47 protein-coding genes and 2 tRNA genes (1 of these 49 only partly in view) are annotated in these 57671 nt (G+C 70.0%); 29 read left to right on the top strand and 20 right to left on the bottom strand.

The window, feature by feature from the left end; genetic code table 11:
* Nucleotides 1–136 precede the first annotated feature (136 nt).
* The 7 genes from GF068_RS21400 to GF068_RS21370 all read left to right on the top strand — a co-directional run bounded on the left by GF068_RS21400 (nt 137) and on the right by GF068_RS21370 (nt 7458).
* The gene (locus GF068_RS21400; protein WP_153821307.1) at nt 137–907 is read left to right on the top strand and encodes a cupredoxin domain-containing protein; all 771 of its coding nucleotides are present in this window, start codon (nt 137–139) and stop codon (nt 905–907) included.
* A gap of 16 nt (nt 908–923) precedes the next feature.
* Nucleotides 924–2591, top strand: a complete 1668-nt coding sequence (locus tag GF068_RS21395; protein ID WP_153821306.1) for an MXAN_5187 family protein — start codon at nt 924–926, stop codon at nt 2589–2591.
* Between the two features lie 33 nt (nt 2592–2624).
* A complete protein-coding gene (locus tag GF068_RS21390; RefSeq protein WP_153821305.1) occupies nt 2625–4172 on the top strand; it encodes an OmpP1/FadL family transporter in 1548 nt (515 codons plus the stop codon).
* A 97-nt stretch (nt 4173–4269) separates the two neighbouring features.
* On the top strand, nt 4270–5067 hold the full coding sequence (locus GF068_RS21385) for a hypothetical protein (protein ID WP_153821304.1): 798 nt from the start codon (nt 4270–4272) through the stop codon (nt 5065–5067).
* Nucleotides 5068–5151: 84 nt separating this feature from the next.
* Complete coding sequence (gene trxB, locus GF068_RS21380; protein WP_153821303.1) at nt 5152–6114, top strand: thioredoxin-disulfide reductase; 963 nt, start codon at nt 5152–5154, stop codon at nt 6112–6114.
* A gap of 16 nt (nt 6115–6130) precedes the next feature.
* Nucleotides 6131–7009: a uracil-DNA glycosylase gene (locus tag GF068_RS45265; protein ID WP_240807181.1), complete on the top strand. Its 879-nt coding sequence runs from the start codon at nt 6131–6133 to the stop codon at nt 7007–7009.
* A 14-nt stretch (nt 7010–7023) separates the two neighbouring features.
* Nucleotides 7024–7458: a DUF2085 domain-containing protein gene (locus tag GF068_RS21370; RefSeq protein ID WP_170319602.1), complete on the top strand. Its 435-nt coding sequence runs from the start codon at nt 7024–7026 to the stop codon at nt 7456–7458.
* Here GF068_RS21370 and GF068_RS21365 read toward each other — a convergent pair.
* The gene (locus GF068_RS21365) at nt 7442–8218 is read right to left on the bottom strand and encodes a biopolymer transporter ExbD (RefSeq protein WP_153821301.1); all 777 of its coding nucleotides are present in this window, start codon (nt 8216–8218) and stop codon (nt 7442–7444) included. The genes GF068_RS21370 and GF068_RS21365 overlap by 17 nt on opposite strands.
* Nucleotides 8219–8306: 88 nt before the next feature.
* On the opposite strand from GF068_RS21365, the gene GF068_RS21360 reads away from it, so the two are divergent.
* On the top strand, nt 8307–9848 hold the full coding sequence (locus GF068_RS21360) for an AMP-binding protein (RefSeq protein WP_153821300.1): 1542 nt from the start codon (nt 8307–8309) through the stop codon (nt 9846–9848).
* 126 nt (nt 9849–9974) lie between these two features.
* Nucleotides 9975–10583, top strand: coding sequence for a hypothetical protein (locus tag GF068_RS21355; RefSeq protein ID WP_153821299.1), 609 nt, complete (start codon nt 9975–9977; stop codon nt 10581–10583).
* A gap of 28 nt (nt 10584–10611) precedes the next feature.
* On the opposite strand, the gene GF068_RS21350 is transcribed toward GF068_RS21355, so the two are convergent.
* Nucleotides 10612–11691, bottom strand: coding sequence for an alpha/beta fold hydrolase (locus GF068_RS21350; RefSeq protein ID WP_153821298.1), 1080 nt, complete (start codon nt 11689–11691; stop codon nt 10612–10614).
* A 25-nt stretch (nt 11692–11716) separates the two neighbouring features.
* Entirely contained in the window at nt 11717–14581 is a 2865-nt protein-coding gene (locus tag GF068_RS21345) for a penicillin acylase family protein (RefSeq protein WP_153821297.1), read from the bottom strand.
* A gap of 134 nt (nt 14582–14715) precedes the next feature.
* Here GF068_RS21345 and GF068_RS21340 point away from each other — a divergent pair, with 134 nt between their 5' ends.
* The 3 genes from GF068_RS21340 to GF068_RS21330 all read left to right on the top strand — a co-directional run bounded on the left by GF068_RS21340 (nt 14716) and on the right by GF068_RS21330 (nt 17576).
* Entirely contained in the window at nt 14716–16506 is a 1791-nt protein-coding gene (locus GF068_RS21340) for a hypothetical protein (RefSeq protein ID WP_153821296.1), read from the top strand.
* A 170-nt stretch (nt 16507–16676) separates the two neighbouring features.
* Complete coding sequence (locus tag GF068_RS21335) at nt 16677–17351, top strand: NYN domain-containing protein (RefSeq protein WP_153821295.1); 675 nt, start codon at nt 16677–16679, stop codon at nt 17349–17351.
* 48 nt (nt 17352–17399) lie between these two features.
* Nucleotides 17400–17576, top strand: a complete 177-nt coding sequence (locus GF068_RS21330; RefSeq protein WP_153821294.1) for a hypothetical protein — start codon at nt 17400–17402, stop codon at nt 17574–17576.
* A 295-nt stretch (nt 17577–17871) separates the two neighbouring features.
* Here the strand turns inward: GF068_RS21330 and GF068_RS21325 are convergent, their stop codons facing one another.
* Both GF068_RS21325 and GF068_RS21320 read right to left on the bottom strand, forming a co-directional pair.
* Nucleotides 17872–19311, bottom strand: a complete 1440-nt coding sequence (locus tag GF068_RS21325) for a serine/threonine-protein kinase (protein ID WP_153821293.1) — start codon at nt 19309–19311, stop codon at nt 17872–17874.
* A 59-nt stretch (nt 19312–19370) separates the two neighbouring features.
* Nucleotides 19371–20516, bottom strand: a complete 1146-nt coding sequence (locus GF068_RS21320) for a pyridoxal phosphate-dependent aminotransferase (RefSeq protein WP_153821292.1) — start codon at nt 20514–20516, stop codon at nt 19371–19373.
* 115 nt (nt 20517–20631) lie between these two features.
* Between GF068_RS21320 and GF068_RS21315 the strand changes: the two genes are divergently transcribed.
* Nucleotides 20632–22005 carry an MATE family efflux transporter gene (locus tag GF068_RS21315; RefSeq protein ID WP_170319601.1) on the top strand — a complete coding sequence of 458 codons (1374 nt, stop codon included), beginning with the start codon at nt 20632–20634 and terminating at the stop codon, nt 22003–22005.
* Between the two features lie 5 nt (nt 22006–22010).
* On the opposite strand, the gene GF068_RS21310 is transcribed toward GF068_RS21315, so the two are convergent.
* Nucleotides 22011–22553, bottom strand: coding sequence for a hypothetical protein (locus tag GF068_RS21310; RefSeq protein WP_153821290.1), 543 nt, complete (start codon nt 22551–22553; stop codon nt 22011–22013).
* Between the two features lie 222 nt (nt 22554–22775).
* On the opposite strand from GF068_RS21310, the gene GF068_RS21305 reads away from it, so the two are divergent.
* Together GF068_RS21305 and GF068_RS21300 are read left to right on the top strand one after the other, a co-directional pair.
* Nucleotides 22776–24401 carry a thiamine pyrophosphate-binding protein gene (locus GF068_RS21305; RefSeq protein WP_153821289.1) on the top strand — a complete coding sequence of 542 codons (1626 nt, stop codon included), beginning with the start codon at nt 22776–22778 and terminating at the stop codon, nt 24399–24401.
* 11 nt (nt 24402–24412) lie between these two features.
* A complete protein-coding gene (locus tag GF068_RS21300; RefSeq protein ID WP_338046492.1) occupies nt 24413–24934 on the top strand; it encodes a M17 family peptidase N-terminal domain-containing protein in 522 nt (173 codons plus the stop codon).
* 4 nt (nt 24935–24938) lie between these two features.
* Here the strand turns inward: GF068_RS21300 and GF068_RS21295 are convergent, their stop codons facing one another.
* Nucleotides 24939–26594: a bifunctional metallophosphatase/5'-nucleotidase gene (locus GF068_RS21295; protein WP_170319600.1), complete on the bottom strand. Its 1656-nt coding sequence runs from the start codon at nt 26592–26594 to the stop codon at nt 24939–24941.
* Nucleotides 26595–26701: 107 nt separating this feature from the next.
* On the opposite strand from GF068_RS21295, the gene GF068_RS21290 reads away from it, so the two are divergent.
* Entirely contained in the window at nt 26702–28903 is a 2202-nt protein-coding gene (locus tag GF068_RS21290; RefSeq protein WP_153821287.1) for a TonB-dependent receptor family protein, read from the top strand.
* 1 nt (nt 28904) lies between these two features.
* Here GF068_RS21290 and GF068_RS46335 read toward each other — a convergent pair whose 3' ends face one another.
* From GF068_RS46335 to GF068_RS21265, 5 genes are all read right to left on the bottom strand, one after another.
* Nucleotides 28905–30218 (bottom strand): hypothetical protein, encoded by a 1314-nt coding sequence (locus GF068_RS46335; RefSeq protein WP_153821286.1) that lies wholly within the window; start codon nt 30216–30218, stop codon nt 28905–28907.
* Nucleotides 30219–30419: 201 nt separating this feature from the next.
* Nucleotides 30420–32732, bottom strand: a complete 2313-nt coding sequence (locus GF068_RS21280; protein ID WP_153821285.1) for an ATP-binding protein — start codon at nt 32730–32732, stop codon at nt 30420–30422.
* A gap of 99 nt (nt 32733–32831) precedes the next feature.
* Nucleotides 32832–33737: a universal stress protein gene (locus GF068_RS21275; protein WP_153821284.1), complete on the bottom strand. Its 906-nt coding sequence runs from the start codon at nt 33735–33737 to the stop codon at nt 32832–32834.
* Nucleotides 33734–36583: a glycoside hydrolase family 65 protein gene (locus GF068_RS21270; protein ID WP_153821283.1), complete on the bottom strand. Its 2850-nt coding sequence runs from the start codon at nt 36581–36583 to the stop codon at nt 33734–33736. The genes GF068_RS21275 and GF068_RS21270 overlap by 4 nt, the downstream gene beginning before the upstream one ends.
* Before the next feature lie 90 nt (nt 36584–36673).
* The gene (locus GF068_RS21265) at nt 36674–37087 is read right to left on the bottom strand and encodes a response regulator (RefSeq protein WP_153821282.1); all 414 of its coding nucleotides are present in this window, start codon (nt 37085–37087) and stop codon (nt 36674–36676) included.
* A gap of 236 nt (nt 37088–37323) precedes the next feature.
* Here GF068_RS21265 and GF068_RS21260 point away from each other — a divergent pair, with 236 nt between their 5' ends.
* Entirely contained in the window at nt 37324–37983 is a 660-nt protein-coding gene (locus GF068_RS21260) for a response regulator (protein ID WP_153821281.1), read from the top strand.
* A gap of 69 nt (nt 37984–38052) precedes the next feature.
* Here the strand turns inward: GF068_RS21260 and GF068_RS21255 are convergent, their stop codons facing one another.
* Complete coding sequence (locus GF068_RS21255) at nt 38053–38538, bottom strand: pentapeptide repeat-containing protein (protein WP_153821280.1); 486 nt, start codon at nt 38536–38538, stop codon at nt 38053–38055.
* A gap of 62 nt (nt 38539–38600) precedes the next feature.
* On the opposite strand from GF068_RS21255, the gene GF068_RS21250 reads away from it, so the two are divergent.
* The 3 genes from GF068_RS21250 to GF068_RS21240 all read left to right on the top strand — a co-directional run bounded on the left by GF068_RS21250 (nt 38601) and on the right by GF068_RS21240 (nt 40828).
* Complete coding sequence (locus GF068_RS21250) at nt 38601–39437, top strand: alpha/beta fold hydrolase (RefSeq protein ID WP_153821279.1); 837 nt, start codon at nt 38601–38603, stop codon at nt 39435–39437.
* Nucleotides 39438–39479: 42 nt separating this feature from the next.
* Nucleotides 39480–40265 (top strand): exodeoxyribonuclease III, encoded by a 786-nt coding sequence (gene xth / locus GF068_RS21245; RefSeq protein ID WP_153821278.1) that lies wholly within the window; start codon nt 39480–39482, stop codon nt 40263–40265.
* A gap of 119 nt (nt 40266–40384) precedes the next feature.
* Entirely contained in the window at nt 40385–40828 is a 444-nt protein-coding gene (locus GF068_RS21240) for a hypothetical protein (RefSeq protein ID WP_153821277.1), read from the top strand.
* A 4-nt stretch (nt 40829–40832) separates the two neighbouring features.
* Here the strand turns inward: GF068_RS21240 and GF068_RS21235 are convergent, their stop codons facing one another.
* Nucleotides 40833–41768, bottom strand: coding sequence for a penicillin-insensitive murein endopeptidase (locus tag GF068_RS21235; RefSeq protein WP_170319599.1), 936 nt, complete (start codon nt 41766–41768; stop codon nt 40833–40835).
* Nucleotides 41769–41953: 185 nt separating this feature from the next.
* Here GF068_RS21235 and GF068_RS21230 point away from each other — a divergent pair.
* The 3 genes from GF068_RS21230 to GF068_RS21220 all read left to right on the top strand — a co-directional run bounded on the left by GF068_RS21230 (nt 41954) and on the right by GF068_RS21220 (nt 42882).
* Nucleotides 41954–42027 (top strand) — tRNA-Arg (locus tag GF068_RS21230).
* Nucleotides 42028–42091: 64 nt separating this feature from the next.
* A tRNA-Lys gene (locus GF068_RS21225) sits at nt 42092–42164 on the top strand.
* 139 nt (nt 42165–42303) lie between these two features.
* On the top strand, nt 42304–42882 hold the full coding sequence (locus GF068_RS21220) for a hypothetical protein (RefSeq protein ID WP_153821275.1): 579 nt from the start codon (nt 42304–42306) through the stop codon (nt 42880–42882).
* A gap of 19 nt (nt 42883–42901) precedes the next feature.
* Here the strand turns inward: GF068_RS21220 and GF068_RS21215 are convergent, their stop codons facing one another.
* From GF068_RS21215 to abc-f, 3 genes are all read right to left on the bottom strand, one after another.
* Complete coding sequence (locus tag GF068_RS21215) at nt 42902–44332, bottom strand: hypothetical protein (protein WP_153821274.1); 1431 nt, start codon at nt 44330–44332, stop codon at nt 42902–42904.
* 128 nt (nt 44333–44460) lie between these two features.
* Entirely contained in the window at nt 44461–45900 is a 1440-nt protein-coding gene (locus GF068_RS21210) for a hypothetical protein (RefSeq protein WP_153821273.1), read from the bottom strand.
* A gap of 49 nt (nt 45901–45949) precedes the next feature.
* Entirely contained in the window at nt 45950–47881 is a 1932-nt protein-coding gene (gene abc-f / locus GF068_RS21205) for a ribosomal protection-like ABC-F family protein (RefSeq protein WP_153821272.1), read from the bottom strand.
* Between the two features lie 42 nt (nt 47882–47923).
* On the opposite strand from abc-f, the gene GF068_RS21200 reads away from it, so the two are divergent.
* Nucleotides 47924–48532, top strand: a complete 609-nt coding sequence (locus GF068_RS21200; RefSeq protein ID WP_206079511.1) for a hypothetical protein — start codon at nt 47924–47926, stop codon at nt 48530–48532.
* Here the strand turns inward: GF068_RS21200 and GF068_RS21195 are convergent.
* Together GF068_RS21195 and GF068_RS21190 are read right to left on the bottom strand one after the other, a co-directional pair.
* On the bottom strand, nt 48529–49092 hold the full coding sequence (locus tag GF068_RS21195) for a hypothetical protein (protein WP_153821271.1): 564 nt from the start codon (nt 49090–49092) through the stop codon (nt 48529–48531). The genes GF068_RS21200 and GF068_RS21195 overlap by 4 nt on opposite strands.
* Nucleotides 49089–49736, bottom strand: coding sequence for a hypothetical protein (locus GF068_RS21190; protein ID WP_153821270.1), 648 nt, complete (start codon nt 49734–49736; stop codon nt 49089–49091). Before GF068_RS21190 ends, GF068_RS21195 begins: the two co-directional genes overlap by 4 nt.
* A 193-nt stretch (nt 49737–49929) precedes the next feature.
* Here GF068_RS21190 and GF068_RS21185 point away from each other — a divergent pair, with 193 nt between their 5' ends.
* Both GF068_RS21185 and GF068_RS21180 read left to right on the top strand, forming a co-directional pair.
* Nucleotides 49930–50502, top strand: a complete 573-nt coding sequence (locus GF068_RS21185; RefSeq protein WP_153821269.1) for a Uma2 family endonuclease — start codon at nt 49930–49932, stop codon at nt 50500–50502.
* Nucleotides 50503–50526: 24 nt separating this feature from the next.
* Nucleotides 50527–51138, top strand: coding sequence for a Uma2 family endonuclease (locus GF068_RS21180; RefSeq protein ID WP_240807179.1), 612 nt, complete (start codon nt 50527–50529; stop codon nt 51136–51138).
* Between the two features lie 6 nt (nt 51139–51144).
* Here GF068_RS21180 and GF068_RS21175 read toward each other — a convergent pair whose 3' ends face one another.
* Nucleotides 51145–51924, bottom strand: a complete 780-nt coding sequence (locus GF068_RS21175; RefSeq protein WP_153821268.1) for a hypothetical protein — start codon at nt 51922–51924, stop codon at nt 51145–51147.
* 112 nt (nt 51925–52036) lie between these two features.
* Between GF068_RS21175 and GF068_RS21170 the strand changes: the two genes are divergently transcribed.
* The 3 genes from GF068_RS21170 to GF068_RS21160 all read left to right on the top strand — a co-directional run.
* The gene (locus GF068_RS21170) at nt 52037–54943 is read left to right on the top strand and encodes an aldo/keto reductase (RefSeq protein ID WP_170319598.1); all 2907 of its coding nucleotides are present in this window, start codon (nt 52037–52039) and stop codon (nt 54941–54943) included.
* A 497-nt stretch (nt 54944–55440) separates the two neighbouring features.
* On the top strand, nt 55441–56541 hold the full coding sequence (locus GF068_RS21165; RefSeq protein ID WP_153821266.1) for an Rpn family recombination-promoting nuclease/putative transposase: 1101 nt from the start codon (nt 55441–55443) through the stop codon (nt 56539–56541).
* A gap of 76 nt (nt 56542–56617) precedes the next feature.
* Nucleotides 56618–57671, top strand: the 5' portion of a protein-coding gene (locus GF068_RS21160; RefSeq protein ID WP_153821265.1) for a reverse transcriptase family protein. The gene runs 389 nt beyond the window's last position; only the first 1054 of its 1443 coding nucleotides appear in the window; it begins with the start codon at nt 56618–56620; the stop codon falls past the right edge of the window.

Here is a 57671-nt window from a genome sequence, read left to right as displayed (position 1 = left end):
AACCCGACACCCTCCCGCCTGCGCTCCTCCCTCGCGCCGTTCCGCCGGTCACGCTCCGCCCGCGTCGTCCGCGCGCTGTCCTTCCTGGCGGCTTTTCTTTTCCGTTTGCCTTGCCATTCCGGTAGCTTCCGGTGCGATGGACACGTTCGACACGCTCGTTTCCAAGCCCAAGGCGGGCCGAGCCGGCCGCCTGCGCGCCGTGTTGCGACGCGGAGCCGTCGCGCTCGTGCTCTTGACCGTCCCTGGTGTCGCGTTCGCGGCCGTCACGGCCAAGGGCAAGCTGAGCGGGGCCGACAAGCTCCTCAACCCCGTGTGGAACGAGGCGAAGGACCCGAACGCGCGCCGTTACACCTTCCGCGAGCCCTCCCCCACGGTGCGGCCCGACGTGCGTACCCTCACGGGTCACCTGCCGAAAGAGGTCGCGATCGTCGCGCTCGGCGAGAAGGGCACCGCGCAGAAGGTCCCCGTCGTCGTCACCGTCGGCGGCGGCCGCACGAGCCCCGTCACGATCGTCGTGCCCGAAGGACAGCAGATCAACTTCGACAACAAAGACCCCTTCCCGCACAAGCTCTACGAGGTCGGCGGAAAGGGCGCGTTCACCGCCGTCGAGACCGGCGCGCAGAAGAGCCGCTCCTGGACCCCGCCCGCCCCCGGCAAGTACGAGATCCGCGACGTGCTCGCGCCGAGCGTGCGGTCCTGGGTCGTCGTCGAGCCGCGCGCGATCGCCTCGGCCTACCCCGATCGCAAGGGCGACTTCGCCATCGACCTCGAGCCCGGCTCGTACAAGCTCCGCGCGTTCTTCAACGGCGAGCCCGTGGGCAAGGAGCTCGACGTCGTGATCACGCAATTCCCGGCCGAGCAGCTCCTCCGGGCGCCCCTCGTCGTCGCCGAGACCCCGAGCAAGTGAACGCGGAGACCAGCCGATGATCCTGTCCCGTTTCTGGTACGTCGCGCTCGCCATCCTGCTCGGCGTGGCGGCGTTCACCCTGATGCTCGCCGCGCAGATGTACAACCGCGCCGGCCTCCGCGCGATGAGCGACTCGCTCGCCGCCGACTCGAGCGCCGTCGGTTGGTACCTCAAAGACGACGCGCGCAACCGCTCGAGCGCCCTCATCCCGATGGCGCTCTCGCCCGAGCTGCGCACCCAGCTCGGCAAGGCCACGGGCGAGGGGAAGATCCCGCGCGAGGTCATCAGCGAGGCGCAGAAGGCCCTGAAGAAGCTCGCCAGCGAGGTGCCGCCCGACCTCGCCTTCGACGCGCTGCGCGCCGTCGACGCGAACGGCCGCGTCATCGCCGCGGTCGGCGTCGTCAACGACCTGCCCATCGAGGAGGGCGACCTCGGCGGTTACCCCGTCGTCGCCGACGCGCTGCACGGCTGGATCCGTGACGACGCGTGGGTCTCGAAGGGCCGCATCTATCGCGTGGTCACCCGCCCCGTCGAGGCCGAGGTGAACGGCGAGCCCGTCGGCGCGGTCGTCGGCATCAAGATCGTCGACGACCGCTTCGCGCAGGGCGTCTCGAAGCGCACGGGCGCCGCGGTCGGCTTCTACGCCGACGGCGCGCGTGTCGCGTCGTGGGCCCCCGAGGGCTTCGACAAGGCGAACCTCGACCAGATCACGCAGGACCTGAAGCAGCTCGACACGAACGAGGACTACAAGGAGAAGGGCCGCAGCGAGCCTCGTGTCATCGGCGAGCACCTCGGCGTCGTCTACGCGCGTATGCCCGGCGAGGCCTGGGATCTCGGCGCGGGATACGCGGTCGGCCGCCTCGCCGTCAGCGTCTCGACCCCGCTCGACTTCCTCAACAAGGCCGACGACACGGACAAGAAAAACGTCTCGTTGATCTTCGTCATCGCGGCGATCGTCCTGCTCGCCGCGGCCGGCATGGTGTTCTCGTACCTCGAGCACACGCAGCCGATGGCGACCTTCGGCAAGGAGGCGATCCGGATGGCGAAGGGCGAGGTCGACGTGCTCGCCCCGAGCAAGTTCCGCGGCGCGTACAAGAAGATCGCCTCCGACATCAACGACGGCATCGACAAGATCGCCGCGAAGGGCGGAGCGCCACGTCGCGCCGCCGATCTCGAGCAGGTCCTCGGCCCGATCCCGGCCGCGCCGACGATGAGCGCGTTCGCCGTGCCCGGCCCCGGCGAGACCTCGTCCCAGGCGATCACCGTCCCCGGCGCCGCGGCGGCGCCCGCGCCGAAGCCGCTGCCGAAGGCCCTGCCGAAGCCGAAGCCGCGCCCCGGCTCGACGACGGCCGACCCGGTCGAGTCCGTGCCCGAGCCCGAGTCCGCGGCCGCGCCTCCGCCTCCGCCGCTGCCCAAGGCCGCGGCGGCCGACGCGGCGCCCGCGGCGGCCGACGAGGGCGAGGTCGACGAGCTGACCGAGTGGCAGAAGGTCTACGAGGAGTTCGTCGCGATGAAGCAGCAGTGCGGCGAGCAGACGGCGGGCATGACGTTCGAGAAGTTCAAGTCGACGCTTCAGCGCAACAAGGACGCGCTCGTGCAGCGGCACGGCGTCACGCGCGTGAAGTTCACGGTGTACGCGAAGGAAGGCAAGGCCGCGCTGAAGGCCTCGCCGGTCACCAAGTAAACCCAGCATCCAATTCGGCAGGAGCAGCGAGCGATGGGCGCGAGGAATCTCGTCGTGGGGGCGTTCGTGGGGTCGGTGTTGCTCGGAGGCGCGAGCGTCGCGGACGCCTCCTCCGGGCTCGATTCCCCCGACAATGGCGTCGTTCAGGTCGGTCGCGGCGGCACGTACGTCGCGCGCGCCGACGACCCGCTCGCCGCGTACTACAACCCCGCGGGCCTCGCCTTCCAGAAGTCGGGCGTGCACGTGGGCGCGCACCTCATGTTCATGGATCGCTGCTTCTCGCGCCGCGACGTGAACAACCAGCCCGTCTCGCCGGGCGCCGGCATCCCCGGCCCCGGCGCGCCCGGCGGCCCGGTCGATCCCGTCTGCGCCGAGACCACGCCCTTCCCGAACCCGCAGATCGCGGCGACCTTCCGCATCACGAGCAAGCTCGCGATCGGCCTGTCCGTGATGGGCCCGCACGGCATCGGCAAGATGGTGTGGCCCGAGTCGGTCCCGTACACGAACCAGGTCGGCATCGCGACCACGCAGCCCGCGCCGCAGCGCTTCCTGATGACCGAGATCGACTCGCTGATCGTCAACCCGACCTTGAGCGTGAGCTACGCGATCAAGGACTGGCTGAGCGTCGGCGCGGGCTTCACCTGGGGCATCGCCTCGATCAACTTCGTCAACTTCTCCGAGGGCACCTCGCAGATCCCGAACGACGACTTCGCCGGCAACCAGGAGGTCAAGGCGACGCTGTCCGCCTTCGACGGCTTCGTGCCGGGGCTCGTCGTGGGTGTGCTCGCCTCGCCGCACAAGCGCCTCGATCTCGGCGCGTCGTTCAAGTGGCAAGACGCGATCTCCACGCGCACGGGCTTGCAGCTCGAGTCGCTCTACTGGCGCGCGGGTGGCCAGAAAAACGAGACGCCGTGCCCGATGGGCCCGGCCGACTGCAACATCACGAACGACGAGGACGCGGGCACGCTCAAGCTGCGTATCCCGCTCGAGGCGCGCCTCGGCCTCCGGTATCACCACCCGCTGCGCGCGGGCTCGCTCGTGCCGAAGACCGGGCGCAAGGTGCGCGACCCGATCGCCGAGGACCTCTTCGACCTCGAGGTCGACTTCACCTACGCGCACAACAGCGTCGTCGACAACATGGAGGTGCGCTTCGATCCGGGCATCCGGGTGAACGGCACCCCTGGCAACATCCCGCAGAACGCCGATATCCCGCACAACTGGAAGAACGTCTTCGGCGTGCGGTTCGGCGGCGACTTCACGGTCATCCCGGGCTTCCTGGCGGTGCGGGCGGGCGGGTTCTTCGAAACGAACGGGCAGGACGCGGCGTATTTGAACCCCGACTTCCACCTCGGGCATCGCGTGGGCGTGGGCGGCGGCGGCAGCGTGCGGCTCGGGCCGGTCGACGTCTCGCTCGCCTACCAGCACACGTTCTTCGAGCCGCTCGACAATGGCGGCCGGGGCGAGGTGCTCGCGCTCTCGGGCGACTCGACCACGAATTACAGGAGCCGGCACAACGTCAATGGCGGCCGGCTCGAGTCGAGCCTGAACGAGGTCGCGCTCGGGGCGACGTACAGGTTCTGAACGTTCCGCGCACGGAGAACGTTGACATCCGGCGGTCGGGCGCGCTCCGATGACGCGGTTATCGTCGTGTCGAGACGAACGTGTCCGGGAGGAATGGATGAACGCGCGTGCTTCGATGATGGTGGTTGTGCTGGGTTTCGCGGCTTTTGGCTGCGCCATTCCCAAGCCCCCGCCGACGGCCCCGGACGAATACGAGTATACGTTTGAGCACAAACGGACCGGCGAGCCCCTGAAGGTCCAGGGCGAGAGCTTCACGTACACGACGACGCAACGCGTGGAGCTCGGCGAGCAGCAGTACCGCGACTCGCAGGGCCGCCTCGTCGGTTCGAGCCGCATCTACGGCAACCAGCAGGTCGCGCGGCGCGGCTACGCCTGGGACGTCTACCAGGGCACGCAGCGGATCGACGCGCTCAGCGCGCTGCACATCGCGCGCGACCAGGCCTTCGAGGAGGCGTTCGACGAGCGGATCATGGAGGTCCGCGAGAACCACGCGGGCTCGATGGAGGTCTACGAGAAGGGCATCAAGGACCACTCGGGCAAGCGCTCGACCGGCATCATCGTGATGGGGGTCGGCTACGGCGTGATGGGCGGCTGGCTCATCGCCGCGGCCGCCACGCGGGAAGATCCGATCCTCCCGACGGCCGGCTCGACGGCCATCATCATCGGCGGGGTCGTCGTCGGCGCGATCGGCACCTGGCTCTACCAGAGCGCGCTCGGCGGCATGCGCCGCGAGGCGAACAAGGCCACGCAGATGGCCAACGACAAGATCACGGCCTCGGACTTCGGAAAGCTGACGAGCGAGAAGTACCTGCGCGACGTCGCCCGCGCGTACAACGCGGGCCTCGGCGGCGCGGCGCCGCCGGCCAAGGCCACGAAGAAGAAAAAGAAGAAGTAGATCCGCCGCGATTTCCAGGTCCGTTCGTCTCGGTGTCGCGCTCGTGTCGACGCGGCCGCGCGCCTTCGCTATGACCGGGCCAGCATGACCGACACACCCGTCCGCAACGTCATCATCATCGGCTCGGGCCCCGCGGGCCTGACAGCGTCCATCTACGCCGCGCGCGCGAACCTGAAGCCGCTCTGCATCGAGGGCTTCAACGCGGGCGGGCTCATCCCCGGCGGGCAGCTCATGTTCACGACCGACGTCGAGAACTACCCGGGCTTTCCGCAGAAGGTCACGGGCCAGGAGCTCATGCAGCGCTTCCGCGATCAGGCGGAGCACCAGGGCACCGAGATCGTGACGGCGGACGTGACGAAGGTCGACCTCTCCGCGCGGCCGTTCAAGGTCTGGGTCGAGGACCAGCTCTACCTCGCGAAGACCGTGATCGTCGCGACGGGCGCGCGCGCGAACTACCTCGGCCTGCCGACCGAGGAGGCCCTCAAGAACAAGGGCGTGAGCGCCTGCGCCGTCTGCGACGGCGCGCTCTACCGCGGCCGCGACGTCGCCGTCGTCGGCGGCGGCGACACCGCGATGGAGGAGGCGAGTTACCTCGCGGGCCTCTGCTCCTCGGTCACGCTCGTGCATCGCCGCGACGAGTTCCGCGCGAGCAAGGCCATGGTCGAGCGCGTCGTGACGAACCCGAAGATCAAGATCCTCTACAGCCACGTCGTCGACGAGGTGCTCGACGTCGCGAAGGACGAGGTCACGGGCATCGTCGTGCGCGACCTCAAGACGGGCGAGAAAAAGAGCATCCCCGTCGCCGCATTTTTCGTGGCGATCGGGCACACGCCCATGACGGAGCTCTTCACGGGCCAGCTCGAGACGCACCCGAACGGTTACCTGAAGACGGTGCCCGGCTCGACGCGCACGAGCGTGCCCGGCGTGTTCGCCGCGGGTGACGTGCAGGACTGGACGTACAGGCAGGCGGTCACGGCGGCAGGCACGGGCTGCATGGCCGCGCTCGACGCCGAGCGGTTCTTGCAGCAAGAAGGCGGGAGCCACTGACGACGCAGGTCTATTGATGGACGAGCCCCACGCCGATCCGCGCGACGAGCTCTTCGAGATCGCGACCTCGGTGCGCGCGCTCGTCGAGTGGTACGAGGGCACGGGCGCGTGGGGCTTGCCGCTCGCGCCGCCGCGTGAGGCCGAGCCGGCGTTTCACGCGCAAGAGCCCCACGCCGATCCGCAGCCGCAACGCGCGCAGCCCGCGTCGTTCACGGCGCCGCCCGAGCGCCCGCAGGCCCACGCCGCGCCGCAGTGGACGCCGCAAGCGCCGCCTGCGCCGCAGCGCCCCGCAGCGGCGCGCCCCGAGGCCCTCACGCCGGAGGCGCGCGCCGTGCGGCTGCAGATGCTCGCCTCGGAGGTCGCGGGTTGCACGCGCTGCCGGCTCTGCGAGACGCGCACGCAGACCGTGTTTTCCCGCGGCAACCCGCTGTCCGAGCTCCTCTTCGTGGGTGAAGGTCCGGGCTCCGAGGAGGACCTCCAGGGCGAGCCGTTCGTCGGCCCTGCGGGCCAGCTCCTCGACCGGATGATCGCCGCGATGGGGTATCGCCGGGACGAAGTGTACATCTGCAACATCGTCAAATGCCGGCCCCCGGAGAACCGCAAGCCGCAGCCAGAGGAGATGGAGGCGTGCAAGGGTTGGCTCGCCGCGCAGCTCGAGCTCCTGCGGCCGAAGTACATCGTCGCCCTCGGCGCGACCGCGATCCAGGGCTTGATCGGCACGAGCGAGGGCATCACCAGGCTACGCGGCAAGTGGAAGATGTACCGCGGCATTCCCGTCATGCCGACGTTCCATCCGGCCTACCTGCTCCGGCAACCATCGGCGAAACGCGAGGTATGGAGCGACCTGCAGGAAGTGATGGCGCGCCTCGGCAAGAAGCCGCCGGCGCGAAGCTAGAGCGCGTCCTGCGCGTGTTGCTCCTCGTCGTCGGCCTCGCGCCGTTCGTCGCGCCCTTCGCGCGCCGCGTGACGAGCCCCGCGACAGGCGAGCTCGTCTACGCGCTCTTCGCGCCGGTCTGTCACACGAGACCCGAGCGCACGCTGCTCGTCGCCTCCGTGCTCATGCCGCTCTGCAGCCGTTGCGCCGGCATCTTCGCGGGGTTCGTCACGGCCTCCGTGCTTCCCGCGCCGCGCTTGCGCGTGCGCGCGTGCCTCGGGTACGGGTTTCTCGCGAGCGTGATCATGCTGATCGACGTGATCACGCAGGACCTCGGCCTGCGGCCGTTGTGGCACCCGGCGCGGCTCGCGACGGGCGTCGTCTGGGGCCACGTGTTCGCCCTGGGGATCCTGGCGATCGGGCGCGAGCACCTCGGCAAGCCGAGGCGGCGGGTCACTTCTTCAGCGTGACGGGCCTGCCGGCGACGGGCGACTCGGCGAGCAGGACGAGCGTCTCGATCTTCTTGCCCTTGTCGCTCTTCTCGTCGACGACCTTCAGCGTGCCGGCGAGGTTATAGGCCATCTCCCACGAGATCGTGTCGTCGGCCGAGAAGAAGGCGAACGACGAGTCGCAGATCGCGAGGTCCTTCTTGATCGCGTCGCCCGTGTTCGACAGGTCGGGCCCGGCGAACCCCTTGCGTTGCTTCTTGCCGAGCCCGCCCTTGAACGGCCACACCGCCGTCGAGAGGTCCTTCAGCACCATCACGCTCACCGAGCAGCCGGGCGGGTTCGAGACCTTGTCGGGCGGCGTGACCACGAGCTCCTTCGGCACGTCGTCGCGGCCGTCGGTCTTGAGCAGGATCGTCGGCGCGCCCGCGCGGCCGAGCTCGGCCACGACCGCGGCGACGTGGGGCGTGCGCGCCTTCTTCTCGGCGATGAGCGTGACCTGCTTGCCCTCGATCGGCAGATCCTTCACCGCGGCGGTGAGCTTCTCGGGCCAGTTCTCCTGCTTCATGTCGACGCGGATCTGCCCGATGTAGGGGCCGAGCGAGTCGACGATGAGCGCGGGCATCGTCTTCGGCTTGGGCGGAGCGACCGTCGTGGGCAGAGCGGCGGCGGACGCGCTCGCGGTCGGCGCGGCGCCCGTCGTTGCCTTGTCGCCGTCGCATGCAGGGAGGGTCGTCGCGACGAGCAACACGAAGGGGGCGAGGACAGAGGCGCGGGGATGCATGGCGCGGAGTGTAGCGAAGCCGGAGGCCCGGGAGAAAGGAAGCGGCGTCGCCCGCGCCTTTCGGCGTGGTAGTTTCGCGGAAATCCCGATGCCTTCCCCCTTCGTCACGCGCCTCGCCACCTTCCAGCAGCAAGAGCGGCTCGCCGTGGAGGACGACGCCGAGCGCCGCACCTTCGCCGAGCTCTGGGATCGCGCCCAGCGGGCTCGCCTCGCGCTCACCGGGGGCGCGCCTTCGCTCGAGGGGCGGGCCGTGGCGATCCTGGTCTCGCCCGGCGCGCTCTGGCTCGAGGCCTTCCTCGGCACGATCCTCGCGGGCGGCGTGGCCCTGCCGCTCTCGCCGCTGTATCCGCCCGCCGAGCTCGCGTGGTTCGGCGAGGACGCGCGCGCCGCGGCGGTGATCGTCTCCGAGGACCAGCGCGAGCGCGGCGCGTTGCTCTGCGAAGGCCGCCGCGTCCTCTCCGCCGAGGCGCTCGCCAGAGGCCCAAGGCCCGAGGGCGACGCGGCCTCGATCGATCCCGACGACGTCGCGCTCCTGCTCTACACGAGCGGCACCACGGGCAAACCCAAGGGCGCGATGATCACGCACGCGAACATCGAGGTGCAGGCCGCGATCCTGCGCGAGGCGTGGGGCTTCGGCGAGGAGGATCGGCTGCTCCACGCGCTGCCGCTCCATCACCTCCACGGCCTCGGCATCTCGTTGCTCACCACGCTGCTCGCGGGCGCCGCGGCGCGGATGTTGCCGCGTTTCGACGCGCGGCGCGTGTGGGAGGCGTTTTGCGCGCCGGACGGGCCGACGGTCTGGATGGCCGTGCCGACGATGTACCAGAAGCTCTTCGAGGCCCTCGACGCGGCCGACGCGGAGACACGCGCGCGCTGGGCCGAGGGCGCGCGGGCCTTGCGCCTCGCGACGAGCGGCTCGGCCGCGTTGCCCGTCACGCTCGCCGAGCGCTGGCGGTCCCTCACGGGCGCGATCCCCCTCGAGCGCTTCGGCATGACCGAGATCGGCGTCGGCGCGACGAACCCGCTCGACCCCGCCTCGCGCCGCCCCGGCTCGGTGGGTTCGCCTCCGCGCTCGGTCGAGGCGCGGATCGTCGACGAGGCGGGTCGTGATCTCGAGCGTGGCCCCGGCGAGCTCTGGATCCGCGGGCCCAGCGTGTTCAAGGGCTACCTCGGGCGCGAGGAGGCCACGCGTGGCGCCTTCGCCGAGGGCCAGTGGTTCCGCACCGGCGACGTCGCCGAGCGCGCGGACGATGGTTCCCTGCGTCTGCTCGGACGAACCAGCGTCGACATCCTGAAGAGCGGCGGCTACAAGCTCTCGGCGCTGGAGATCGAGGAGGCGCTGCGGGAGAACGTGGCCGTCGCCGAGGTCGCGGTCGTGGGCTTGCCCGACGAGGCGTGGGGCGAGCGTGTCGTCGCCGTCGTCGTCCCCGCGCCGGGTCGCGACGCGGCGTGCGCGCCGGACGTGCTGCGTGGCTGGGCGAAGGAGCGGATGGCGCCGTACAAGGTCCCGCGCGAGGTCATCGTCGCCTCGGCGTTGCCGCGCAACGCGCTCGGCAAGGTCGTGAAGCCCGAGCTGGTGAAGGCGATTCTAGAGGGGACGGTCGCGCGTTCGACGCGCACGGAAGTTTGATCTGCGGTCGAAACCGGGAGAACAAGTAACGCAGGGGAATTTTGACCGAGCCGATACCTTGTGTCACGCACGGGCGTCATCAACGACATCCGTGCGTGCGCACGGATCCAAGGGAGAGAACTTCACATGCGACTTCTTTCGATTCTGCTCATCGCCGGCGCTGGTTTCCTCGGTCTCGCTGGGTGTAGCGACGACCCGCAGAACGGCACGGGCGGGAGCGGCGGCTCCGGCGCGGCCGGCGGCATGGGCGGCGCGGGCGGCGGCATGGGCGGCGCGGGCGGCGGCATGGGCGGCGCGGGCGGCGGCGGGCCTTCGGCCGGCTACTGCGGCAAGTCGTGCGCGATGCCGGCGGACTGCTGCCCCGCGGGCGCGATGAACTGCCCCGGCGAGTACCCGCAGAACTACACGTGTGACAACGGCGTCTGCGGCCTCGGCGGGTGTACGGACGACGCGCAGTGCACGTTCGGCGGCGTGCTGCCGAACAACAAGTGCCTCACCGAGGGCGGCGCCAAGATCTGCGCCACGCCCTGCATGGCGGACGGGGACTGCGCGGCGCCGTTGACCTGCATCGGCGAGGACGACGCGGGCGGGAAGTATTGCTCCATCGCGGCGCCCGTCTGCATGACGGACATGGACTGCGGCGGCGCCGGCAAGTGCAACACGGCGAGCGGCGCCTGCGAGTGCTCGGCCGACGCCGATTGCACGGCCCCTGGCGTCGACAAGTGCGTGCAGTGATCGTCGGCTGACGGAGGATCGAGGCGCGTCACGCCGCGGCGTGGCGCGTCTCGATGATCCCGATCCGCGCGAGCATCCGCCGCACGGCGCGGAACGCGTCGGCGCGGCCGAACTGCAGCAGATGCCCGCCGTGGAACGTCGAGAGCGGCGCGCGGAAATGCTCGGCCATGCGCCGCGCGTGGTCGAGCGGCGTGATCTGATCCCCCGCAGCACCCACCACGAGCATCTGCTCCGGCGAGATCACCGGATCTCGCGCGAGTGGACTCACGACGCGTAACGTCGACTCGATCGCCAGGTGCTGCGCGGCTTGCTCTTCGGGCGCGCCGACGAGCAGGCCCACCGCGCGCGCCACGTCGGCGATCGACGCACAAGGCACGATCGGAACGGCGAACGCGAGGCTCGGATCGATCGTGGCCCAGAGCCCGGACGTGTAGCCGCCGAGGCTCATGCCCATCACGCCCACGGCGGGCGCGCCTCGATCCCGCAGGAGCGCCGCGAGCGCGCGCAGATCCATGATCGACTGCCGGAAGCCCTCGATCGTGAAGCGCATGTCCGGCGAGGGGAAGAGCGCCGTCCCTTTTGGCGCCCTGCACGCGTGGAAGGGCAAGACGGCCAGGGCCACGTCGAGCCCGAGCTCGAAGATCCACGGCACGGGCCAGAGCCGCTCCTCGAGCGCGAACACGCCGCACCGGTAGCCGTGCACCAAGATCGCGACCGGGCGAGGCGTACCGTGCAGAAAGAGCCGCGCCGTCGCCTTGCGGTTGAGCTCGTGGCCGAGGTAGTCCGCGCGCACGGTCTCCTCGAACGGCTCGAACTCGCTCGGCCAGGTCGCGTCGAGCACCATGCCCGGGTCCGGGCCGCCGAGGAGGCGCACCCGGGAGAGCTCGACGTTGGGGATCGTTGGTTCTCCAAAGAACGAGCTCGGCGCCGTGAAGTGCTCGCTTTTGTCGTAGAAGCCGCGGATGGCCTCGAGGAGCTCGAGCCGCGCCTCCGGGCCGAGGCTCGACGGATCTGCGGACCGGATCCTCTCGCCGCGCACGAGCATCGCCGTGCCGACGGTCTTGTCGAACCCGGAAGCAGCGGTCGTGAGGATGCGGCGCAGGACCACCCCGGCCTCCTTTGGATGGTTGAGGCTACTTCCGCGTCACGACGATCCGTGACTCGGCCGCAGCCACCACGTCGGGAAGCAAGAAGGGGACCTGCCGGGTCTGGTTCCGCCGCCAGAGCTCGGCTTGATCGCGGAAATGCGGGCTCTGCGAGTCCCAGACCGCGCCGCCCGGGAGCGCGTTCCATGCCCGCGGCCCCGCCGGATCCAGGTCCACGACGAGCCGCTGCGTCGGACCGAAATTGTAGTCGTAGCGCGGGGTCACGTCGAGCCTCGCCGTGAGCGTGAAGTCGGACGAGTCGACCGAAAAATTGTCCCCGTGCCGCGGGAAGCCGTTCGGAAAGACCGGATCGCCGAGCGGCGGGATCGAGAGCTGCCCGAGGACCGGGAGGATCGCCTCGAAGCGAACCCGGTGCCGTGCGCCCCAGCGGTAGGCGCTCACGTCCGGGCCGACGTCTTGCGCGAGTGTCCCGAGCGCGTCCACGAGCGCCCGCACGATCCGCTCGTGCTTCGTCTCGATCTCCGCCGTCGCCATGTCGTCCCAGAGCGCGCTCTCCTTCGTGACCGGGTCGTACGTCGGGAGCGTCTCGGGCGTCTGCAGCGTGATCGCGAGGATCGTCTTCGCCTTCTGATCCCGCGGCACGAAGGGCCTGCCCGCGTGCTCGAGCTCGTCGCCGATCACGCGCTCGACGAGCCGGAGCATCCACGCGTTGAACACGAGCGTCGCCTGCGCCGCGCGCGCCTCGACCGCCGTCTCGCCGCTCTCGGGCAGGGGCTCGTTCGTGTCTGGATCGATCCCGCTCGCCGCCTCGTAACCCGCCTCGGCGCCCCACGCTGTGAGCAACGCGCGCACCTTCTGGATCGTGGCCCCGTCGTAACCGGGATCGGCGACCAGCGTGGAGAGATCGGGGTGCGTCCCGGGCGTCGCGCGTTCTGCCTCGGCTCGATCGATGGCCTCGATCAGCGCGGGCGTGAGGCGCGAGCCGAGCGCCGAGCGCGCGTCGCCCTGGATCTTCGCGAGGTCCTCGGGCGTCGCCTTGTCGAGCCCCGCGAGCCGCTCCTGGATACGACCCTCGCGAAAGCCGATGTCCCACGAGCACGCGAGGTACATCGGCGTGCCGTCGGGCAGCTTGCCGTTCGAGGGATCGCCGTCGAGCGAGTCGCCGATCGGATCGTTGTTCGCCGTGGCGAGGAAACCCGCGGCGGGGTTCTTCTCCCAGGGCACGAGCCCGCTCGCGAGCGACCCGTTCCACTCGGCCGAGCCATCGCCGGGCAGGACGAGGCACGGAAGCGTGCCCGCGAACGCCGCGGGGTCCCAGGCCAGCGCCGCGGGCTCCCGGGTCGGCAACTTCGCGTGCGAGGTCCAGAGCACGTCGCCCTGGGTATCCGCGATCATCCAGTTCTGCGCGCCGACCTGGAAGCCCTCGAGCGCGGCCTTCGCCTCGTCGACATTCTTGGACCTCAAAAGGCCGAGGACCGCCTTCAGGTCGTTCGTCGGCTCGTCGCCGGTCCAGCGCACGCTGATCGCGGGTTTCGCCGGGTCGAGCGGGGCCACGGTGTGATCGGGCAGGATCTCGGGCAGGATCGCGCCGTGGTGGGGCACGACGGGCACCTTGTACGTGTACGGCGCGCCGGCCTGGATCTCGATCACCTCGTCGATCGTCTCTACGGGCACGTTTTTCCCTTCGAACACCACGGCCTTTGCGTCGGGCGTGAGGGTCTCGGCGTAGAGATCGGTCACGTCGTAGCCGGCCACCGTCGCGCCCCAGGCGATGTGCTCGTTGTGCCCGAGGATGATCCCCGGGATGCCGGGGAACGCGAGCCCCGAGATCTTGATCCGTTCCGCGGGGTCCTCGGACGCGACCTCCATGGCCACGGGCCAGAAGATCGCGGGCGCGGCGAGCGTCAGGTGCGGATCACTCGCGAGCAGCGCGTGCCCGCTCGCGCTCCTGCCCGCCCCGACGGCCCAGTTGTTCGAGCCGAACCCCTCGGGCGCGAACAGATCCTTCACCTTGCGCACGGCCTCCTGGTACCGCGCCGTCCGCGCGCCGAGGTCGGGCAGGACAGGCGAGGGCGCGGGGTCCTTCTTGCCGGACTGCCCCATCGGATACCCCGTCGTCGTCGTCGCCGGCTCGTGGGGCGCGAAGCGGTAGAGCTCGCGCAGGATCCCGCTGCGCGCCGCCACCTTCGGGTCGGCCGCGTCCTTGGGGAACGCCGCCCCGAGCGTCTGGATCGAGACCGTGTCGGCGAGCTCGCCGTCGGCCGAGTGCGAGAGCAGGTACGACTGCAGCCGGGCGATCGCGAGCGCGTCCACGCCCGTGAAGTCGGTGAACGCCGAGGGCGGGACGAGGAACGCCGCCGGGGGCAGCGCGGCCTCGCCCTCGCGGAGCGCGCGAAAATGCTGGGTCACGCCGTCCGCGAACGCGTCGACGAGGGCCTTCTCCTCGGCCCCGAGCGCCTCGTATTGTTTCTTCGCCACGCGGTGCAGGCCGAGGTGGCGGAAGACGATGTCGTTGTTGATCACGCTCGCGTCCGCGTCCGCGAGGATCTCGGCGAGCCGGCCCTCGGCGACGCGCCGGTAGAACTCGATCTGCAGGTGCCGATCCTGCGCCACGACGTACCCCTCGACCCGCACCGCGTCCTCGAAGCTCGACGCGTAGATGTGCGGCCGGCCGTCCTTGTCCCGCACGACGTCGACCGGCGCCGCGAGGTTCTCGATCTGCACGCGCTCGTCCACCGGCAGATCGGCGCGCGCGCCGATCGGGCCGAAGGGATCCCCCGGCGGCGGGGGCGGAGGGGTCGTCGCCGGGTCCGAGCAGCCGGCGAGGGGCGCGAGGGTCAAGGCGAGAAGGCTGGTGAAGCGAGCGATCGAGGGGCGTCGGGGCTCTTGCATGGGAAAAAGTCTCCTTTCCCGAAGTAACCTGCCGGGCCTCGGCGTCGCCGAAAATTCGTCCCTTTGTCGCGCTCTCTGGCATGGGACCTCCCATGCGCTTGGTGCAGGCCCCCGCGCCTCAAGGCTCTCCGCCCGTGAGACCGTCGTTTGGCGCGTTTTTCGTCGCCGCTTCCCGCAAGACCGAGCTCCTCTCGGAGCTGCGCAGCCGCGGCTACGTGGTGGCGAGCATCCACCGCCCCCCGGCCCCGGGGCGGCTGCGCCAGGCGGTCGAGGAGGCCGTCGAGAGCGCCCTCGCCATGCGCGGCGCCCCCCCGCCGTCCGTGAGCGTCGACGCCGACGGCGCCGCCTCCTTGCGCGACCAGGTCGTCCGCGCCCGCGGCCTCGGCTCCTTCGGCCTCGCCCTCGCCTTGCCGCCGCTCGCCTCGCTCGCCGACACCTCGGGCGACGCCCCCGCGCTCGGGCCCTCCGACAGCGCCGTCCTCTCCATCTTCAACGACGCGGCCCAGGCCGGCCCCGTGGCGCTCGTCCTCGACGAGGGGGACCGCGGCTTGCGGATCCTCGCGCCCGTCCGCCTCGACGAGCTCGTCGCCGACGCTGCCCCCACGCGCCGCGCCCCTCCCGAGCACTCCCGCGTCGTCGCGCGTCCCCCGCTCACCCCGCCGGCCCCCCCGCCCGAGGCCGAGCCGAGTGACGTGCGTCCCATCGCGGCCACGAGCGACTCCGCCGCGCCCGAGGCCGACGCGTCCGCCGAGCGATCGGCGCCGATCGGCCGGCTGCGGGGCCTGCGGGCGGGTCCGCGGCCGACGCCGATGGGCACGCCCGCGGTCGACCCCCCGCCTCGCGCCTTCAAGTCGACCCCGCCGCCGCCCGTGGACGCGGCGCCGCCCGTGGAGATCCCTCCGCCGCCGCGCCCGCCTCGTACGCCCTCCTCGCCCTCGCTCGAAGCGCACCGCGACCGCGACCGTGAGCCCGAGGCTGCTGCCGCGCCGGCCCCGAAGGCGGCCGACACGCTCCCTCCGCCGCCGCCCTTGCCCTCGGACCTCGCGCCGCCTTCACCTCCGGCCCAGCCCTCGCCGGTCGAGCGGATCCTCTCGGCTGCCGAGTGGCGCGCCTTCGCCATGGACCTCGACAACGCCCGGGGGCCCAAGCCGGCCGGCGTCATCGATCGGCTCTTTGCGACCCGCTACATGCCCCTCGTCGGCGCCCTCTCGCGTGGCCATGCCGACGGCTCGGTCCAGCGTGTCGTCGACGGCTTCCGCACGGCCTTCGAGCACAGCTACACCGAGGGCTTCGCGGCCATCCGCGCGACGGGCAAGCGCCCGCTCATGGTCCTCGACGCGCCCGACGTGGCGGCGCGGATCGCGCGCCTCAACAACGCCCGCGCCGTGCGCCTCCTGCTCGTCGACGCCCTGCGCTTCGACCTCGGCGAGCGCGTGATGGCGCGCCTCAAGCCCACCTTGCAGGGCCGCGCCGTCTGCGTCGACCGCACCTTGCTCTGGAGCGCGCTCCCCACGACCACCCCGGCGCAGGTCGCCTTGCTCGGCCGCGGCGCCGAGGGCCTGCGCGACCCCTTGCCCGAGCCTGGCCCCGAGCCGGACATCGTCCGTGGCCGCGCCCTCTCCACGATCCGGCGCGAGCGGTACGGCACGAAGGAGGTCTTCAAGCTCGACCTCGTCGAGGCGCGCCTTCGCGGCGTGGGCCCTGGCTTCGACGAGCGGCTCGGCGGCATCGCGGACGAGGCGGCGCAGGTGATCTCGCGATTCATCGAGAGCTCGCCGCCGCGCACCTTGCTCTTCGTCTTCGGCGACCACGGCTTCCGCCTCTCGTGTGACGCCCGCGGCACGGCGCCCGCGACCCAGGGCGGCGCGAGCCCGGAGGAGGTGCTCGTGCCGGGGTATGCGTGGCTCGTGGGCGGGGTGCATTGAGGGGAGGCGCGATCTGCCGGTCTTTCCGGTTGCCTCAGCCTGTCGCAGCCTGTTGACAGGTGTGTCAGCCCGAGTTAAGCTGAAAACATTCCGCCCCCGGTAGTACGCATTCCCTACTCGATAACGGGAGTGCCGAGACCGGGGGTTTTTCTTTGGTAGCGCGATTCGTTATGTCAACGGCCATTCTTGTCGATGGTGGCTTCTTCCTGAAGCGCTTCCGTTACGTCTACCGGGATCGTGACGCCACCGACCCCAAGGTCGTCGCTCGGACGATGCACGAGATGGCGTGTTTTCACCTGAACGACCGCCAGGGGCGGCCCGCGTATGATCTGTACCGGATTTTTTTCTATGACTGCCCGCCGATTCTGAAGCGGGCGCACTATCCGATTTCGAGACGTGGCATTGATTTCTCGAAGACGCAGACGGCTCTCTTTCGCCTGGCTCTACACGAAGAGATCAAGACCCAGCGCAAGGTCGCGCTCCGACTCGGGCACCTGTCCGACGACGCGGCGTGGAAGATCAAGCCGGCAAAATTATCGGAGCTCGTCGGCGGGACGATACGATTCGAGGCGCTCACGGACGACGATTTCACGTATGACGCGCGCCAGAAGGGCGTCGACATGAAGATCGGCCTCGACATCGCGTCGCTGGCTTACAAAAAGCTCGTCGACCAGATCGTCCTCGTTGCAGGCGACAGTGACTTCGTCCCGGCTGCCAAGCTGGCCCGTCGCGAGGGCATCGATTTTGTTCTGGATCCCATGTGGCACCACGTCCACCCGTCGCTGAACGAGCACATCGACGGGCTTCGATCCACCTCGCCGAACCCCAACAAATTCGCGCAATGATGGGCGCCTGATCCCGCTCGCCCCGGCATCGCGGACGAGGCGGCGCAGGTGATCTCGCGTTTCATCGAGAGCTCGCCGCCGCGCACCTTGCTCTTCGTCTTCGGCGACCACGGCTTCCGCCTCTCGTGCGACGCCCGCGGCACGGCGCCCGCGACCCAGGGCGGCGCGAGCCCGGAGGAGGTGCTCGTGCCGGGGTATGCGTGGCTCGTGGGCGGGGTGCATTGAGGGGAGGCGGCCCCGAAGCCGTCGCCGTCGATGGGAAACGGCTTCGCGGCGGCCGCGGAGGCGTCTTTCGGGTGGGAAACGGCTTCGCGGCGACCGCGGAGGCGTCCGCGACCGAACCCAACGGCTCTGCGGCGACCGCGGAGGCGTCCGCGACCGAACCCAACGGCTCTGCGGCCACCGCGAAGGCGTCCGCGACCGAACCCAACGGCTCTGCGGCCACCGCGGAGGCGTCCGCGACCGAACCCAACGGCTTCGCGGCCGCCGCGAAGCCAAATCCCACGGCCGAGAACGCTCCTCAGAGCAAAACGAACATCACGACCAACCCGATCAGGAGCACCACCCCCGCCCCCAGCGCCATGGCCATGTAAAACCCCCTCTTGTCATGGGCGTGTGTCGCCACGGTCGGCCGCTGGTGCAGCTCCGTCACCGTCATCTGCTGCGGCCTCGCGCTGAGCAGCGTCGGCGCCGCCATTCCAGGCGCGGGCACGTCCGGCGGCGGCGCGGTCGGCTCGTCCTCGATCGGCGAGGGGGATTCGAGGGCCGGCGGTTTGAAGACCCCGGACGGCTCGATGTAGACCTGCGTCGGCTCCGAATCCCATTTCGATCGCGGCGGAGGCGCATAAGCGGGCCTCGAGCGCGACGAAGGCTCGTCCGGCGGCCGGGACGGCGACGAACCCGGGGCCATCATCAGCGTGCCGAGCGGACCGGACGCCGGCGCCGGAAAGGCCCCCGACGCCGGCGCCGACCTCGGCGCCCGCGGCGGCGACGGCGGCGAGGGATCCATCACCAGCGTCCCGAGCTGACCCCGCGCGACCGGCGGCTCCTCCAGCACAGACGTGCGCCCGTGCGCGCTCGAGCTCTCCTTGTTGCTCGTCGTGGCCGCGGGCGCCGCAGCCGCCGCCGGCTTGCGCCCTTGCGCCGCGAAGACCTCCAGCATGTGCGCGACCACCATCGCGCTCCCGATCCGCTTGTCCCGCTCGCGCTCCATGCAGCGCGCCACGATCTCCTCGAAGGCCGGATCCACCGAGGGCGCGTGCTGCGAGATGCGCGGGATCGGCCCGCTCGTGATCCGCGCCGTGATGTCCGCGCGCCCGCCCTCGAAGGGCCGCTGGCCCGCGAGCATCTCGAAGAGCACCACCCCGAGCGACCAGAGATCGGTCCGCACGTCGAACGACTCGGGCGCCGCGAGCTGCTCCGGGCTCCTGTACGAAGGGGAGCCCAGGCCGAGCGTATCGGCCACGATCGGCGGCACGGCCCGCGCGACCCACAGGTCGAGCAGCTTCACCTCCGGCGCGTCCGTGCCCGGCTCGCCTTGCAAGAACACGTTCGCCGGGCGCAGGTCGCCGTGCACGAGCCGCGCGCCGTGGGCGATCGAGAGCGCGGTCGCGATGTCACGCCCGATGTGCGCGGCGAGCGGCGGCGACAGCGCCCGCTCGCGCGCGAGCCGGTCGGCGAGCGTCTCGCCCGAGAGCAGCTCCAGCGCGACGAAGAGCTCGCCCGTCGGCGTCTCGCCCACGTCGTGGATCGTGCAGAGCGTCGGGTGCTTCGCGGCCTGCGCCGCGCGCGCCTCCTCGACGAGCCGCTGCCCGACCTCCTGGTTCGGGATGCTGAGGAGCTTCAGCGCGACGTGCCGCGACGCCGCGGGCTCCTCCGCCTCCCAGACGGCCCCGAGCGCGCCCGTCCCGATTTGCCGCACGAGGCCGTATTTATCGCCGATGAGTTCGCCGCCGCTCATTGCCCTGTTCTTGAATGGCCCGACATCGTGACCAGGTTCCCGGGTTTTCCTTCAATGCCTCAAAGCGATCGAATTCGCCGCGCCGCCTCTTCCAGCGCCGCGTCCTCCTTCGCGAAGCAGAACCGCGTGAGCGTCTCGCCCACGGGATCACCATAAAACGAGGTCCCGGGCACGCTGGCGATCCCTATCTTCTCGAGCAGCAGCATCGCCGCCGCCTTCGCGTTCGCCGCGCCGAGCCGCCGGATATCGGCGAGCACGTAATAGGCGCCCTTCGGCACGTAGGGCACGAGGCCCGCGTCCGCGAGCGCGCTGCACAGGATGTCGCGTTTCTTCTGGTAGCTCTGCCCGATCGAGCGGAAGTAATCGTCGGGCATCCCGAGCCCCGCCACCATCGCGTGCTGGAGCGGCGTCGGCGCGCAGACGTAGAGCAGGTCGTGGGCCACCGTGATCCGCCGCGCGGCCTCGGGCGGCGCCGTCAGATAACCGCACCGCCAGCCCGTCACCGCGAACGTCTTGGAGAAACCCGAGATCGAGACCGTCCTCGCCCGCGCGTCTCTCCGCGTCGCGAGCGGCACGTGTTTTTGCCCGTCGAAGACGATGTGCTCGTAGATCTCGTCCGTGATCGCCACGAGGTCGTGCGCCTCGATCGCGTCCGCGAGCCAGTCGAGCTCCTCCTCGCTCCACACCTTGCCGCTCGGGTTCGACGGCGTGCACACGACCACCGCGCGCGTGCGCGGCCCGATCGCCCGCGCGAACGCCTCCCGGTCGATCTCCCACGACGGCGGCCGCGTCGGCACGAGCACGGGCCGAAGGCCCATCGCGAGCACCGTGTTCAAGTGGTAGCCGTAATACGGCTCGAACAGGATCACCTCGTCGCCCGGATCGAGCAGCGCGAGGCACGCCGCCGCGAACGCGCCCGTCGCGCCCGACGTCACCACGACCTCGGAGGCGGGATCCACCTCCCGCCCGTATCGCTTCTTCAGATCGGCCGCGATCGCCTCGCGGAGCGGCAGGATCCCCTCGGGGGCCGTGTAGATCGCCACGCTCGCGTCGATCGCCGCGTTCGCCGCGCGCGCCACGGGCGGGGGCGTGGGCAGATCGCAGACGCCTTGCCCGAGGTTGATCCCGCTCACCGCCTCACACGCGCGGCTCATCGCGCGGATGTCGGAGATGACCAGCGACCTCATGCGTTGACCGATCCGCATGGCTGCACCCTACCTCAACACGGACCTGGAAGTCCCCTCCACTGCGCACATCGGTGACCACGAACCACCCGGCCGACCCTTGCCCGAGAGGCCGGGCCATGGCACCCCCGCGGCCGTGCGTCCGACGCCCTCCGCCGAGACCGGCCTCGTCCGTGAGGGTGATCGCGCCCTCGTCGCGGAGGTGTGGGCCCTCGCCTGGCCGGCGATCACGCACATGCTGCTGATCACGCTCGTCTTCCTGGTCGGGCGGCTCATGCTCGGGCGCTACTCGCCGACCTCGCTCGCGGCGATCCAGATCGCGGGCTCGACGACCTGGACCCTCTACTCCGTCTGCACGGCGTTCTCCGCGGGCACGCTCGCCGTCGTGGCGAGGCGCGTCGGTGAGCGGGATCGTCCCGCCGCGGCCCGCGCCGCTCGGGCCGCGTTGCTCTTCGCGGCCGGGCTCGGCGTCGTCGTCGCGTGCCTCGTGTTTTTCGCCGAGGGCCCCTTCGTCCGTTCGATCTTCCCGCGCGCCGGGGCGGCCGTGCAGGCGCAGGCGGGCGAGTACCTGCGTGTCGTGTGCTGGTCGATGCCGCTCACGTTCGTCGAGGCGATCGCCGCGGCGTCCTTGCAAGCCTCGGGCGACACGCGCACGCCGCTCGTCGTCGCGGGCGTGGGCAACGTCCTGAACCTCGCGCTGAACGCGCTCTTGATCTTCGGCCTCTTCGGCCTTCCCGAGCTCGGCATTCGTGGCGCGGCCCTGGCGAACGCGGCGACGTTTTCGCTCGAGGGCCTCTTGCTCACCTATGCGCTCTTTCGCCGCGCGAGCCCGCTGCCTCTGCGCGGCGCGGGGTTCGCGGGCGCGGGCGCGGCGCTCTCGCGTGTGCTCGGCGTCTCGGGCGCGGCGTTTGGCGAGAAGGTCGCGTATCACCTCGGATTCATGGTGTACGTCGCGATCATCGCGCTGCTCGGCGAGGTCGCGCTCGCGGCGCATCAGGCGGCGGTCAGCATCGAGTCGATCTCGTGGCTCTCGGCGGACGGCTTCGGCATCGCGGCGGGCGCGATCGTGGGGCAAAAGCTCGGGGCGAAGCGGCCCGACGAGGCGGCGCGCGGGGGCCTCGTCGCGGCGCTCTTCGCGGTCGTGATCCTGAGCCTCGTCGGCCTCTCGTTCTTGACGATGGCGCCCCTGCTCGTCTCGGCCTTCACCCCGGACCGGGCCATCGTCGAGACGGCCGTGCCGGCGATGCGCGTCGGCGCGATCGCGCAGCCGTTCATGGGCTTCGCGATGGTGACGGCGATGGCCCTGCGCGGCGCGGGCGATACGCGCACGGTGCTCTTCGCGATGATCCTGTGCAGCGCCCTGCGCGCGGGTGTGACGTGGCTCTGCGCGCTCGAGCTCGAGCTCGGGCTCGCGGGCGTGTGGATGGGCAGCACGGCGGACTGGGTCTGCCGCGCCGTGCTGCTCGGCTGGGCGTATACGCGGGGGCGGTGGAAGCGGGTCGAGGTCTAGGGGCGCTACGCGCCGCCCACGCAGGCGTATCCGAGGCAGCTCTGATCGTTCGGGCAGTCGTTGCTCGACACGCACTCCACGCCGAGGCATTGCGGGACGGCCGAGCACTCGTCGTCGCCGCAATTCGCGATGGCTTTCCGCTGGTCCTCGGTGAGGCCGTCGCAATCGGTGCGGCACTGCGCGGTCTCGCCCGCGGAGAGGCCGCAGCTCTGGAAATGGTCGCAGGCCGCCTTGCACGCGGCGAGGCTGTCGACCGGCGGGGGCATCACGGTGGAGCCGATGCACTTCCGGAACGCGGCCGAGCCCGTCTCGCAGATTTGCCCCGAGGGGCAGTTCTCGTCGCTGACGCAACCCTCCTCGCAGATGGAGATCGAGGGCTGCGCGCAATGTTGCCCCGGCGAGCAGGTGACGTCCCCGCACGTGGTGTAGCCAGGCCCCTTATCGGGCGTCTGGGCGTCGCTCGACGAGCAGCCGACGCCGGACGCGACGACGGCGAGGGCGAGGGAGGCGAGCGCGGACGAAGCACGGAGCAGCGAAGCTAGTTTCATGATCACCTTTCCTGAATGGCTGGGCCAGCTTTGCGACGAACGCGTGTTCGTGGCTACCGCCAACATTGCGACCCGTATTCTCGGATTTGCAAACGCGCGCGCCGTCGGCCCGGAGGTGGCGCACCCTACCTGGACGGGCGTGTCTGTCAAGAGCTCATGGTCGCGCCCGCCTGGCCGGAAGCGCGCGTGATTTCGCCCGCCCTCCCGTGGTATACGCCCCGCATGGCACAGGTCCACGGCGGCAGGCTCGTATCGAAGGCGCTCGCGCGGCACGGGGTCACGCACCTCTTCACGCTCTGCGGCGGGCATATCCAGGCGATTTACGACGGGTGTCTCGACGACGGCATCCGCGTCGTCGACGTCCGGCACGAGCAGACGGCGGGGCACGCGGCCGACGCCTGGGCGCGCGTCACGGGCAAGCCCGGCGTCTGCGCGGTCACGGCCGGCCCCGGCGTCACCGACACCGTCACCGCCGTCGCCAATGCCCAGCGCGCGGGCATCCCCATGATCGTCATCGGCGGCGCCGGCCCGCGCCTGCTCGCCGACATGGGCTCGCTCCAGGACATGAACCACGTCGAGCTCATGCGCCCGATCACGAAGTGGAGCGTCTCCGTCCCCTCCACGGACCGGCTCGCCGAGTACATCGACGCCGCCTTCCGCATCGCGCAGGGCAACGTCCCCGGCCCCGTCTTCCTGGAGATGCCGCTCGACCTCCTCATGAATTTCGGCGACGACGCGCCGCCCGCCACCGTGCCCTTCGACGAGCCTCCGCGCCCCGGCGGCAACCCGCACGCGATCACGCGCGCCGCGGCGCTGCTCCGCGAGAGCGAGCGGCCCATGTTCATCGTGGGCAGCCAGCTCCGGTGGTCGCCGCGCAAGGACATCCTCCGCGCCTTCGCCGACGCCGTCGACGCCCCGTATTACCTGAACGGCATGGCCCGCGGCGGCTTGCCCCACGCCCACCCGAACTTCTTCGCCCGCTCGCGCCGTGTCGCGCTCGGACAAACCGACCTCTGCGTGGTCCTCGGCACGCCCTTCGATTTCCGCCTCGAATACGGCCGCGCGATCAACCCGGGCGCCCGCGTCGTCCAGATCGACCTCGACGGCAACGAGATCGGCCGCAATCGGAAGGTGGACGTCGCCATTCACGGCGACAGCGGCCTCGTCCTCGAGCAGCTGCTCGCCGAGGTGAAGGAGAAGCGCCTGCCTGGCTGGATCGCGGCCATGCGCGCGGCCGAGGACAAGTCGCGGGCGAAGATGTTGCCCGAGATCGAGGCCAGCACGGACCCGCCGAACCCCTTGCGTGTCTGCGACGAGATCGGCAAGCGCCTCGGCAAGGAGGACATCGTCATCGGCGACGGCGGCGATTTCGTGGCCACCGCGGCGAACGTGATCAAGCTCGAATGGCCGCAGCTCTGGATGGATCCCGGCCCGCTCGGCACGCTCGGCGTGGGGCCCGGGTATGCGATGGCCGCGAAGCTCGCCCGCCCGAACGCGAAGGTCGTGCTCATTTACGGCGACGGCTCGTTCGGCTTCAACGCGGCCGAGTTCGAGGCGCTCGCGCGCCAGGGCATCCCGGTCGTCAGCATCATCGGCAACGACGCGGCCTGGATGCAGATCCGGCGCGGCCAGGTCGATCTCTACGGGAAGGAGCGCGCGCCTGCCACGGCGCTCGAGTACACCCATTACGAGAAGGTCGTCGAGGCGCTCGGCGGCGTCGGGTACTGGGTCGAGAAGACCGCCGATCTCGGCCCGGCCCTCGACGCGGCCTTCGCGGCCGACAAACCGTCCTGCGTGAACGTCAAGATCGCCGCCAGCGAGTTCCGCAAGGGCGCGATCAGCGTGTAGGTGGTCGCGACGTGGAGCTGCGCTTCTGCAACCCCGAGCTCACGAGCCTGGACGATCTCGACACCGAGATCCTCGCGTGTAGCGTGTGGGCGGACGCGCGCCCGGTGCACGGCGCCTTTGGCCTTTGTGATTGGCGCCTCGCCGGGCACCTCTCCGCGCTGCTCCGGAGCGGGTTTTTGACGGGAAAGCTCGGCGAGGTCTTGATGGTCCCGGGCAAACCGCGCCTCACGTTCGACAAGCTCCTGTTTTTCGGGGCGGGTCCGCGCGAGGGGTTCGGCGAGGAGGCTTTTCGTCGGGTCGTGCAACAGATGCTCGACACGATGGAGGGCCTCTGCGCCCGCGTCGCGGTCGTCGAATTGCCCGGCCGCCCGGACGGCCTCATTCCGGCGGAGCGAGCGGCCGACATCCTGCTCGCCAGCGCGGGCCGAAAACGCGAGCACGACGTGTGGACGCTCGTCGAGGGCGCCGACGGCAAGCAGCGCATCACCCAGCACATGATCGAGGAGCGGCGGCGGGTGCGGCGGGTGCTCTAGCCGCTCAGGGCAGGGCCCGACAAACCATTTTCCGCTCCGTATTGCAGATCCGCCCCTCGACCACCGGCGCGAGCGGCTTTCCTGCTTTTTCGAGCGCGGAGAGCGCGTCCAGCACGACGAGCTTCAGGTCCGGCCCGCCCTCGATCACCTTCGCCGGATCCAGCATCGTATATCCGTCCTGGTTCCCCGCCTTCGGGTTGACCAGGAAATCGATCGTCACCGCGTGGAGCACGTCCTTGGGCTCGATCTTGCGGGGGGTTTTGCCGAGCAAGGTCAATTTCGACGCCGTCTTCTTCACCGGATCGTGCTCGAAGGCGAAGCCCGCGATCTGCAGGAAATGCCCCTGGCCCGTCCAGTCCTCGATGCTGCGCTCCGCGACCTTTTGCAGGGTCTCCCCCGTGATCTCCACGAGCCGGAGCTCCGCGGGGTAGGCGAAGAGCTCCTCGATGTGCCGCCGCGTGATCGGCTCGCCTTTGGGCAGGTTCAGGTTGAGCCGCAGCCCTCCGCTGTTCACGAAGGCCACCTGGGGGGGCTTTTTCCTGTCGGCGAAGGCGCCGAGCGCGAGGTCCGCGACCCAGTCCCCGAGGTTCGTCTCGAATCGACGGATCTCGAGCTCCTCCGCGACGATCTCCTCCCCCGCCGTGGCGAGCACCTCGGAGAGGCAGCCCGCGCCCGTGGGCGGATTCTGCTTGGCGCAGTATTCCACCTCGTGTTTCTTCAACGTGGCGTCGACCCACGCCTTCATGTCGGGGTCCTCGGGCACCGACGGGCTCGTGAGCGGGATCCATTCCTGCAAGATATCGAGCCCGCCGTTCGTCCGATCGATCCTGAGCACGTTCGCGCTCGCCGCGTCCGCGTCGGCCTTGTAAATGGCGCGCCCGTCGACCATGGCTTTCTGTCGATTGTGCTCGTGCCCGCCCAGGAGGACGTCCGGCCCCTCGTCGCCGAGTTTTTCGAGCAACGCAAGGTCCGTGGCCATCGGGAGGTGCGTCAGCCCGACGACCGCGTCCACGCCCTCCTTTCGCAGCGCGGCCGTCTGGACACGCGCGGCCTCGATCGGGTCGTGGATCGCCGCGACATACGGGGCGTTCGCGCCGATCGTCACGCCGAAGATCCCGATTCGAAAGCGCCCGCAGGGCACGATCGTCCGCGGCGAGACCTTGCTCGCGGGCAACGTCACCGCGCTCTTGCCCGCCTCGTCGACCTTGAAATGCACGTTGCTCGATAACCAGCGGAACTCCGACTCCGCGAGCCGCGCCGATAACACGGCCGGGTCCTCTTTATCGAACTCGTGATTGCCGAAGGCCACGAAGAGCCGCCCGTCGTCGCCCTCGCCCCCGTCGAGCCGGTTCATCGCGTCGATCATCTGCCGGCCCTTGTACACGCGGCTCAAGAGGGACGGGAACAGGAGGTCACCGGCGTGCAGGACCACGAGGTCCGGGTGCTGCCTTTCGAGCTCCTTGCGGATCGTGCGCACCCGCGCCATGCCGCCTCGGCCGCCGGGCAACGATTCGATCCGATAGGTATCGTTGATCGAGAGGATCGCGCAGGCCGCCGTCGCCTTTTCGTCCGGGCGCTTCGGCGGCGCCTCGGCCGCGGGCGCGCCGCAACCCGACGCGAGGAGGAGCGAGGCGAAGAGGGCGAGATCGCGGAGCTTCATCGCCACGAGCGTACACGCCCCGCGGCCACGAAATCCAGCACGCCACATCGGCTGTTGACTTTCACTTTCAAGAAGCCTAAGGAGCATCGGTTCGCTTCGAGAAACCCATGCGCCCTCGCTCCCTGCTCGGCTCGATCCTGCTCTTCGCCTGCACGACTCCGGCCCTCGCCGATGAGGCTCGCCCCGCGCCCGCCGCCGCCGAGACAGCGCCCGAAGAGGCGCCCGCGAAGGCCGAGGCCGAGGCGGCGCCGCCCGCGCCCGAGGTGATTGAGGTGCGCGTCCTCGGGAGGAACGACGACGCGCTGCAGAAGGTCCCGGGCTCCGGCACGCTCGTCGGCGCGAAGGAGATTCGCCGCAGCATGCCGGCCTCCGCGGGCGAGATCCTCCGGCGCGTGCCGGGCCTCGTGGTGCGCCCCGAGGAGGGGCTCGGCCTGCGCCTCAACGTCGGCATGCGTGGCCTCGACCCGACCCGCAGCCGGCAGGTGCTCGTCCTCGAAGACGGCATCCCCGTCGCGATCAACCCCTACGGCGAGCCCGATCTCTATTACTCGACGCCCGTCGAGCGTATTCGCGCCGTCGAGGTCGTGAAGGGCTCGGGCAGCATCTTGTTCGGACCTCAAACCATCGGCGGGGTCATCAACTTTCTCACGGCGCTGCCCCCGGACAAACCCGAGTGGAACGTCGAGGCCCAGGCCGGGCAGCGGAATTTCTACAAGCTCTCGGGCCTGTACGGCGGCTCGGCCGGCGACGCGCGGTACGTCGTTCAGCTCACGCGCAAGCAGGGCGACGGGTTTCGGGACATCGGGTTTCACGCGACGGATTTCATGGGCAAGATCGCCTTCCCGACCTCGGCGCGCGGCGAGGCCACCGTGAAAATGGCGGTGTATGACGAGTTCTCCCGCTCGACGTACGTGGGCCTGACGCGGCGCCTGTTCGAGGAGGACCCGCGCGCGCCCACGATCGCGCCGAACGACGCGTTCGCCGTGCGCCGCTACGACGCCTCGTTCACCCACGAATACCGCATCGGCGAGGCGACGCGGCTGCGCACCTTCGTTTATGGTTACATCACCGGGCGCGCCTGGCGCCGCCAGAACTACGACCGCGACCGTTCGCCCGACGTCACCTACGAGCGCATCGTCGGCGACCCGAATGTCCCCGGCAGCGCCATTTATTTTCGCAATACCTCCACGACCCGCGACCGCACCTACCACGTCCTCGGCGTCGAGCCGCGCCTCGAGCACCGCTTCGAGACGGGCCGGGTGCGCCACACGATCACCGCCGGCGTGCGCGGGCACGTCGAGACCGCCGATCGAAAGCAGCTCCTCGGCGATACCCCGACCTCCGAGGCCGGCGCGCTCGAGTTCCGGGAGCATTACCGCACCTGGGCGGTCGCCGCGTATGCCCAGGATCGTGTCGCATTCCGGGACGACCTGCTCGTCACGCCGGGCGTGCGCGTCGAATACGCGGCCAGCGGGCGGAGCGTGGACAGGACCCAGGAGAGCGGCGCGCCCCGCGACGTCTCGATCCGCGGCGACAGCGACGCCGTGGCGGTGATGCCCGGGATCGGGATGGTCTACGGCTCGCCCCGGCTGAACGTCTTCGGCGGCGTGCACGTCGGATATGCCCCGCCGCGCGTGTCGTCGGCGATCTCCCCGACCGGAAAGGACGCCCAGCTCGACGCCGAGGAGAGCACGAACTACGAGCTCGGAGTGCGTCTCGCCAAACCAAGATGGGCGCGCGCCGAGGTCACGGCGTTCGTCATGAGCTTCCGCAACCAGATCGTCTCGGGCACGCTGGCGAGTGGTCAGCAGAGCGAGCTCGTCAATGGCGGGCGCACCCTGCACCGAGGCGTCGAAGCGCAGGCCACGTTCGCGATCGGCCAGGCGCTCGAGCTGCCGCTCACGGTCGACCTGACGGGGCGATACACCTATTCGCTCGCCACGTTCCGCGGCGGCGCCTTCGACGGCAATCGGTTGCCTTATGCGCCCGAGCACATGGCGAGCGCCACGCTCGACGTCGAGCACCGGTTCGGGATCGGGGGGCAGGTCGCGTGGACGTTCACGAGTGATCAGTTCGCCGACGAGCGGAGCACGATCCTCGTGGATCCGACGGGCCGCCTCGGCCTCGTGCCGGCGTATCACCTGCTCGACGTGGCGCTGCGATACCGCCACGAAAAGACGGGCCTCGGCGCGCTCCTCACGGTGAAGAACGCGCTCGATCAGATCTTCGTGGCTTCACGATTGCCCGACGGCATTCAACCGGCGGGGTTCCGCCAGGTGAACGTCGGTCTGCGGTGGGATCACCGTTAGATCACTTCGGATCTTCCGGCGGGATCGGGGCCGTGCCGACGGTCGTGCCGGCCTCGGCGATCCAGGCCCAGTTGTCGACGAGGGCCGTCGAGTCGAGGACGCCGTCGCCCGAGTCGTAGGCGCCCCAGCGAATACGAATGGTGCTGCCCGGCGTGGCGGGCGCCTGCGTCTTCAGCCAGCCCGTGCCCGCGTGGTCCTCGAAGCCGGTGCCGATGAGCTCCATCGTGCCGAGCGGGCAGGTGAACGTCTTGCCGCCCGCGAGGCAGGGCGGGCCGCCGGAGCAGCCGCACACGTTCATGAACGCGTTGTTCACGCTGATGGGGTTGCCCTGCATGTCGAACGAGATGTTCCCGTCCGGCTGGCCCATCGGGATCGGCGAGAGGATCGCCACGAAGAAGTCGTTGTACTGGCTGCACATGAAGACGGGCCACTCGTACGTGTAGAAGTAGAAGTCGAACGAGAAGCCGTTCGCGTTTTGCGGCACGCGAATCTCGAGCTCGACCGCCGTCGCGTCGCGGGGCGTCCCCGTGAGGGTGCCCGGGCACGCCGGCGACTCCTTCGGGAAGCCCTGCGGATGGCCGCTGCTGTATCCCTTGTCGAACCCGCCCGGGCTCGCATATCCCACGTCCGTCGGCTGGCGCCCCGTGCCGCTGGAGACGGCGAAGAGCTTCGAGCCCGCGCGCGGCGTGACGTTCGGGCCAAAGCCGCTCAGGTTGCCATGACCGCGGTGGAAGTCGGCGTCGCTCGTGGCCGGCGAGCCGTCGGCCATCACCCAGTTCGCGCTGACGACGCCCCAATCCGTGCTGCCCGGCGCGGCGATCTTGCAGAGCTCCACGGCCCGCGCCGCGTCGAACGGATCGTTGCTGTCGACGACCAGGGCCTGATCGCAGGTCTCGACCGCCTCGTCGACCGTCCCGTCGCAGTCCTCGTCCGAGGGGTTGTACTCGGGGTTCATCGCGTCGCCGACGACCTCGACCGACTGCGGGCTGACGTTTTTGTCGCAATCGTTGCAGTCGCCTTGCATCTCGCTGAGGCCGTCGCCGTCGTCGTCGACGTTCGCGTCGGTGTCGCAGACGGGGGCGCCGCCGCCGGCGCCCGAGCCCACGCCCGTGCCGACGAATGCGCCGGTGCTGTCGTCGCCGCCGGTGCCCGGCCCGGTGGTGCCGCTCGCTCCGCCCTTGCCGCCCGACCACTCCTCACCCCCGGCACCGCCCTCGCCGAAGACGTTGCGACCGCCTGTGGCCGTACATGCGGCGCCCAGCACGGTGCTGCCTGCAAGGCCGACGAGCCCGATCCACTTCACCAAGTTCCGCATGGCCACTCCTTGAAAAGCTGCTCGACGTCGAAGCCTCGGCCCCGAGGAGATCGGTGCCGCCCGAAGTGCCAGCAGTGTACAGGCAAGGGGTGTCCGCCGTGCAGCAAGAAATGGGCGGGCGGACGTACGAAAATACCACGGGACCGGCGTCCAGGGCGAACCCACCGGCCTCCAATGGGCCAGCCCGCTCCGCGCCGGTGGCTACCGCGCCCGCCCGGTCTCCGCCATCGCACGCCAGAACCGCTCGAGACGGTGTTCGATCGCGCCAAAAACCGTGCCCGCAGGGTAATGGCCCGTGTCGTCCGCGATACCAGCCGGCGAGCCTGTGAGCAGCTCGATGCCTTCTTCGACCGCGGAAACCACGTGAACGTGGAATTGTTTACGTTCGATAGCCTCGACCACGTCGCTGCGCAACATGAGCGCGTGCTGGTTCGTCGCCGGGATCAACACACCCTGGTGGCCCGTCAAACCCTTCGCCGCGCAGAGATCGTAAAATGCCTCGATTTTTTCATTGAGGCCACCCACGGGCAGCACCCCGCCCTGCTGGTCCACGCTGCCCGTCACCGCGAGGTCTTGCCGGAGCGCATACCCGGAGAGCGCCGAGACGAGCGCATAAAGCTCGCTCGACGAGGCGCTGTCGCCGTCGATCGCCTCGTACGTCTGCTCGAAGACGAGCGAGGCGCCGAAGGAGAGGGGCCGGAGCTGCGCGAAACGCAGCGACAGGAAGCCCGAGAGCACGAGCACGCCTTTCGCGTGGATGGGCCCGCTCATTTCGACCTCGCGGGCGATGTTCACCGGCCCCTCGGTCCCGGGATACACGACCGCCGTCACCCGGCACGGACGGCCGAACGTGACCGGCCCGTCGCTCAAGACCGAGACCGCGTTCACCTGCCCGACGCGCCGGCCCGTCACGTCGATGCGGATCGTGCCGTCGGCGAGCAGCTCGTGCACGTGGTCGCGGAAATGCTCGCCGCGCCGCCTCGCCGCCCCGAGCGCGCCGCAGATCTCGCCGCCGTCGACCACCGGTTTGCCCTTGCGCGCCGCGCGGTAGCTCGCCTCCGTCGCCACCTCCGCGAGCAGGCCGAGCTGCGCCGTGACCTTGCGCTGGCTCTCGGCCAGACGGCCGCCGTAAAAGAAGAGCTCGGCCACGGCGTCGGCCGTGAGCGGCAAGAGCTTGCGCTCACGCACGATGTCCGCGAGGAACGAGGGATACGTCGCCAGCGCCGCCGCGAGCGGCATCGTCCCCTCGAAGCGCGCCTGCACCTTGAAGAGCTGCGAGAACTCGGGGTCGGCCTCGTGCAGGTCCTGGTAGAGGTCGGGGCTCGCGATGAGCACGACCTTCAGGTCGAGCGTCATCGGCGGGAACATGAGCTCCTCGCTCGTGCCGCGGTAGTACGTCGGGTTGTGCTCGGGCACGATGAACTTGCTCGCGAGCAAGCAGGCCTTGAGCTGCTCGTAGAGCGCCTCGTTCTTGAGCAGCGCGTTCGCCGGCAGGATCAAAAATCCCCCGTTCGCCAGGTGCAGCGCCCCCGCCACGGCGAACCCAGGCTCCGGCGGCGTGCCCGTGTCCGGCGGCGCGTAGCTCCGGCCAAACAGCGCCGACAAGGTCGGGTACGGGACCTCCACGACCGGCGCGCCCGACCCGGGCTTGTGCTCGGTCAAGAGCGTCGGCACCACGATGCCACGCACGAGCGCCGGTGATTCGTTGTCAGGCTCGTCCACGAGCAGGCGCGTCTCGCGCGCGACGAGCGTCTCCACCTCGCCGAGGAACGAGAGCAGCTCCTCGCGCCCCTCGAAGCGCGCGCGCACCGGCGCAAAGCAGGCCTTCACCGCGTCGTGCAAGAGCTGCTTCGTCGTCGCGCGCAGCTCCGAGTCCGCCTCGTCCTGCACCTCGGCGAGCCGCTCCTCGAACGCCTCGATCGCCGCGGTGATCTGCCGGATCGCCTCGCTCGGCGGGCTCTCGTCGACGAGGGGCGTCACCTGAAACTCGCGCCCGGCCCGCACGACCTCGAGCCCGAGACCCTTCGCCTGCGCGCGCAGCTCCTCCTCGAGTCGCGACTCCTCGGCCTCCACGCGCCTCTGGCCCCGCGCCCGCGCCTGCTTCCAGCGCTCGCCCTCGGTCGCGCCGTGGATCGCCTCGAGCAGCTTCGCGTAGAGCTCCTCCATCGCCTCCGTGAACGGCCGGCCCTCCCCCGCGGGCAGCGTCAGCACGGTCGGCTCGCTCGGGCGCCGCGGGTTCGGCAGGAGCAACATGTCGTCCGGCGTGGGCAGCGTGGCCGCGAGCCTGCGCGCCACCTGCCGCGCGCAGAACGTCCGTCCAGAGCCGGGCGGGCCCACGACGACCACGTGGAAACGCGAGTGCCTGATGTCCAGCCCGAACGAAAGCGCCGCGAGCGCTCGCTCCTGGGCCGCGATGCCCGAGACGGGCTCTACCTCCTCGGTCGTCTGGAAATGCAGCTCCGCCGGCTCGATGCGCTTGTGGCACTCCGCTGCGGTAAGCTCACGTGCGGGCATATCGCCGGAGGATACCACCCGGCCTCGCCCCCCGCCCGGAACCTCGTCACGCCGAGGCCCGGGACGTCCAGGATGCACCGGACCCGAGCGGGGACGCGCTCAGCGACGCAGGACGAGCACGGGGCAGGGGGCCCCACGGAGCACGCGCCGGAAGACCGCCCCGTGCTCCTCGCTCGCGAGCCCGTGCCACACGAGCACGGCGAGGTCCGAGCCGAGCAGCCCGGCGAAGCGGAGGATCTCGTCCGCCGGGTCGCCGGCGCCGAGGAAGAAGCGCGTGGGCACGTCGGTCGGGCAGTGGCCGAGCGTGTTCATGAAGCGGTGCACGAACTCGGCCGAGAACGCGGGCCACTCGTGATGCGGCTGGTCCACGTACTGCGGGGCGGCCATCGCGCCCGGCTCGGCCTGCGGGAGGTGCTGCGCCTCGCCCACGAGCACGATGTCGAGCGACGCGCCCGCCCGACGCGCGAGGTCCCCCGCCGGCCCGAGCGCGCTCGCCGTACGCGGCGTCCCGTCGAGGGGCACGAGGATCCGCGCGAGCGCGAGCCGCTCCTCCGGCCGCACCACGATCACCGGCGCGTGCGACCGCTCGAGCGTGTGCGCGGCGAGCTCGCCGACGCCGAGCCCGTCCTTCGGCGCGCTCTCGGCCCCCACGATCACGAACGCCGTCGGGTGCGCCTCCGTGGAGGCCACGATCCTCTCCGCGGGGTCTCCCGCCTCCACGTCGAGCACCACGCCGTCGAGCGCGTGCGGCGGCAGCCCGCAGCGCCGTGACAGCTCGCTCGGCGCGACCTTCGCCTCGCAGACGAGGATCCCGTGCAGCGGCTCCTCGAGTGTCCTCGCCACGAGCCGCCCCATCGCGATCGCCGCCGTCGACGCCGCGGGATCCCCTTCGTGCAGGGCGACGAGCACCCGCTCCCGCTTCGGCCGCGCCTCGCTGCGCGGCCCCTCCTCGTCGCCTCGTTCGAGGCTCGGGGACGTTCCTTCTGCGAGACCCGCCGGCTTCATGGCTCGATCTCCTCCCAGGCCAAAAACCCGTCCTGTTCACGCCGCGCCGCGTAGGCTCTCCCTGGCTCGGCGCGCACCGTGCGCGCGGCGCCCTCCCTGCCGTTCACGGCGAGCCCGATCGGCGCCGTCCCGTCGACCACGTGCACCTCCACCGCGCCCGGCAGGGCGTGCACCAGGAGCGAGCGCCCGCGGAGCTGCATCGGCAACGACACGCGCCGCATCCCTGGCAAGAGCGTCGGCTCGACGATCAACGTCTCGGGGTCGCTCGGCGTGGTCCGCAGGCCCGCCACGCCGAAGGCCACGGCTTGCCACAGGCTCCCGAGCCCCGCCGCGTGCACCCCGCCCGCGGCGTTGCCCATGTTGTTGCCGAGGTCGATCGACGCCGTCTGCTCGAGGTACCGCGCGGCCGTCTCGAGCAGCCCGAGCCGCGCCGCCACGAGCGCGTGGATGCCCGGCGAGAGCGAGCTGCCGTGCGCGGTGCGTGGCTCGTAGTAGAGAAAGTTCTCCCGTCGCTCGTCCGGGGAGAACTCGTCCCACAAGAGCGCGAGGAGCTGCACCACGTCGGCCTGCTTGACCACCTGCGAGCGCCGCGTCCGCTCGCGCCCGAGCAGCACGTCGATCGGCACCGTGCGCGGCGAGTACGCCGCCACGTCCACGTATTCGAGACCGAAGAACCCCTTGTGTTGCTCGAGCAGCCCCGTGCGCGGGTCCCGGCCGAGGTACATCCGCGCGGCGACCTCCTCCCAGCGCTGGATCTCCTCCGGCGTCACGCCGAGCGCGACCGCCTTCGCGCGGCCGATCCCGCGCGCGACGGCGATGGCGTACCGCAGGTTCTGCCGCGCCATCCAGTTCGTGAAGGCGTTGTCGTCCACGCTCTCGTGGTACTCGTCGGGCCCGATCACCCGGTCGATGTGGAACTGGCCGTCGGCCTTGAACGAGCCACGTGTCACCCAGAAGCGCGCGGTCTCGATCAGGATCTCCGCGCCCTCCTCCCGCAGGATCCGCTCGTCGCCCGTGCTCCTCGCGTACGCCCAGAGCGCGTAGGCCACGTCGGCGCTGATGTGGTGCTCCTCGAACCCCGACAGGATCGGGATCACCTCGCCGATCGGGCTGCGCACGAACTCCGGCGTGGTCTCGTCGCCCGTGTCCGCCGACTCCCACGCGTAGAGCGCGCCCTCGTAGCCGAGCTTCTTCGCCTTGCGCCGCGCCCCGTCGAGCGTGAGGTGCCGGTAGAGCAAGAGCGTCCGCGCCGCCTCGGGCCACGTGTGCACGTAGAACGGCACCATGAAGATCTCCGTGTCCCAGAAGACGTGACCTCGGTACGCCTCACCCGAGAGCGCGCGCGCCCCGATCGAGCAGCGCGGATCGTTCGGATGCACCGTGGCGATCAGGTGGTAGAGCGCGAACCGGAGCGCTCGCTCGATCCGCGGCGCCCCGTCGATCTCCACGTCCGACTGCTTCCACCGCGCCTGCCACGCCGTCACGTGATCCCCGAGCAGCGCGTCGAACGCCGTCGTCGCCGCCTCCCGCTCGAGCAGCTCCACCCGCTGCACGGGTGTTGTTCCGTCGCGTGACGTGAACAGCCCGACCACCCGGTGCAGCACGCTCGCCTCGCCGAGCTGCACGTGCAGCGTGCACCGCTCCATCGCCGACACGGGCCCGAGCTGCCGATCACAACGCATCTGCATCGAGCCCGGATCGGCCGACGTCGTGCGCGAAGCCAGCGCGAGCTCGAGCCCTCCGTGCGTCCTTCCCACGAGGATCGGCCCCACGTGCCCGTGGCGTGGTTCGAACGAGGCCCAGTGGGACGACCCGCTCCCGCTCTTCACGTCGCCCGACAGGACCGCGTCCACGACCACCGTGCCCGAGAAATTTTGCGGCACGATCTCCACGCCCTCCAGCAAGAGATGCCGGTTCGAAAGCGACGCAAGGTGCACCGTCCGGATCCGCGTCGTGTGCCCGCCCGGCCCCGTGGCGATCCCCTCGCGCAGCAAGAGCCCGCGCCGCATGTCGAGCGTCCGGTGGTGCCGCTCCATCGAGGTCGTCGTCTCCACCGCGAAGAGCTCCCCCTCCACCGTGAACCGCAGGCGCCCCCAGTCCGGCGCGATCACGAGCTCCGGCACCGGCGACACGTCCGACGACGGCTCGAACGCTCCCGCGAGGAACGTCGCCGGCCGCGACACGCTGCTGCCCTCCGCGAGCGAGCCGCGCATCCCGAGGTAGCCGTTCGCGATCGTGAGCAGCGACTCGATCTCGTGCTCCCGCGCCACGTCGAAGCCGCTCTCCACGATGGCCCACGTCGGGTCCCGCGGCGGCGCGAACGGCCCCATCTGCGCCTCCAGGTCGAGCTCTCGTTGCAACACGTCCGCGATCACGCTCGGCCCGAACGTCTCCTCCACGACGAGCACGTCCTCCGCGTCGATCCCGAGCGGCGCTGCGACCTCGCGCAGGAAAAACGCGAGCACGTCCTCCGCCCCCGCGTCCGGCTTCGCGAGCGCGACCGGCCGGCCGCGGTGATCGAAGCCGAAGACGTGCTGACCGCCTGCCGTCGCGAGGTGGAGCCGCCTTCGGGGCTCGCGCTCGATCGCGCCCTCGATCGCCGGCAGCGCGGCCTCGAGGCTCGCCCCCGTCACCATCAGGATCCGCGCCCCGCGCGCGAGCAGCGTGTTCGCGAGGCCGAGGGCGCGTGACGACTCGGCTGCGCGCTCGGCGGATCCGCGCAGCTCCCCGTGCAGGACGAGGAGCCGGGCGAGGTGATGCTGCTCGGCCGGCGTGGACGTCGTGACGAACCGGGGCGAGCGGCCGGACGCGGGCTCTCGGATCGTGGCGGTGGCGGTGGACGTCATGGGCCTCGACGATCGAGCGAGGACCGTGCCGTCGCCGCTGCCTCCGCGGCGCACGGACGAGCGGACGAGAGCGCGAGAGCGCCGATCGTGTCAGGCGGCGAGCCGTTGCAGCTCGTCGAGCAACTTTTCGAGGTCGAACGGTTTTCGGATCATCGCGCGGACCCGCCGGACGGGCACGTCCAGGCGTGACTCGTTCATCGCGGAGAGCACCATCACGGGCACGTCGATCCCTGCGCGATCGAGGGCTTCGAGGAAGGCGTCGCCTTTCATCTCGGGCATGAGGTAATCGAGGAGGATCACGTCGGGCCGCGCGCCTGCTTCCAGCCGCGCGAGCGCCTTGCTCGCCACGGTGTGCGCTTCGACCTCGTAGCCCTCCTCGCGCAGCAAATCCGACAACGCTTCGACCAGGGCGTCATCGTCATCCACGATAAAAACCGAAGGACCGGAGTTCTTGTCGTCGGGGCTACGGGGTGGCGCGGCCGGCGCGTTCGGACTCGGGCTCATGGGTCCCTTCCATCGAGCAGGATCCCCGCGTCGTCGAGCCTCCGGACCTCTTGCCGCCGCCGTCCGATCGATACATACGTTGGGGACGGCTGGTGCGGGGGGGAAGCCCGTTTGTCCAGGTTGAATCGGGTGGGGTAGGGACTTTCCGTAGGGCGTGTTCCGCGTGCGCCCGACCACAGCCGCACTTGACGCGCGAGTCAGGCTGAGGCCCAATTCGATGAAGGGCGGTCCTTGTCATGTCGGACACGAACAACAGCATCCGCGTTTACCTCATCGATGATCACCCCGTCTTGCGCGAGGGTTTCGCCAAAGCGCTGGAAGCAGAGCCGGGGATGACCGTCGTCGGGCAAGCGGGCACGGCTGCCGATGCGCTCCGGGAAGTGCAGTCGATCAAGCCTGAAGTCGTGCTGGTCGACCTGAACATTCCCGATCGCGACGGCATCGAGCTGCTCGCAGCCCTTCGCGTTCAAGTGCCCACCGCAAAGCTGCTCGTCCTGAGCTGCTACGACGACGAATTCCGTGTCGCCGAGGCGCTTCGCGCCGGCGCGCAGGGGTATCTCGTCAAGACCAGCGAGCTCGCCGAGGTCATCGACGGCATTCGGCGCATCGCGAGCGGCGGCGCGCCGCTGAGCCAGCGCATCGCGGGCGCCGTCGTGCGCGCGATGCGCAAACCTGCGCCCGAGGGCACCGGCGGCCTCGACGCGCTCACGCCGCGCGAGCGGCAGGTCCTGCGCCTGCTCGCCGCGGGCATCTCCACCCGCGAGACGGCCGCGCGCCTCACGATCAGCCCCAAGACCGTCGAGACGCATCGCGTGCGCATCTACGCGAAGCTCGGCTGCAAGAGCGCCGTCGAGCTCACGCGGATCGCGGTCCGCACGGGCCTGATCGAGGCCTAGCCCCCGCCTCCGCGTGGCCTGATCCATCGGTCTGGCCGAACCATCCCCTCCCACCCTTCGAAAACTCGATCAGCCGTCGCGCTGCGGCGCGCTGGATCGTTTGTGCTCCAAGAGCAGATCGATCCGCACGCCGTCGATCGTCAGGCCCTCGATCGAGCAGTTCGTGATCGTCACGCCGGCGAGGTTCACGTCGTCGATCGTCGCGCCTTCGAACGACGCATTGTGGATCTTCGCGTTCGTGAAGGTCACGTCGTCGAACCGTACGTGCTCAAACGACACGTTCTTCACGCTCGCCTGCGCGAAGCTCGCGTCGTCGAGTTCGGTTTTCTCGAAGGATGCGTTGTGGATCTTCGCTTTCGCGAAACTGACGTCGTCGAACGTCGCGCCTTCGAACGACACGTCGTGCACCTTCGCCTCGGCCATCGTCACGTCGTCGAGTTCGATTTTTTCGAACGACTCGTTCGAGACCTTCGTCGGCAACGTCGGTGTCTTTCCGGACCTGGCTCCGGCCGACTTCGCACGGCCACTCGGCTTCGATCGTTCCTTCTTCGCCATGCGCACATGCTACCCCTCTTCGTCGCCTCGGGCTTCACCCGTAGGGCCGGACCAGGGACGTCATGCACGCGCACGCTCCGCTTCCACACCACGCCGTCGTCACCGCTCCCGGCGCCGCGCCTTCGCGATGCATGCTCGTGCTGCACGGCATCTTCGGCTCCGGCGGCAACTTCCGCACGTTCGCTCGTGCGCTCGCCGCGGCCTGCCCCGATTGGGCCTTCGTCCTCGTCGACCTGCGCGCGCACGGCCTCTCGACCGAGCTCCCGCCTCCTCACTCGCTTGCTGCTGCGGCTGACGATCTCGTCCGCCTCGGCGCCGCGCTCACGCTGCCCGTCCGTGGCGTGATGGGTCACTCGTTCGGCGGGAAGGTGGCCCTCGCGTTCGCCGAGCGCAAGCGCGGTGAGCTCGACGCGCTCTGGGTGCTCGACTCGACCCCGAGCGCGCGCCCCGCCGGCATGGAGAACGTCGGCGCGGCGAAGGTCCTCGCCATGCTGGAGTCCCTGCCCGCGGAGCTGCCTTCTCGCGAGCGCTTCCTCGAGCTCGTCACCTCGCACGGCGTCTCCCGCGCCGAGGCCGACTGGCTCGCCATGAACGTGCGCCGTGATGGTGACGTCTTCCGCTTCCGCCTCGACCTCTCCGCCATCCGCGCCCTGCTCGTCGACTACTTCGCCCAAGACCTCTGGCGCGTCGTCGAGGCGCTCGACGGCCGCCGCCGCGCGGGCTTCGTCATCGGCGGCCGTTCGAACACGGTCGGCCCCGACGATCGCGCCCGCCTCCTCGCGCTCGCCGCGGAGGACCCGAGCCTCTCCGTCCACGTCCTGCCGAACGCCGACCACTGGGTGCACGTCGACGACCCCGAGGGCCTGCTCCGCATCCTCTCGGCCGCCCTCTGCGGCTGAGGCCTTCTCACGAGGGTTTTTCCGGGCTAGGGAGGTCGTGTCATGCGTATCGCCTCCTGGAACGTGAACTCGATCCGCGCTCGCCTCGAGCACCTCCGCACCTTCCTCGAGACTGCGAGCCCCGACGTGCTCTGCATGCAGGAGACCAAGGTCGAGGACGAAAAATTCCCCGAGGAGGCCCTCGGCGACGCCGGCTACCGCGTCGTCTTCTTCGGGCAGAAGACCTACAACGGCGTGGCCATCGCCGCGCGGTACGGCCTCGGCATCGAGGACGTGAAGAAGAACCTCGACGGCGACGAGGACGACGCCCCGCGGCGCCTGATCGCCGCGACGATCGAGGGCGTGCGTATCATCAACGTGTACGTGCCCAACGGGCAGGCCGTCGGCACCAAGCCCTTCGCCTACAAGCTCGCGTGGTTCGAGCGGCTCGGCCTCGACCTCGCCGCGCACCACAGGCCCGACGAGCCCTTGCTCATCTGCGGCGACTTCAACGTCGCCCCGACGAACCTCGACGTCCACGAGCCCAAGCGCTGGGAGGGCCAGGTCCTCTGCCACCCCGACGAGCGCGCGGCGCTCGGCAAGCTCTTCGCCTGGGGCCTCGTGGACGCCCTGCGCGACAAGCACCCCGACGAGAAGGTCTACTCCTGGTGGGACTACCGCATGGGCGCCTACCGCAAGAACCACGGCCTGCGCATCGACCTCGCGCTCGTCACGCCGCCGCTGCTCGCGCGGACGAAGGACGTGTGGGTCGACCGCAGCGTGCGGGAGCTCGAGCGCCCGAGTGACCACGCCCCCGTCCTGATCGACCTCGCCGAAAGTCAAGCCTGACTTCGGACGATCTCGGTCCGATCGGACAGGAAACGTCCTCCCTCGTATCGGACATATCCTGTCCGATCGCCCTCCATTTCGCCCCCGATCGAAGCGCGTGATTTGCTAGGTTTCCCCGCGTGATGCGGCTCAACCTGGATGGTTATTCGCTCGACCTTCCCCCCGACTGGTCCGGCCTCGAGGACGTGACCTACTCCGATCCGAGCACCCTGCCTCCGGTCGCGCTCGCGGCCGAAGGGGGCACGGGCCGGCTCATGGTGGCCGAGATGCTCTTCGACGACGACGACGACGAGCAACCCGGCAGCGAGCCCGCCGAGCTCGAAGCCCTCGCGCGCGCCTGGGGCAAACGCCGCCGTCTCGAGCCCCTCGAGCTCGGCACGCACAAACGGCCCGACGGCGTCGTCGCCACGGCCACCTACCTCGTGCGTGGTTGCTTCGTGCAGGTCTGGTTCCTGTCGAACGGCGACCGCGTGGTGCAAGCGAGCTACGTCTGCCCCTGGGACGAGCGCGATGACGAGGAGGCCGATCGCGAGGCGATCGTGCGCTCGCTCCGCTGGTCCTGAAGCTCTAGCCGTCCTTCTCGTTGCTCGGCGCCGCTTCCTTCTCTTCCTTGGCTTCCTTCGCTTTGCCTGCGTCTTCCTTCGGCGCCGCGTCCCCCTTCGGATCCTTGCTCTTCGCGCTCGCCCTGCCCTTGAGGTACGACTCCTCCACGCACGTCCCGCGCATCCTCTCGGGGCAGGCGATCCGCACGTGGAAGTGGTCGTCGTGCACGTCCGCGTCGGCGGGGCTCATCAGCGCCGAGGCTGCCTTCGTGTAGAGCTCCTTCGGCACGTTTTTTTTCGCTGCGTACTTGAGCAGCCGCGTCCGGAGGCCGTGCGAGACGAACAGGTACCGCACCTCGGTCTTTTTGTCGGTGATCAGCGCCTCGACGAACGCCCAGTTCCGCTCGTCGTCGAAGCGCACCACCTCGCCGCCGCGTGGCCGCCCGTCGCTGCCGAAGGCCACGAACCGGTGCGGGTTCACGTGTTTTCCCTTCGCGCTGATCATGTAGAAGCCGACGTCCGCGTCGCGCCCCGACTGATGCGAGTTGTGCCCGAGGAGCGGCCCGCCGTGTTTCGCCGACAGGTCGCCCACGTAGAGCACCGAACCCTTGTATTTCCCGCTCACCTTGGCCGCCGCGCGCCGCAGCACCCGCACGAGGTCCGGCAGCCCGTACGCGTGCCCGCCGCCGCGCACCTCGACCGACTTGCTCGAGGCGAGCTTGTGGGCTCCGTACAGCTTGCCCTTGTTCGGCGCCCCGACCGAGACTGCGCCCTTGGGCCGCTTCTTCTCCGGCTTCTTCTGGGCCTTCTTCGCGGGGACCTTGATCTTCTTGCCCTTGTCCTTCGCCGGCGCGGCCTTCGTGGCCTTCTCGCCGGGGGCGGCCTCGGCGGCGCGCGGGCCTGCCGCGACGAGCGCGAGGGCGAGGGCGAGGGGCGCGGCGATCCGGGCGAGCAAGCGCATGATGACGCGGACGTTAGCGCGCCCGTCGCGCCGAGGGGAGGGGAGCCGACGGCCGATCGTGGGGTTTTGGGCAGTCGCAAGCTCGTGAAACTGCCCACAACAAAAAAGAACGAACCATGTGCTTGACATGGGTCATCGGGACGGGTAGAAGCCTCGACGCGTCGCTACCGAGGGCGTCGCAAGCTGCGCCCGTAGCTCAGCTGGATAGAGCGTCGGACTTCGAATCCGAAAGTCGCCCGTTCGAATCGGGCCGGGCGTACCGGGTTCCGAGCCGACTCTTCCAGGGGAGCTCGGGAGCCGTTGAAAACCAGAGCAGCAAATCCGGGCCATTAGCTCAATTGGTAGAGCAGTGGACTCTTAATCCATTGGCTGAAGGTTCAAGTCCTTCATGGCCCACCCGGATCCAGAACGAAACCAGAACGAAGAGGCCGGCGCGCTCCCCAGCGTGCCGGCTTTTCGTTTTTGTCTTCGAACGTTCCCGTGTGCCTTCCTGCTTGACGGCGCTCCTCGGGTTTGGTCTGGAAGAAGAGAGCTCATGGATTTTTATCGTGGCCTCCTCCTCGCGGGTACGTGGGCGATCGTGCTGGCCGGTTGTGGAGGCTCGGGGACACGAAGCAAGTACCCGCCTGGCCAACCGATCGCCCTCCTGGACGGGGCGGCGCATCTGGGGGACAACCGCGCCGGGAGTCAGAACTTCCCGAGCGGGATGGCCGCGGCTGCGCGCCTTTGCTCCCTCGTGAACGTGCCGGAGGCGATCGACGCCTTTCTGCAGGTCATCAACCTCCGGAACTCCGAGACGTTGAGCAACCAGATCACGGTGAACGGCAAGCCCTTCGCGCTGGGGATCACGCTCGAGCGGGACCCGTACGGGGTCACGCCGCTCTCCACGCAGACCTCGCCCGTCTTTCCCGTGCGCCTGGAGCGGGGGCCCTCGGAGGTTTGTCTCGTCGCGGGGAAAAAGACCAATGGCGACGTCGACGACATCGAGGTCGATCAGATCCTCCTCTTCGTGGAGGAGATCGACCCCGACGATGTCATCGTGCGTCGCGGATTGGGGCTCGGCGCGCCGCCTCCGAGCCTGCCTCCCAGCCGGCCGTGGGGCGGGATTCAGTAAGCGCTCGAGGAGGGCTGGCTCAGAACCACCGCCCGACGACCTTGTCCTTGCCCTTTTCCTTGCGGAGCACCTTCGACAGGTGCTCGAGCTCCAGCACCCAGAGCTCGGAGCTCTTCTTCAGCGCCTGCGTATCGGCGAGCTTCTTCTCCTCGTGCTTCTGCACGATCGTGTAGCCCTCGACCTTGTCTCCGACCTGGATCTTCACCCCCTCGGGCAGCTCCCCGAGCGTGAGGCGCACCGTCGTGTCGTGGATCTTCTTGCCCCACTGGCAGATCTCTCGATAGACGATCCGGCCATTCTGGATCGAGTGGATCTTGTTCGTCTCCACGCAATTGTAGGGGTATTCGTTCGAGCTGTTTTGCACGATCTCGAGCTCGGTCTTCCCGCCGTTCTGCGTGACCTTCTTGACCTCGCCGAACCCCCCGTAATAACCGAGCTTCGGGTGCCCCGCGATCTCGCCTTCGCCCTTGGCCACCGTCGAGATGTACACCTGCGAGAACTTGCCCGGCCGCACCTCCTCGATCGACTTGCGCGCCTCCTTCTCCCGCAGACCGTCGAGCTTCTTGCGTGTCTCCTCCGAGAACAGCGGCTTCACGTACTTCGCGCCCCGCTCCGTGTACGCGTTGCCCGCGGGCGCGCCCTTGAACTCCGGCGTCTTCGGCGTCCCGTACCCGGCCGCGCGAATGCAATAGAGGTCCCGCTCCGTCGTGGGGTCGAGCCGGGCGCGGACCTCGTCGCCGCGCGGCGCGCGGCCCTCGATCGCGTAGAGGTAATCGCGCCCCGTGGAATCGTAGGCTGCCTTCAGCGCGACGCGCAGGTCCCTCCGGAACCCGACGTTGTTCATCAGGTTGTCGAGGTACTGGTTGCTCGCCCGGGCATTCTTGTCGGCCATCTGCTCCAGGTCGAGCAGCGCCCCGATCCGCTTGTACGGGCTCGGGATCTTCGACGCCTGCTCGATCTCGGAGGCCCACTTCGTGTCGTTCGCGCGGAGCTCCTTGTCGAGCGCGGCGTAATCGGCGTGGCACTTCGCCAGCCACGTCCGGCGCGACGCCGCCACGATCAGCGCCTGGTACGTCTCGTCCGCCGTGTTGAACTTCTCGTCGTCGGACATCTTGTCCCAGCCGGTCAGCCAGGTCGGGTCCGGGTTCTTCAGCGTGCGGCGCGGGTTGAACTGGTAGATGTACCCGCCCTTGTCCTTGTAGTCCGTCACGCCGGCCTTCTTCTTGAAGGCATTCACGCACTCGGCGTTCTCGCAGGACGTGTAATCCCACGACTTGAACGTCGCGAGCACGGCCTTGCCGACCTCGTCCTCGTCGTACGGCAAGCCGCCGAGCGGCCCCACGCTCGGGGTCTCCGATCCGCCGCCCGACGTGTTCAGGCCCTCGAGGCCCGGGATGTTCGTGTTGACCTTGACGAGACCACAACCGGACGCGAGCAGTCCGGATGCCAACAAAACAGCGTATTTCTTCATTGTACCGGAGCGCTCTGCTATCACGACGACGAGGCTTCTGGCAAGCCAGCTCGTGGCCGCGGCGCGCCGGGACCGACCCGTACCCTTACGTCACCTGCGCTCGGCGCTCAGAACCAGTGCCCGCCGGGCTTTTGCTTGTTCTTGTGCTGGAGGTTCGACAGGTGGTGCAGCTCGAGCTCCCAGAGCTCGGTCTCCTTGATCAGCGACTTCGTGTTCACGGGCTTCTTCTGCTCGTGCTTCTTCACGAACGCGTAACCCGTGAGCCTGTCGCCGACCTGGATCGTCACCCCCTCGGGCAGCTCCCCGAGCGTGATCCGCGTCGTCTTCTCGCGCGTGTGCTTGCCGTGCTTGCAGATCTCCCGGTAGACGATCCGCCCATTTTGCACGCTGTGGATCCGGTTCGTCTCCACGCAATCGTAGGCAAATTCGGTCGTGTAGGTATAAAAGGCCTCGAGCTCGGTCTTGCTGCCGTTCTGCGTGACCTTCGTCACCTCGCTCGTCTCCGACATGTATCCGAGCTTCGGGTGCCCGGGCATCTCCTTTTCGCCCTTCGCGATGTCCTCGATGTACACCTTGTCGATGGAGACCGGGCGCACCTCGTCGTCGGACTTCTTCGCCTCCGCTTCGAGGAGGTCCGCGAATTTCTCGCGCGTCCCCTCGGGGAAAAGCGGCTTCACGAACTTCGCGCCTTTCTCCGTGTACGAGTTGCCGAAGGCCGCGCCGTCGAGCCCCGGCGTCCTCGCCGTCCCGCTCGTGGCGTAGTAGCAATACAGGTCCCGCTCCGTCGCGGCGTCGAGCCGCGCGCGGATCTTGTTCTTCGGCGAGCTCGGGCGCTCGATCGCGTACAGGTAATCGCGCCCCGTGGCCTCGTAGGCCTGCTTGATCGCGATGCGCAGGTCCCTCCGAAACCCGACGTAGTGCGTCAGTTTGTCGAGGTAGATGTCCTTCTCCGGGGCCGCCTTCTCGGCCTTCGCCTGCAGGCCGAGCAGCGCGCTGATGCGCCCGTACGGGTTCGGGATCTTCGACGCCTCCGCGATCTCCGTCGCCCATTTCGCGTCGTTCGCGCGCAGCTCCTTGTCGATCGCGGCGTAGTCCGCGTGGCACTTCGCCAGCCACGTCCTGCGCATCGCCGCCACGATCAGCGCCTCGTACGTGATGTCCGCCGTGTTCGAGTGCTCGTCCTCCGACAGCTCGTCCCAGCCCGTCAGCCACGTCGGGTCCGGGTTCTTCAGCGTCCGGCGCGGGTTGTACCGGTAGACGTACGTCTGTTTGTCCTGGTACTCCTTCACGCCCACCTGCTTCTGGAACTTGGGCACGCAATCGTTGCTGCGGCAGGACGTGTAATCCCACGATTTGAACGTCGCGAGCACGGCCTTCCCGGCCTCCTCCTCGTCGTACGGCAACGAGCCGAACGCCCCCACCTTCGCGGGGCCCGAATCGTCCCCCGCCAGGCCCTCCAGGCCCGGGATGCCCTGCACCTTGACGAGACCACATCCGGACGCGAGCAGCGCGGCGCCGGCGGAGACCAGGATCGCAAATGTTCTCATTGTGCCGGGGCGGCTGCTACCACGCGATCCCGGCCCTCGGCAAGGCGCGTCATCCGCCCTCGGCGAGCTCCTTCTCGATCGCCTCCCACTCCCCCATGAGGGCCTCGATCCTCGCGTCGAGCTCTTTTTGTCGCTGATCCAGCGCGGCCACGTCCTCCTTGCTCGTACGCTCGAAGAACCCCGGCTCGCAATATCGCGACTCGATGTCTCGTTTCTGCGACTCGGCCGCCTCGATCGACGCCACCACCTTGTCGCGCCTCGCCGGCAGCTCCTTCAGCCGATTGCGCTTCTTCTTTTGCTCCTCCCACGACGAGCCCGACGCCTGCGCCGCCGGCTCCTCGGCCTTTGCGCGTGACCTCGACGCCTTGTCCTTTTGCGCCACCGCGTCCGCGTCGAGGTGATCGTCGCCGCAGCGCGCGAGGTACTCCTCGTACGTGCCCGGGAAATCGTTCCGGCCGCCCGGCAAGACCTCCAGGATCCGCGTCGCGATCTTCGAGACGAACCACCGATCGTGCGAGACCAGGATCAGCGTCCCCTCGTAGGCGACGAGCGCCTCCGCGAGCGCCTCGATCGCCTCCACGTCGAGGTGGTTCGTCGGCTCGTCGAGCAGGAGCACGTTCGGCTCCTCCACGAGGATCCGGCAAAACAAGAGCCGCGCCGCCTCTCCGCCCGAGAGCAGCCCGACCTTCTTGTTCACGGCGTCCCCCGAGAAGAGCATCCGCCCGAGCCGCCCCCGCACCGCGCTCTCCGGCTCCGTCGGGCACGCCGCCTTCATGATCCCGAGCGGCGTCGCCTCCGGATCGTCGAGGATCTCGCGGTGATCCTGCGCGAAATACCCCACGCGTGTCTCGTGCCCCCAGCGCACCGTGCCCGCGTCCTCGTCGAGCTTGCCCGCGAGGATCTTCAGCAGCGTCGATTTGCCGATCCCGTTTGGCCCGATCACCGCCACCCGCTCGCCTCGCCGCACCACGAGCGAGACCGCCGTGAGCACCCGCTTCTCCCCGTACGATTTCGTGATCCCGGCGGCCTCGAGCACGTCGCGCCCGCTCGGGCGCCCCACCTCGAGCTTGAAGACCGGCGTCCGCCGCGACGTCTCCTCGAGCTCCGGCACCTCGATCTTCTCGATCTGCTTCAGCCGGCTCTGCGCCTGCTTCGCCTTCGACGCCTTGTACCGGAACCGGTCCACGTACGACTGCTTGTGCGCGATCACCTCCTCGATCCGCTCGATCTCCGCCTGCTGCCGCTCCCGCTCCTCGCGCTTCTCCTTCACGAACGCCGTGTAATTGCCGTGGTAGAGCGTCACCGTGCCGTAATCGATGTCGAGGATGTGCGTGGCCACGTTGTCGAGGAAGCGCTGATCGTGGGAGATCACGAGCACGCAGCCCTCGTGCGCGTTCAGGAATTTCTCGAGCCAGCGGATCGTCAGGATGTCGAGGTGGTTCGTCGGCTCGTCGAGCAAGAGCACGTCCGGCCCGCCCACGAGCACCTGCGCGAGGAGCACGCGTAACTTGAAGCCACCCGAGAGCGTCGCGAGTGGCCGCGCGTGTGCCTCCTCCGGGATGCCGAGCCCGACGAGGATCGACGTCGCCCGCGCCTTCAGCGTGTAGCCGTCGTGCGCCCGGATCACGTCGGCGAGCTCGGCGAGCTTGTGCGCGTCGCCCGCGCCCTCCTCCACGATCCGCTTCTCCTCTTCGAGCGCCTTCCAGACGAGCGCGTCGCCCATCATGGCGAGGTCGAGGATCTTCGCCTCGTCTTCGAGGAACCGATCCTGCCGGAGCACGCCCATCCGCGCGCCCTCGGGGATGTTGAACGAGCCCTCCGTCGCCGCCTCGTCGCCGGCCAGGATCTCGAGCAGCGTCGTCTTGCCCGACCCGTTCGCGCCGACGAGCCCGTAGCGCGACGACCGGTTGAGCTTCAGCGACACCTCCTCGAAGAGGGTCCGGTCTCCGTACGATTTGCAGAGGTTCGACGTGACGATCATCGGGGGAGCGATGGTATATCCTCCCCCAACCGAGGAGGCCACGTGCGCTTTCGAGAGCTCATCCAAGATCCCAGCGCCACCATCGACGCCATCGCCAGCTACCTCGACGGGCTCTCCGCCGAAGACAGGCTGTCGGAGACCCGCACCCTCTCGCGTGACGAGCAACGCAAGCTCTACCAGAGGGCCGAGAAGGCGGCGCTCATCACGCTCGACCACTTCGTCCCGGCGGACATGGAGAAACTCGCGCCGGTCCACCACGACGGCCGCAACACATTGCCCTTGCCATCGGGCCTCAAGCTCTTCCAGAAGCGGTTTTGCCGCCCCGAGGACGGCTCCGAGCGGCTCTTCGGCTACAACCAGTCGCCCTTCCTCGGCACGGTGGGCCCGGGCTTCTTCGTCGCGGTCCCGACGAAGGGCAAGCCGGCGTGGGAAGAGCGCGGCGGCGTCGTGATCGATTATTTCCAGGTCCCGGACGGCCCGGTCGCGGCGGGCTGGCCCAAGGTCATCCCGAACTCCAAGGGCCTGCAGATGTTCGTCTACAACGGGACCCGCGACTACATGCGCAAGGTCTCGAAGCACGTCTCGATCGGCGCCGCCTACAAGGGCGAGAAGGCCCTCGACCACTACTTCATCCTCTGCCGGGACCGTTAGCCGAGAGGGGCGAGGGGCAGGGAGGCTTCGAGCTCCACGAACGCCTCCCCCAGCCAATCGAGGAACTCCGCATTCCACGACGCCCCTTCCGGGTATTTCACGGCGATCTGCGCGGAGAGCTCCGCGTCCCACTGCTCGTAGGCCGCCCGCAACGCGCCGTGCGCCTGCCTCGCCCGCGCGGCGTTTGCCTCGCCCTTTCGCTCGCCTCCCTCGACGAACGTATCCTCGCAGAGGAAATAATTACACGTCGCCGGGCGCAGGCCTGGGCGGATCGTGCAGCCGAGGGCCCCGTGGAACACGCATTTGCGCTCCATCGGCTCGGTCTTCGCCTCGCGCCGCTTCACCCGCCGGATCACGAGCCCCCGCTCCGTCGGGATCAGCTCCTTCGCGGCGATCCGCGCGAGGACAAAATCCCGCCCGCCTCCCGCGACGATACGCCCCACGTCCGACCAATCCACCTCGGGCGGCGCCTTGCAGCAGCCCGCCGGGCCCTGGGGGCATTTCGCGCAGAGGGTCGAGAGGAGCTGGGTATGCGGGCCGAGGACCTCCAGCCGGATCATCGTGCCGCGAGGCGGGACGCGAGCGCCGAGCGGACCGAGCGGCCCACGGCGTTCGCGTTTTTCTGGAGCTCCTCGGGTATCCAATAATGCAGGACGCGCCCGAGCGCCTCCGTGCTCGAACGGACGAACGCCATTCCGCCCGTCTCCGCTCGCTCGGCGCTCTGCGGGAGACAAAGCTTGCACAGGCACGGCAAGGGCCCGATCGTATCGTGTTTCGTCACGTTCACGGCCGGCGCCACGCCCGAGCAAAAGGCCTGGCCGAGCAGCAGCGCGGCCGAGGGCGCGTCGAGCACGCGTGGCGTCTGGAGCGACATCCCGAGCGTACCCGGCGCCGCGTTGATGCCTTTTCCATTGGCGAAGCGCAGGCGCGGCACGAGCGAGGTGATGTCGCTGATCGCCACGCGGTTGCGCCCGCTGCGCCATCCCTTGCCGGTGTTCTGCGGGTTCTCGAGCACGGCGACGAGCCAGAGCGTGTCCGACGGCGGCCGGACCGTGACCATGAAGATCCGCCCTCCCGCGGCGAGCGGGGCGAGGCCCTTGCTCTGGCTATGGTAGGTGTCGATGGGCCAGACCTTGCCCGGCTTGCGCCCGCCCGCTTCTTTCTCGAACACGGCCTTGCTGACGATGGCGAGGACGTCCGGCATGGACGCGACTCTACCAGAACCGGCGGGGAACGTCAGGGGGCGCGCCGCGGAGCCGTCCGTCAAACGACGGGCGTGTTCGTGGCGACCGCGAAGGCGTCCGTCGTACGACGGGCGCGTCCGTGGCGACCGCGAAGGCGTTTCCCACGCTCCTTGGCGGCTTGCGGCGCGTCCCGGGCTCGGGCAACCTCGCGGCATGTCCGAGGGAGCGCGGATACGTGCGACGTACGAGGACCTCCTTTCGCTCCCGCCGAACGTGAAGGGGGAGATCCTGGATGGGGTGCTCTACACGCAGCCGAAGCCGCGGTTTCGGCACATGCGGACCGCGACGATCCTCGGCGGCAACCTCAGCAGCCCCTTCGACAGCGGCTGGACTGGCCCGGGTGGCTGGTGGATCGTCGTCGAGCCGGGCATCGAGCTACCCGACTCGCCCGAGGTGTCTCCGGACATCGCTGGCTGGCGCCGTGAGCGGATGCCCGAACCCCCGGAGGACGTTCCCATCACGATCGTGCCCGACTGGGTCTGCGAGATCTTTTCGCCGAGTACCCGCAACTACGATCAACGGGTCAAGAAACCATTCTATGCCAAACACGGCGTTTCGTATCTGTGGTTCATCGACCCCGAGGCGCGTCTGCTGACCGCGCACCGCCTGGTGAATGGCCGCTTCCAGGAGATCGGCATCTGGGGAGACGACGACCACGCGCGGATCGAGCCGTTCGATTCGGTCGAACTGTCGCTCTCTGCGATCTGGATACCGGCGAAGGACTGACCTCAGCGGCGCATCTCCTCCGGCTTGCGCCCGGAGTCATTCTGGGACAAACTCGTCTTCATGAACGAGCCCACGGGCAAACCTGCGACGTACGAGGACCTCTGCGCGCTTCCGCCGAACGTCATGGGTGAAATCCTGGACGGTGTGCTCTACACGCAGCCGCGGGGGCAGCGGTGCCCGCAAGCGCACGCGGTGTCCGTCCTCATCAGGCGCCTCTACAGGCCCTTCTACCGCGAGATCGACGGCCCGGGGGGATGGTGGGTCTACTTCAAGTGCCCCTTCGAGTTGCCCGGTTCGCCCGAGGTCGTCCCGCGACTCGTGGGCTGGCGCCGCGAACGGTTGCCGCATCTTCCCTCGGACGAATCGATCAAGGTCGTGCCCGACTGGGTCGCCGAGGTTCTTTCACCGGCCACGCGTGACTACAACCTCCGCATCAAGCGGCCGTTTTACGCGAAACACGGCATTCCCTGGATGTGGATCGTCGACCCGGAGACCCGCGTGCTCGTGGCGAGCCGCCTGGAGCACGGCCGCTGGTTCGAGGTCGGCACGTGGCGGGAGGACGATCGGGCACGCATCGCGCCGTTCGACGCGATCGAGCTCGACCTGTCCGACCTGTGGTTTCCCCCGAAGGATTGACCTCTCTCAGCCGCCCGTCGGCGACCCCTGCGGCTCCGTCCCCGGAGGCTCCGCCCCTTCCTCCTCCCCGCGCATCTTCCGCTGCGTCGGCCGCACCTTCTCCGCGAGATCGCCATACCCGGCCAGCCGATACAGCCCCTCCAGCGCCGTCGCCGTCCCCTGGTACACGTCCGACCACGCCGCCGCCGCCCGGTCCCGCGCCGCGAACGCCGTCTCGAGCTCCCGCGCCTCGCGGTCGTCGTCCCCCACGGCCGCCTCGAGCTGATTGCATTGGTTCACGACCGATTGCAGCGCCGCGCTCGTGTCGAACGTCGAGCCGAGCGGCGAGGTCACGACGGCCGGGTGCTCGCCGAGCAGCCGCGCCACCGTCTTCGCGTATTGCAAGAGCTTCGCCGGCACGCGCGGCGATTCGGTCGAGAGCCCGTACGTCGTGACCGCCTTCTCACCCATGTGGTCCTCGATCGTCCGGCGCAAGAGCCCGAGCAGCGCCGCGAGCGCCGTCGCCGCGCCGTCGCGCGAGGTGCGCACGGGGCCGTCGTCGGCCCGCTCCGCCGCGAGGTCCTCCTCGGCCTTGCCGAGCTCCGTGGCCGCCCGCGCGAGGCCGTCGCCCATCGCGCTGAAGACCGCAAGGTACGCCGATTTCGTGGCCTTCGTCAGGGGCCCTTGGACCTTCTGCGCCTGCTCGGCGAGGATCGTGGAGACGGGTTCGGCGTGCGTGCGCGCGGAGGCGACGACCTTGTCGCTCACGCGGAGCTGATTCTGGACCTGTTCACCGAGTTTCGTCATTTGTATTCCCTCCTGCGGCGCACGGTACGCGGAAGCAGACGAGCTCGGCAAGCCGCAACCGCCCCGCCCCTTGACATCCGCCCCACTTTGCCGTCCCGCTCGTCCAGACCCCGTGGACCGCCCCCCGCAAGCCCTCCCCGCGCTCGTCCGCCTCCTCGACGAGGACCCCGACGCCCGGCGCGACGCCCTCGATACCCTCGACCCCCGCCCGCTGCCCGCCCGCTTCGCCCTGCGCCAGATCCTGCTCGGCGACGAGGACGCCGAGGCCCGCGCCGCCGCCGCCCAGAAGCTCGGCGAGCTCCGCAGCCGCCGCTTCGCCCCCGCCCTCGCCTGTGCCCTCCAAGACCCCATGCCCTCCGTGCGCGACCGCGCGTATCGCGGCCTCTGCCGCATGGAAGCCCGCGAGCTCTTGCCCCACGCCGCCCGCGCCCTCCGCCACGAGCCCGTCTGGTGGGTCCGCCGCTCCGCCGTCCGCGCCGCAGCCGCCGCCGGAGGCAAGGACGCGCTCCCGCTGCTCGTCGCCTCCCTCGCCGACCCGTTCTGGCGCGTCCGACACGCCGCCGTGCAGGCCCTCGTCGTCCTCGGCGAGGACGACCCCGAGGTGCGCGAGGCCGTCTCCCGCGCCGCCGCCGACGATCCCACGGGCACCGTCACCTCCGCCGCCACCTACCTCGCCGCCGCGTGGGCCGGCTCCGCCGCGCCCGCGCCCGCGGCCCCCGCTTCGCCGCCCCTCTCCCTCGCCGAAGGCCTCGCCGACGAGGACCCCGCCGTCGTCACCACGCGCCTCGAGAGCGCCGACCCCTCGCTCGTCCCCGCCGCCGCCCTCGTCGCCTGGCTCGGCGATCCCCACGCGCCCCTGCGCGCCCTCGCCCGCCGCCGCCTGCGCGAGCTCCGCGACCCCGACGCGTTGCGGCTCGCCCTGCGCTGGCTCGACGAGCCCCGCGTCCCCCACGCCGCCGCCGAGGTCCGCGCCGTGCTCGATCGCCTGGCCAACGGCGAAGACCTCCCGCTCGCCCGCCGCGTCCTCGCCGACGACACGCCTCCCCCCGGCGCGCTCGCCTGGGCCGCGGAGGTCGTCGCCGTGCGGGGAACCGACGACGACCTCGAGCGGGTGCGCGGCCTGGCGAAGGCCGGCCCGCCGGCACAGCGCGCCGCCGCCCTCGCCGGTTTGCTCCGGGACCCGCGCTCGCTGCCCGTCGTGCTCGCCGCGCTCGACGATCCGGACGAGGACGTCCGCGCCGCGGCCCTCGCCGGCTGGGAGAGGCGCCCCGGATCTCCGCGTGTCCTCGCCGCCTGGGCCGAGGCCCTGCTCGCCGCCCCCCGCGCCACCTCCTCCCCGCGCGAGCGCCGCGCCGTCGCCGAGGCCGCCGCCCTGCTCGGCGACGACCGCGTCCTCGCCCGCGCCGAGCGCGACCCCGACCCCTCGATCCGCGCCGTCGCCCTCGCCGCCCGTGTTTCCTCGGGTGACCTCCCGCCCGACGCCCGCGCCGCCGCCCTCGCCGACGACGACCCCTGGATCCGCGCCGCCGTCCTCGACCCGGTCGCGTCGCTCGCCGCCGCCGTCAGCGACCCCGACCCCTGGGTCCGCCGCCAGGCCGTGACCCTCGTCTTCCGCCATCACGACGCCCTGCCGCCCGAGGACGTGCACGCAGCGGCCCTCGCCTGCGCCCTCGCGCCCGATCCCTTCCTCCGCGCCCGCGCGGCGGACCTGCTCGCGCCCTCGGACGAGCTGCCGCGGGAATCCCTCCGCGCCCTGCTCCGCCTCTCCCAGGACCGCGCCCCCATGGTCCGCGCCGCCGCCGCGAGCGCCCTCGAAGCCACCCCCGGCCTCGAAGACCACCTCCTCGCCCTGCTCGACCCCCAAACCCCCGAGCCCGACGAGGCCGTCCGCACCTCGGCCTACACCTGGTTGCTCCGCGACGGCGACGACCGCGCCCTCGCCCGCCTCGCCGCGGCCCTCGCGCCCGGCGCCGAGGCGGCCCTCGTCAAGGCGCACCTCGAGGCCCTGACGCTCGTCCTGCCGGACGAAGCCTTCACGAAGCAGCCCTCCCTGCTCGCCCACCGCCCCGCGTCGCCCCCGCCGACCGAGCCGCCGCGCCGCCGCGCCGTCCCCCCGCGGCCCGAAGGTGTGCTCCTGCGCCCCCTCGGGACCACGGGCCTGCTCGTCTCGCCCCTCGTCGTCTCCGGCGCGCACGGCCTCGTCGCTTCGAGCTTCGCCGATGCCCGCGACGCCGGCGTCAACGCCTTCTTCTGGGAGCCTCGTTACCACGAGCTCACCCGCTTCTTGCGCTCGCGCCGCGCGGCCCGCGAGGGCCTCGTCCTCGTCGCGGGCACCTACCATTCCGGCCCCGAGGCCCTGCGCGCCGACGTCGAGCGCGCGCTCTCGCGCCTGCGGGTCGACTGGATCGACGTCTTCCTGCTCTTCTGGGTCCGCTCCCCCGAGCGCCTCTCGGACGCCGACCACGACGCCCTCGCGCGCCTGCGCGACGAAGGCAAGCTCCGCGCATTTGGCTTCTCCACCCACGACCGCGCGATCGCCGTCGAGGCCCTCCAGCGCCGCCCCTGGCCCGTGGTCATGACCCGCCACAGCGCCGCCCACCCCGGCGCCGAGGCCACGTTGCTGCCCGAGGCCCGCGCCCGCGGCACGGGCGTGCTCACCTTCACGGCCACCGCTTATGGCCGCCTGCTCCGCCCCGCGCCTCCCGACGAAACCAAACCCCCGAGCGCCCCCGATTGTTACCGCTACTCCCTCACCCAGCCTGGCGTGAGCGCTTGCCTCACGGCGCCGCGTAGCCACCGCGAGCTGCTCGAGAACCTCTCGGTCCTCTCTCGCCCGACCCTGCCCGAGGACGCCCTCCCTGGGCTGCGCGCCCACGGCGAGCGTGTCCGGGCCGAGACGCGGCGCTTCGACGCCCTCGTCCGCCGCGCGCCGGGTGGCCCGCGCGACCGGCTCCGGGCGCTGCTCGAAGAAGACGGCTCGCGCCCTGACGACGCTCTTCCGCCGGAGCCGAAGATGTGATTGGATCGTTCGGGCTCACGGGAGGCGCGAGCAGCCAGCTATCACCCCGCGATGTCACGTCGCGGCTGCGAACGACTCCCCATGGAGAATGAAGCGTCACGGGGACCGCCCCGCAGGGCTTTTCGTCCCCGTACGCCTCTGCCGAGCAGGTGGCGACGCCTCCCGTGAGCCCCTCCTTTGCGTGGAGGGCCTTCCCCGCGCGAGGAAAACGTGTTCCCCTGGGGACGGCTCCCAGGGACACGAGCAGCCAGCCATCACCCCGCGATGTCACGTCGCGGCTGCGACCTGTTCCCCATGAAGAACGAAGCGTCACGAGACCGCCCCGCGGGGCGATACGGCTTGCAGCCGTAGGTCTTGTGCACGCCTCTGCAGCGCAAGTGGCGCGGTCGCTGGGGGCCTTTTTGTTTTGAGGTTCCGGTCAGAAGTGTCCCGGAAAAACCGGTCACCTCCACGGGCTGGACGCGCGGGTTTTTCCTGGTACGGTCGTTTGTCGCCGCATGACCGACAACCCGCACGACGCGCTCTTTCAGTACGTCTTCTCCAAGCCGGAGCACGCGGCCGCCGCGCTCCGCGTGATGCTGCCGGCGGCGCTCGTCGAGAAGGTCGACTTCTCGACCCTCGCCCTTGCGCCCGGCCATTTCGTGGACCCGGAGCTCGACGGTCACCGCAGCGATCTCCTGTTCTCCGCCAGGATCGCGAACCGCGATGCGTTCATCTACGTGCTCTGGGAGCACCAGAGTTACGTCGACAGGTGGCTGCTCTTGCGGCTGCTCGAGTACATGGTGCGCATCTGGCGGTCGTATCGCGACGAGCACCCGCGCGCGAAGAGGTTGCCGGTGATCGTCCCGGTCGTCCTGCACCACAGCAAGACCGGATGGCGGGCGGCGCGGCGGTTCGAGGAGCTCGTGGACGTCGACGGTGTGGCCTCGGACGTGCTCGATCACGTCCCTCGGTTCGGCATCGTGCTGGACGACATCAGCCGCGTGGACGACGCGGAGCTGGCCGAGCGGGCGATGACGACGCTTGGTCGGTTGGTCCTGTACCTCCTCCGCCGCTCGCGCAGCCCGGAGGAGCTCTTCGCGGGGCTCGGCCGGTGGGCGGAGGCGCTCCGGCAGGTGCTGCAGGCGGCGGACGGGGCAGATGCGATGGCGGCGGTGATGGTGTATCTTCGGAAAGTCGGCAAACGAGACGAGGACGAGGTGGTCATGGCCGTGCGGAAAGCCGTGGGCGACAGCGTGTTCGACGAGATCTTCTACGCAGGCGATCGGCTCCGACAGCAGGGGTTCGAACAGGGGATCGAGCGCGGCATCGAGCGCGGCATCGAGCGCGGCATCGAGCGCGGCATCGAGCGCGGCAAACGCGAGGGCCTTCGCCACGCGCTCGTGCTGCAGATGAAGCTCCGCTTCGGCGAGCTGCCCGCCTCCGCCGAGGAGATCCTCGACGCGGCCACGATGGAGCAGCTCGACCGCATGACAGCGCTTGTCCTCACCGCCCCCACGCTCGCCGACGTCCTCGGCCAGGCCGCGCCCACCAAGCAGAAGCCCGCCGGCAAGAGCCCCACCCGCAAGCCTCCCCAGCGCCGCACCCGGAGCCGCTGAGCGCGCGGCCCCTCGCCCCGCGGCGCCTCCCTTCCCCCTTAAAAACCTCCCCCCATCCCTGGTAGGATGCGCCGCCATGAGCCTCGTCGGCCTCCTCCTCGAGCTTCGGCCCCTGCTCGCCGACCCCGACGCGAACTTCGATCGCGTCTCCGAGCTCCTCGAGCGCCACCAGGGCCTCGCCGAGTACGAGGTCGCGCGCTTCTACGCCGGCCGCGCCTTCGTCGGCCCCGTCGGCAGGCTGCTCGGCAGCGAGGACCCGCGCGAGCGGCTCCGCGGCGTTCGGCTCGTCCCGCTCCTCTTCGCGCGGGCGAACGCCGCGCAGCACCTCCGCCGCATGGTCAAGGACGCCGACAACGCCGTCGCGCATGCGGCGCGTGCGGCCGTCAGGACCCTCGGCCTCGCCGATGTCTCGCCGCCCGATCGGCGCGCCCCGGCCCCGCGGTTCCCGAGCCCCACCGCGCGCGGGGGCTGGAATCCCACGGGCTGGACCTTCGGCCTCTTCCGCAACCATTACGTCTTCCGCCGCGGCGCCGCCGCCACCACCAACGCCCCCCTCACGGCTCCCCCCAAGGCCGACGTCCCCGAGCTGAAGAGTCGAAACGACGTGGCCAAGCTCGTCGGCGTCAAAGCCTCTGCGCTCCCCTCCCTCATGCGCCCCGGCACCGGCAAGGGCAGCGGCTACGTCGAATTCGAGATCCCCAAGCGCACCGGCGGCCTGCGCAAGATCTCCGCGCCCCGCGTCCGCTTGAAGAACGTCCAGCGCGCCATCTTGCGCGAGGTCCTCGAAAAGCTCCCCACCCACCCCGCGGCCCACGGCTTCGTCGAGGAGCGCTCCACCGTCACCAATGCGACCCCCCACGTCGGCGCCTCCGTCGTCGTGCGTGTCGACATCGAGGACTTCTTCCCCACCGTCCATTATCGGCGCGTCCTCGGGTTCTTCATGCGGTATTACGACGAGAAGGTCGCCGCCGCCCTCGCGGGCCTCACGACGCACCGGAGCAAGCTCCCGGACGGCACCGTGGTCTGGCCTGGCGCATTGCCTCAGGGCGCGCCCACCTCGCCCGCCCTCGCGAACCTCGTCTGCCGCCGCCTCGACGCGCGCCTCGACGCCCTCGCCAGGAAGAGCGGCG

Source organism: Polyangium spumosum, from assembly GCF_009649845.1.
In the GTDB taxonomy this organism is placed as follows: domain Bacteria; phylum Myxococcota_A; class Polyangia; order Polyangiales; family Polyangiaceae; genus Polyangium; species Polyangium spumosum.
The sequence above is the reverse complement of the archived record's forward strand: the minus strand, read 5'-3'. Positions and strand labels throughout refer to the sequence as shown.

Bases quoted from the DNA above. Each gene is read 5' to 3' on its own strand.
- GF068_RS21400 (WP_153821307.1), top strand. From the start codon at position 137: ATGGACACGTTCGACACGCTCGTTTCCAAGCCCAAGGCGGGCCGAGCC.
- GF068_RS21395 (WP_153821306.1), top strand. From the start codon at position 924: ATGATCCTGTCCCGTTTCTGGTACGTCGCGCTCGCCATCCTGCTCGGC.
- GF068_RS21390 (WP_153821305.1), top strand. From the start codon at position 2,625: ATGGGCGCGAGGAATCTCGTCGTGGGGGCGTTCGTGGGGTCGGTGTTG.
- GF068_RS21385 (WP_153821304.1), top strand. From the start codon at position 4,270: ATGAACGCGCGTGCTTCGATGATGGTGGTTGTGCTGGGTTTCGCGGCT.
- trxB (WP_153821303.1), top strand. From the start codon at position 5,152: ATGACCGACACACCCGTCCGCAACGTCATCATCATCGGCTCGGGCCCC.
- GF068_RS45265 (WP_240807181.1), top strand. From the start codon at position 6,131: ATGGACGAGCCCCACGCCGATCCGCGCGACGAGCTCTTCGAGATCGCG.
- GF068_RS21365 (WP_153821301.1), bottom strand. From the start codon at position 8,218: ATGCATCCCCGCGCCTCTGTCCTCGCCCCCTTCGTGTTGCTCGTCGCG.
- GF068_RS21360 (WP_153821300.1), top strand. From the start codon at position 8,307: ATGCCTTCCCCCTTCGTCACGCGCCTCGCCACCTTCCAGCAGCAAGAG.
- GF068_RS21355 (WP_153821299.1), top strand. From the start codon at position 9,975: ATGCGACTTCTTTCGATTCTGCTCATCGCCGGCGCTGGTTTCCTCGGT.
- GF068_RS21345 (WP_153821297.1), bottom strand. From the start codon at position 14,581: ATGCAAGAGCCCCGACGCCCCTCGATCGCTCGCTTCACCAGCCTTCTC.
- GF068_RS21335 (WP_153821295.1), top strand. From the start codon at position 16,677: ATGTCAACGGCCATTCTTGTCGATGGTGGCTTCTTCCTGAAGCGCTTC.
- GF068_RS21325 (WP_153821293.1), bottom strand. From the start codon at position 19,311: ATGAGCGGCGGCGAACTCATCGGCGATAAATACGGCCTCGTGCGGCAA.
- GF068_RS21320 (WP_153821292.1), bottom strand. From the start codon at position 20,516: ATGCGGATCGGTCAACGCATGAGGTCGCTGGTCATCTCCGACATCCGC.
- GF068_RS21310 (WP_153821290.1), bottom strand. From the start codon at position 22,553: ATGAAACTAGCTTCGCTGCTCCGTGCTTCGTCCGCGCTCGCCTCCCTC.
- GF068_RS21305 (WP_153821289.1), top strand. From the start codon at position 22,776: ATGGCACAGGTCCACGGCGGCAGGCTCGTATCGAAGGCGCTCGCGCGG.
- GF068_RS21295 (WP_170319600.1), bottom strand. From the start codon at position 26,594: ATGAAGCTCCGCGATCTCGCCCTCTTCGCCTCGCTCCTCCTCGCGTCG.
- GF068_RS21290 (WP_153821287.1), top strand. From the start codon at position 26,702: ATGCGCCCTCGCTCCCTGCTCGGCTCGATCCTGCTCTTCGCCTGCACG.
- GF068_RS46335 (WP_153821286.1), bottom strand. From the start codon at position 30,218: ATGCGGAACTTGGTGAAGTGGATCGGGCTCGTCGGCCTTGCAGGCAGC.
- GF068_RS21280 (WP_153821285.1), bottom strand. From the start codon at position 32,732: ATGCCCGCACGTGAGCTTACCGCAGCGGAGTGCCACAAGCGCATCGAG.
- GF068_RS21275 (WP_153821284.1), bottom strand. From the start codon at position 33,737: ATGAAGCCGGCGGGTCTCGCAGAAGGAACGTCCCCGAGCCTCGAACGA.
- GF068_RS21270 (WP_153821283.1), bottom strand. From the start codon at position 36,583: ATGACGTCCACCGCCACCGCCACGATCCGAGAGCCCGCGTCCGGCCGC.
- GF068_RS21265 (WP_153821282.1), bottom strand. From the start codon at position 37,087: ATGAGCCCGAGTCCGAACGCGCCGGCCGCGCCACCCCGTAGCCCCGAC.
- GF068_RS21260 (WP_153821281.1), top strand. From the start codon at position 37,324: ATGTCGGACACGAACAACAGCATCCGCGTTTACCTCATCGATGATCAC.
- GF068_RS21255 (WP_153821280.1), bottom strand. From the start codon at position 38,538: ATGGCGAAGAAGGAACGATCGAAGCCGAGTGGCCGTGCGAAGTCGGCC.
- GF068_RS21250 (WP_153821279.1), top strand. From the start codon at position 38,601: ATGCACGCGCACGCTCCGCTTCCACACCACGCCGTCGTCACCGCTCCC.
- xth (WP_153821278.1), top strand. From the start codon at position 39,480: ATGCGTATCGCCTCCTGGAACGTGAACTCGATCCGCGCTCGCCTCGAG.
- GF068_RS21235 (WP_170319599.1), bottom strand. From the start codon at position 41,768: ATGCGCTTGCTCGCCCGGATCGCCGCGCCCCTCGCCCTCGCCCTCGCG.
- GF068_RS21220 (WP_153821275.1), top strand. From the start codon at position 42,304: ATGGATTTTTATCGTGGCCTCCTCCTCGCGGGTACGTGGGCGATCGTG.
- GF068_RS21210 (WP_153821273.1), bottom strand. From the start codon at position 45,900: ATGAGAACATTTGCGATCCTGGTCTCCGCCGGCGCCGCGCTGCTCGCG.
- abc-f (WP_153821272.1), bottom strand. From the start codon at position 47,881: ATGATCGTCACGTCGAACCTCTGCAAATCGTACGGAGACCGGACCCTC.
- GF068_RS21195 (WP_153821271.1), bottom strand. From the start codon at position 49,092: ATGATCCGGCTGGAGGTCCTCGGCCCGCATACCCAGCTCCTCTCGACC.
- GF068_RS21190 (WP_153821270.1), bottom strand. From the start codon at position 49,736: ATGCCGGACGTCCTCGCCATCGTCAGCAAGGCCGTGTTCGAGAAAGAA.
- GF068_RS21185 (WP_153821269.1), top strand. From the start codon at position 49,930: ATGTCCGAGGGAGCGCGGATACGTGCGACGTACGAGGACCTCCTTTCG.
- GF068_RS21175 (WP_153821268.1), bottom strand. From the start codon at position 51,924: ATGACGAAACTCGGTGAACAGGTCCAGAATCAGCTCCGCGTGAGCGAC.
- GF068_RS21165 (WP_153821266.1), top strand. From the start codon at position 55,441: ATGACCGACAACCCGCACGACGCGCTCTTTCAGTACGTCTTCTCCAAG.